Below are 57,209 nucleotides of genomic sequence, written 5' to 3'. Positions count from 1 at the left end.
AAGTGCTAATAATGAAATTGCCCTGCCCGTTATTGTACTCTCTCACGATACGCAAAAGCCCTTGTCAAATCGCCAACTCACTTATAGAATCTATCAAAATAGCTATTCTTGGTGGTGGGATTATGATAGCTATAATGAGTTTTTACGCTCCTTTAAACAAGATAAAAATACCAAATTGATTAAACAAGGCAAACTCACTTCAGCCCTTGAGCCTACTTTATTGCGTTTCACACCACATCAAAATGGAGAGCTTTTCATAGAAGTGGAAGATGAGAGTAATCATCAAAAAAGTGCCGTTATCCTTTATGCAAGTGAAAGCGGAGAGCCAACAGACGCACCAAAGCTCACACAGCTTCAAATCAAAAGCGATAAACAAAACTACCTCTCTAATGAAAAGGCAAAAATTAGCTTTGAAAGTGCCAAGGATTCTAAAGCTCTTATAAGTATTGTGAGGGGCAATACTATTTTGCAAAAATTTTGGCTTGATACACAAGAGGGGCAAACGAGCTTTGAACTACCGCTAAAAGAGAGTTTTGCTCCAAATGTATATGTCGCCATTACGCTATTGCAAAATTACGCAACACTTGATAATGATCGCTCACAGCGACTTTATGGCGTCTTGCCCATTATGGTTGAAAATGCAGAATCTAAGCTTTCTTTAGATATACAAGCTCCAGATTCTATTCGTCCAAATACGGAGTTTAAAGTTAAGCTTTCAAATGCACAAAAACAAAAGAGTGCCTACACACTTGCTATTGTTGATGAAGGACTACTTAATCTCACAGACTTTGTCTCGCCAAATCCGTGGGCGTATTTCTATCAAAAAATGGCGTTTATGCTTTCAGTCTTTGATAATTATGATCTTATCATCAGCAGAGATATTGGCACAATGCACCAGATTCTAAAAGTTGGGGGTGATGAGTTTGTTGGCGCATCACATCGCAAAGATTTAAATCAAGCACAAAGATTTAAACCTGTGGTGTTTTACTCTAAGCCCGTGATGAGTGATGAAAGTGGCAATGCCGAGTTTAGCTACATAATGCCCGCATATATGGGAAGTGTGCGTATTATGGCGGTGGGTGTGAATGAAAAAGCCTATGGCTCTAAGTCTCAAAATATGAAAATAATCGCTCCTGTGGTAATGCTCCCAACTTTACCTCGTTCTTTAAAGATAGGTGATAGTTTTGAACTTGCCATTGAAGTTTTGCCTATACAAGAAAATGTCGGTAAGACAACACTGAAACTTAAAAGTGGGGACAAAATCAAGCTTGAGAAAAACAACATCACTTTGGAATTTAAAGATAAAAAATCTCAAATTGTTAAAATCAATGCAAAAGTGAGTGAAGAGAGCATAGGGCAGGATTTTATAGAGATTAGCCTAGCAAATGGGGATTTTAAAATGAGTGATGTAACGCACATTGATATTTTGCCAAATAATCCCTACACGACCATAAGCCAAAAGCATACACTTTCATCTAAGCAAAAACTTAGCCTAGAAAATCCCAAAAACTATATAAAAGATTCAGAATCTAGCTATATTCTAGTGAGCCAAAAGCCTATTATGAGTATAGATCATCGCTTAAGTTGGCTTATTCGTTATCCTTATGGCTGTATTGAGCAAACTACCTCAAGCGTTATGCCGCAGCTCTTTTTAGGCGTATTGGGTGAAGCGGACTTCATAGACAAGCCAAGTATTGTAAAAAATATCAATGCTGGAATCGCACGCATTAGCACATTCCAAACAAGTGATGGTGGTTTTGCATATTGGCAAGGTGAGTCCAAATCAGATTCTTGGGGAAGTGCGTATGCAGGACATTTTTTACTCTTAGCTAAAAATCAAGGCTATTATGTGCCTGAAAGTGTGCTAAAAAAGTGGATAAACTATGCTATTTACAATGCTCAAGCAAATGGCAGTGTGTATTTACTCTATCTACTCTCCTTAGCTGGTGAGCCACAAATTGGGCTACTCAACAATGTATATGAACATCACCTATCAAAGCTTGAAATTAGCGATAAATGGCTTCTTGCTGCGGCTTACAAACTTGCAGGAATGGAAGAAATCGCTCATAAAATTACAAAAGATTTGCCCACCAAAGCAAAGCAACGCGATAGCTCATATTATGACTTTAGCTATGGCTCAACCTTGCGTGATGATGCGATGATTCTAAACGCTTATGGTGATATTTACAAAACTCCGCACAAAGAGCTTCTCTCCTATATTTTAGGGCAGCTTGAAAGCGATAAATGGTATAGCACCCAAACGCTTGGTTACTCGCTCCTTGCCATTGCCAATACAATACCAAAAGAGCAAAAAGAGGCAAAAAACTTTAGCTTTAAATTTGATGGCAAAAGCTATGAGAGTGCAGATTCTATAAAACTGCCTTTTAATGGTAAAAAAGCAGAGTTTGTTTCTCAAAGTGATTTTCCACTTTATGTTAATCATATATGGGATGGAATCTTGGAAGAAACTGACATTAAAGCAAGTGCGGATAAAATCGCCATTGATAGGGAGTTTTTAGATACAAATGGCAAACCCATTGATGTTAGCACTCTTGCTTCGGGACAAAGCTTCTATCTTATGCTAAGTCTAAAAAATGCCGATAACAACACGCCTGTGAGTGTTAGAAATGTCGCTATTACGCAGAATCTCCCAAGCGGCTGGGAGATTGAAAACACAAGGCTTAATGATGATAATCTGCCTGATTTTGTCCGCGATGATCATATCACTTACACTGATATTGGCGATGATAAGATAATGTGGTTTTTAGATTTTCATAGCCAATCACGCAAAATGTTTGTAAAGATTAACACCATTACACCCGGAAGCTACCTTCTGCCTCCTGCTACTGCGGAAGCAATGTATGATAATAACTTTAGGGCAAATACGGCTTCTATGCCTGTTATGGTCAAATAGCTTAAGCCGTGAAAAAACTAGGTGCTATTTTTAAACAAGCCCTTGTGCTATGCCTAGTTTTTCTTTTACTTTTTTGCTTGTATGGGCTGGGTGTATATGTGCAGTTTTTACACACCTTGCCAAGTTTAAGGGCTGATATTTTTGAATCTGTTTATAGTAAAAGTGTGCTTGATAGGCAGGGCAGAATCTTAAGCGTTTTTTTAAATCAAGCAGAGCAGTGGCATCTCAAATCCCCAACGCCTGTGCCAAATAAACTAAAAATTGCCGTGCTGACTTATGAAGATAAGCGATTTTCTAAACATTTTGGCGTTGATATTTTAGCCCTTTTAAGAAGTGTGAAAAATAACTTCACTCAAACAAAACGCAGTGGTGGCAGCACGATTAGTATGCAAGTAGTCAAGCTCTATCTCAAGCCAAAACGCACCTATGCCAACAAAATCAATGAAATATTCCAAGCTCTAGCTCTTGAATCTGCCTACAATAAAGATGAGATTCTAGCGATGTATCTTAATAACGCACCCTATGGTGGCAATATTATCGGCTATCACTCCGCGTCATTATTGTATTTTGGTAAAGATTCTACACAGCTCACTTGGGCTGAATCTGCCCTCCTTGCTATCTTACCAAATGCACCGGGTTTATTTAATCTTCATAAAAATTCACAGATTCTACAAAAGAAACGCGATGTGCTTCTTCATAAGCTCCATAGTCTTGGCTATTTTGATGAGACAATCCTTCATCTTTCCCTTAAAGAGCCAATTCCACAGGGTAGAAAGCCTGTTAAAAATCTCGCCCCACACTTGAGCTTAAAGCTTATCCAAAAAAGCACACAAAGCAATATCACAAGCACAATTGATAAGCAGATTCAAGCAAGATTAGAATCTAAAATTAAGCTCTATCACAAAAAGCTTCTTTCACTTGGGATTTTAAATCTCGCTGCCCTTGTTGTTGATACCAAAAGTGGCGAGATTCTAAGCTATATTGGTTCGCAGGATTTTTTAGATATAGAGAATTTTGGGCAGATTGATGGTGTGGTCGCCCTGCGTTCGCCCGGCTCTTTGCTTAAGCCATTTTTATATGCATTAAGCATTGATGAAGGACTTATTGCACCTCAAAGTTTGCTTGTTGATGTGCCGATGTTTTTTTCCAACTTCAAACCTCAAAATGCCAATAAAACTTTTCAAGGGTTAATCACCGCTGAATCTGCTTTGCAAAAATCGCTCAATGTCCCTTTTGTTAAGCTGCTTCAAACTTATGGGTATGAAAAATTTTTCTTTGCCTTGCAAGATATGACAGGGCTTAATCTTAGCAATGCCTCACGATATGGACTATCACTCATACTTGGCTCAAAAGAGATGAATATGCTACAAATCGCAAGATTATATCGTGGGCTAGGGAATTATGGTTATTTTGGGGATTTATACACGACATTGCCCTATGAGAAAAAGGAAGAAAAGTCCTATATCACGCAAGGTAGCGTATATCTCACATTGCAAACGCTTAAAGAGCTAAAACGCGAGGGGGATTTAGACTATCACAGAGAAAAAATGGCTTTTTCGTGGAAAAGTGGCACAAGTTATGGGAGAAAAGATGCGTGGGCAGCAGGCTGTAGCCCACAATATACTATTGTCGTTTGGGCTGGAAACTTTACAGGCAAACCAAATCCTAATATTTTTGGTGTCAAAACCGCAGGGACATTGCTTTTTGAACTCCTAGAAGAGCTTCCGCATAATAATGTAAATTTTAGCCTCCCAGCCTCTAAGCTTACCTATATTGAAGTAGATAAAATAAGTGCGTATAGATTAAGTGAAGATATGAAAGCACTTTTGCCAGAAAACGCAACCAAAAACATTCTTTTTCCGATAGATTCCAGAATCCTACGCACCTCGCCATTTTACAAAAAAGTATTTGTGTATGATGGCAAAGAGCTAGATTCACAAGATGAGCATTTTATGTATGCCAAGCCACAGCTAAGGCTCAATCTCCCGCTTAATATGCTAACCTACTACAAGCTTCAAAATGTCAATATTCAAAAACATCTCGCCAAGCAGGAAAAAACGCTTCAAATCATCTATCCTACGCAGAATCTCAAAATTATCCAACCCAAAGATTTTAATGGGCAACAAGAGCTTATCATTCGCATTGCTAATCTCAAAAATCAAAATGTCTCTTGGTATTTAGATAAGAATCTAATCCATAGCTCAAGCTCATCAACTCTAAAGATTCTGCTTCCTCAAGGTTTGCATTTTCTAAGCATTGTAGGCGAAGATGGAAGTATTGATAGCGTGGGCTTTAGTGTAGAAAAATAAGGCATTAGCAAAAATAAGCTAAGATTCTGTCTTATTATAAAAACACAAGGAGAAAAAATGAAATTTAATGGAAGTAATGTGCTTATCACAGGAGCGAGCAAAGGCATCGGCGCACAGATTGCCAAAACACTAGCAGGATATGGGCTAAAAGTGTGGATTAACTACCGCTCAAAGCCAGAACTTGCTGATAATCTTAAAAATGAAATAGAATCTAGCGGCGGCAAGGCAGCTGTGATTAAATTTGATGCAAGTATTGAGGAAGAATTTGTCGCTGGGCTAAAGGCTATTGTGGAAAGTGATGGGGCTTTAAGCTATTTAGTCAATAATGCAGGGATTACAAATGATAAGCTTGCTTTGCGTATGAGTGTGGGTGATTTTGATAGCGTGATTGAATCTAATCTCAAATCGTGCTTTATTGGCTGTAGGGAAGCTTTAAAAATTATGGGCAAACAACGATTTGGGAGTGTGGTTAATATTGCCTCCATTATTGGTGAGCGTGGTAATATGGGGCAGACAAACTATGCAGCAAGCAAGGGCGGAATGATTGCTATGAGTAAATCTTTTGCTTATGAGGGCGCGCCTCGCAATATCCGCTTTAATTGCGTTACACCGGGCTTTATTAAAAGTGATATGACAGATGAGCTAAAGCCTGAAGCAGTAGAATCTTATCTTAAAAATATTCCTCTAGCGCGTTTTGGAGAGGCTAATGATGTCGCTGAAGCCGTGGCATTTTTGCTTTCAGAGCATTCATCATATATTACAGGTGAAGTGCTAAAAGTCAATGGTGGGCTTTATATGTAAAGACACTTGCCATTTAACAAATCTTTGCTATAATGCGGGGTTTAAGTTTAAAACTAAGGAGAAAAAAATGAGTACATTTGAAGATGTAAAGGCAGTCGTAGTAGAACAACTTAGTGTTAATGCTGATGAAGTAAAACCAGAATCTCGCTTTATTGAAGATTTGAATGCAGATTCTCTTGATGTTGTGGAACTCGTTATGGCTCTTGAAGAGAAGTTTTCTATTGAGATTCCTGATGAGGATGCAGAGAAAATTAAAACCGTGAATGATGTTGTAGCTTATATTGATGCAAATAAATAACATCCCATCCAAGTCTAATGTTTTTGTGAAGATTTACAAGACATTAGATTCTATATTCTAATCACAATTTTAGTTACAAAGGAAAAATATGCGACGCGTAGTGGTAACCGGTCTAGGAATGATTAATTCATTAGGCTTAAATAAAAGCGACTCTTTTAAGGCTATTGTTGAGGGAAAATGTGGAATTAAAAGAATTTCTTGCTTTGATGTGGAAAATTTTCCTGTAAAGATTGCCGGTGAAATTATAGACTTCAACCCTGAAGAAGTCCTTGATCCTCGCGAAGTAAAGAAGGCAGACCGCTTTATTCAGCTTGGGCTAAAAGCTGCAAAAGAAGCAATGAACGAGAGTGGATTGCTTGAAAATGGCGTTATTAATCCTGCGCTTGGAGAGCGATTTGGCGTTAGCTCCGGCGCTGGTATTGGTGGGCTAGGCAATATTGAGAAAAACTCCATCGCCTGTGAGCAAAAAGGACCAAGACGCATTAATCCATTTTTTATCCCTTCAGCCCTTGTGAATATGCTTGGTGGATTTATCTCTATTGAATATGCACTCAAAGGTCCAAATCTCGCAAGTGTTACAGCTTGTGCAGCAGGAACTCACGCTATTATTGAAGCGGCAAAGACTATTATGCTCAATGGTGCTGATGCGATGCTTGTTATCGGCTCTGAATCTTCAATCTGCCCCGTGGGAATTGGTGGATTTGCTGCTATGAAGGCTTTAAGTGATAGGAATGATGAGCCACTCAAAGCTTCTCGCCCATTTGATAAAGAACGCAATGGTTTTGTTATGGGAGAAGGTGCAGGAGCGTTGGTGCTAGAAGAATATGAGAGTGCAAAAAAACGCGGTGCGAAGATTTATGCTGAGCTTATCGGCTTTGGCGAAAGTGGCGATGCAAACCACATCACAACCCCAGCTCCTCAAGGCGAAGGTGCATTGCGTGCAATGAAAGCTGCACTTAAAATGGCAAATATTTCTATAGATTATGTCAATGCACACGGCACAAGCACCGCTTATAATGATTTGTATGAAACTATGGCGTTAAAAGTTGCATTTGGTGGCAAAGATTCTGTCCCACCTGTGAGTTCTACAAAGGGACAAATTGGACATTGTTTGGGTGCAGCGGGTGCGATTGAGGCGGTTATTTCTATTATGAGTATGCAAGAGGGAATCTTGCCTCCAACTATTAATCAAGAATCTAAAGATCCAGAATGCGATCTTGATTATATCCCAAACACTGCACGTCAAGCAAAGGTAAATGCGGTGATGAGCAACTCATTTGGCTTTGGTGGCACAAATGGTGTTGTTATATTTGGTAGAATCTAGGGTAAAAAATGGCAACTTATCTTGATTTTGAACAAAAGATTAAGAATCTTCAAGATGATATAGAATCTGCTGTTGTTCGTGGTGATAATGATGCAAGATTTATCCTTGAAAAAGAGCTTGAAAAAGAAGTGGCTAATGTATATTCAAATATAAGTGATTATCAAAAGCTTCAGCTTGCTCGCCACCCAGACCGCCCCTATGCTATGGATTATATTGAACTTATTTGTAAAGATGCCTATGAGATTAGTGGGGATAGACACTTTAAAGATGACAGGGCAATTGTGTGCTTTATTGGCAAGATTGGCGAACAAACAGCAATGGTTATTGGTGAAGAAAAAGGACGCGGCACAAAAAATAAATTAGCGAGAAATTTTGGTATGCCAAGCCCAGAGGGCTATCGCAAAGCTTTGCGTGCTGCAAAACTTGCTGAAAAGTTTAATATCCCTATTTTAATGCTAGTAGATACACAAGGTGCATATCCCGGACTTGGTGCTGAAGAGCGTGGGCAAAGCGAAGCCATAGCTAAGAATCTCCAAGAATTTGCCAAACTCAAAACCCCAACCATTGCTGTTGTTATCGGTGAAGGTGGAAGCGGTGGAGCTTTAGCGATTGCTGTAGCCGATAAACTTGCGATGATGCAATATTCTGTCTTTAGCGTTATCTCTCCTGAAGGCTGTGCGGCGATTTTATGGAATGATCCCTCAAAAATAGAATCCGCCACAAAAGCACTTAAGATTACACCTATTGAGCTTAAGAAATGTGGGCTTATTGATGATGTGATAGATGAGCCACTTATTGGTGCTCATAGAGACAAGGAAAATGCAGCCAAAGCTATTGAATCTTACTTCCTTAAATCACTTGAAGAAATCGTCCAAGACGACAAATATCTCTCTAAACGCTATGATAAACTTATGAGTTATGGGGCATTTACCCAAGAGGAAACTCTCTAGATTCTCAAATAAGAGCTAACTGAGCCAAACACCTTGTGATAGGCAAAAATTGTTTTAGATTCTACAAAATCTGCAAGTAAGCCTACAAGATTTTCTCATAGAATCTCACTCCACATATTCCTAGAAACCGAGATTATGGGACTAAGATTGTGGAAAGATAGATTTCACAAAGTATTTTACCCAGCATATTTACCTCCCCTATATTGTTTTGTGGCACAATCAATGCTTCCCTATATTATCCCAAAGGAGTAAAAATGAAAAAATGGATTGTGGCGTTATTTGCTGCTGTGTGTGTTATTTGGTTAAGTGCGTGTAATGATAACAAAGCTCAAACTCAAGCCTCCAGCAGCATAGAGCAAATCAAGCAAAATGGTGTTTTGCGCGTGGGTGTTTTTGGCGATAAGCCACCTTTTGGCTTTGTTGATGAAAATGGCAAAAATGCAGGATTTGACATTTATATCGCAAAAAGACTTGCTAAAGACTTGCTTGGCGATGAAAATAAGATTGAGTTTGTATTGACTGAAGCAGCTTCACGCGTTGAGTTTTTACGCTCAAATAAAGTAGATGTTATTATGGCAAACTTCACTCAAACTAAAGAGCGTGAAGAGGCGGTTGATTTTGCTAAGCCTTATATGAAGGTCTCCCTTGGCGTTGTCTCTCCAAATGGCGAGATTCAAAGTGTTGAAGACCTGAAGGGCAAAAAACTTATTGTCAATAAAGGCACAACTGCAGATGTGTATTTTAGTAAAAATCACCCAGATATTGAACTGCTTAAATATGAGCAAAACACTCAAGCTTTCCTTGCATTAAAGGATAAAAGGGGTGATGCACTCGCACACGATAATACACTTGTCCTTGCGTGGGCTATGGAGAATCCGGGCTTTAGTGTTGGTATCCCAACACTTGGTGAGGAAGATGTCATTGCCCCTGCCGTTAAAAAGGGTAATGCCGAGCTTAAAACTTGGCTTGATGAGGAAATAAACAAACTTATAAATGAAGGCTTTATCAAAGAAGCTTATGAGAAAACACTTGCTCCAATTTTTGGCGAGGAAAAAGCAGATTCTGTGATTTTTTCTAACTAAGTCTTAAGGCTATGGTCTTTATCCCCATAGCCTAAGCAAAATCTACAAGGCTCACGGAAAGCGACATAGTAGTAATACATTAAACTTATAAAAAACTAAGATTCTATTATACAACTACACTCAAAGATAAAATTACCTATTTCACAAATGCTTCAAGGATTTTTACAACAATGCGGTTTTTATAATAATCACACATAAGCTCAGCGTGTATATCTAGGCATTGTCCCACTTCACGCATAGTTGGTGCTAAAAACTCTAGCCCCACTACACAAACTCCACGAGAATCTACCAAGGTATATTCAAAATGCTTATTTTCCCTGCCTAGTGGCTTTATCTCTTGTATGGTAAGATTTTCTAGCAAAAATGTAGGCTTAGGATTCCCTTCGCCAAAAGGCTCAAAAGATTCTAGAATCTTAAAAAGCTCCCTATCAATGCTCTCTGCCCCAAGTGTAAAAAAAGCCTCCCTATCACTTGCTTCTTCATACACCATACATTCTTGTAGCTTCTCTACAAATACCTCAAGCTGATTAAGTTCTAAACTCAATCCCACAGCCCCACTATGCCCACCAAAACCAAGGCAATATTGTTGCAATGGCGTGATACTTGCAATCAAGTTTGCCCCACCAAAACTTCGTCCGCTCCCCTTTAGCACATCAGCATTTTGGCTCAACACAAAAGCACTTTTTTTATACATTCTAGCAAGTTGAGCTGCCACTATCCCAAGCACACCTTCGTGCCAAGATTCCCCATAACTTAATACAAAATCATTTGTTTGGATAATTTTTTCCTGTGCTTTTTGGATAATGTCTTGCTGAATCTCCTTGCGTTTGGCATTTAGACTTTTTAGCTCCGTGTAAATATGAGCAGCGTGAGCTAAACTAGGCGAAAGCAAAAGCTCTAAAGCCTTATTTGCACTCTCCATACGCCCAGCACAATTGAGCAAGGGAATAAAATCAAATGAAAGACTTTCTGCAGTTATAGGCTTTTTAAACCTCGCATATTCTTGATGCAAAAGGGTAGCAAGCACGCTAGAAGAAGCATTAAGAGATTCTAGCCCCTTTTTTACAAGAATGCGATTTATACCTTTGAGCGGCATTACATCAGCGATTGTAGCAATAGCAAGGTATTCTAAAAACATTCCCATATCAATCTTTGCCCCAAGACTACGCTTAATCGCCCCACAAAAATACCACGCCACAACCGCCCCACAAATATTTTTTTGTATAAAAGTAGAATCTTTTAGCATAGGGTTTATGATAACATCTGCTTGTGGGAGTGTGGGCGTGGGCGTGTGATGATCAGTAATGATAAAAGGAATATCTCTTGCCTTGCACCACTCTCCTGCACAAAAAGCGGTAATGCCATTATCCACGCTCACAACCACAGCAGCATTTTGAGCGTTCTTCTCTAAAAGAGCGGCACTCACGCCATAACCATCTTCAAAGCGATTTGGGATAATAAGCCTAAAGTGTTGATAGCCCAATGTCTGAAAAAAACGAGTCATAATCGCACTCGCACACACACCATCGGCATCATAATCACCAACGACAAGAATCTCCTTATTTTTTTCCATAATTTGAGAGATGATTTGTGCGGCAGATTCAATATGATTTAAACTCTGTGGTGTTGGCAAATCTCGCAGTGTGTGGATACCACACTCAAGGTCGCGAGATTGCAATATGTGAAGAATCTGTTGTTTTGTGAGATATTGCTTGTTTTTCATATAGCAAACCGAAATCTAAGCACTATTGCTTTTTATGAGCTAGTGTTTGCTTGACAAATGCCAAAATAATGGGATTTGGATTTTGCAGCCTTGAGGTAAATTCAGGGTGAAACTGCACCGCCACAAACCACGGGTGATTTTCCAGCTCAATAGATTCTATAAGCCCATTACATTCTCCGCTAATTATCATACCATTGTGAGTAAAAAGCTCTCTATATTTTGGATTTGCCTCATATCTGTGGCGATGACGCTCTTTGATAAGGTCTTTTTGCCCATAGGCTTCATAGAGTTTTGTGCCTTTTTTGATATGGCATTCATACTCACCTAGTCGCATAGTCCCACCCATAGGCGAGGTATGTGTCCTAAGCTGTTTGTTACCCTGCGTGTCAATAAAGTCCTCTATTAAATATATAATAGGCTCTTTGCTCTGTGGATTAAACTCCACAGAATCTGCCTCCTTAATCCCAAGCACATTCCTTGCAAACTCAATGAGTGAGAGCTGCATACCAAGGCAGATTCCAAGAAATGGGATTTGTTTCTCCCTTGCATAGCGTATCGCCTCTAGTTTCCCCTTAATCCCTCGCTCACCAAAGCCACCGGGCACCAAAATAGAATCCACATCATAAAGCAATGAAGGCTCCTCTTCTAAAGATTCACTATCAATCCACTTGATATTGACCTTTGTATCCGTATTTGCTCCAGCGTGGATAAGCGATTCAATCAAAGATTTATAAGATTCTTTTAAACTCAAATACTTGCCCACAAAGCCAATAGTTATGCTTGATTTTGGTGCGATGATTTTTTTGACAAGCATATCCCAATTATCCATTTTTGGCTTTAATTCTTTGAGCTCCAAATGCCGTGCAATAGGCGTTAGAATCCCCTCTTCTAAGAAATTTAAAGGACATTTATAAATGCTCTCCGTATCTTCAGCTACAATCACACTATCATCATCTACATCACAGCTCATTGCAAGCTTTCTTTTTAGCTCTTTATCTAGGCTCTTTTCACATCGTGCTACGAGAATCTGCGGCGAAATGCCTATGCGTCTAAGCTCTTGGACGGAATGCTGTGTAGGCTTTGTCTTTAGCTCCCCAGCAGCACGCACAAGGGGAATGAGCGTTACGTGAATGGAAATGACTTGTTTGCTTCCTAGCTCGTGCTTCATCTGTCTCATCGCCTCAAGATAAGGCATACCCTCAATATCGCCAACCGTCCCGCCAAGCTCCACGATGAGAAAATCGCTTCCCTCTCCAGCAAGTTTGATACGCGATTTTATCTCATCAACGATATGCGGCACGATTTGAATAGTCTTGCCTAGATATTTTCCTTTGCGTTCTTTTTCAATCACAGACATATAGACTTGTCCGGTTGTAAAATTATTTGTTTTATAAAAATCTTTATTTAAAAATCGCTCATAATGCCCTATGTCTAGGTCTGTTTCAGCTCCATCACAGGTTACAAACACTTCGCCGTGTTCTAGCGGACTCATTGTGCCCGGATCTACATTGATGTAGGGATCAATTTTTAAAATTGACACATCAAATCCACTATGTTGAAGTAATGTCGCTATTGATGAAGAGGTAATGCCCTTGCCAAGAGAGCTTAACACACCGCCTGTTACAAAAATATATTTTACTGCCACAATATAACCGCCTTAGTTTTAAAATTTTGGTGCAATCATAATAAATCAGTGGTTAAAAGCTTGTTAATTTACCTTTTTTTGTATTTTCTCACTTATGATTGTGCGTGTTTATTTCACAAAGGAGATTTTTATGCTTATTGCTTTTATTTGTTTATTTATCTGTCTTTATGCCCTGCCAGGCATTATTCTAGCATTTTTACAAATTAAACATATTAAGCTAGAGTTACACAAACCTGCTATCTTGCTTGAATCTGAAGACTATAAGCAAGCCGGGGATTATGCCATCGCCTCATTGCGATTAGATATTTTTACACATCTTTTTGAGATTCTCACCTTTAGTCTATGGGCTGTCTTTGGACTAAAATTTTTATCACTATGGCTTGAACATATACTTAGTGGATTTTCATCTATGTGGCAGGAAATTGCCCTTGTCTTAGCTTTTGTGATAATTGGAAGTATCATTGAGCTACCTTTTGCAATTTATAAAACATTCTTCCTTGATAAGAAGTTTGGGTTTTCTAAGCAAACGCCTAGTCTCTTTGTCATTGATACACTTAAAAGTCTAGTTTTAAGCGTGGTGATTGGGGGCATTATTATTTGTTTGCTTGTGCTTATCATTGAAAATATCGCTTTATGGTGGCTTGTAGGCTTTGTAGCTTTGCTTGGTGTTGTGATTTTGGCAAATCTCATCTATCCCACACTCATCGCCCCGTTGTTTAATAAATTCACTCCGCTTAATGATGAGAATCTCAAATCCCGCATAGAATCTTTAATGAATAGCATTGGCTTTAAGAGCAATGGCATATTTATCATTGACGCTTCTAGGCGAGATGGACGGCTTAATGCGTATTTTGGCGGACTTGGCAAAAGCAAACGCGTAGTGCTGTTTGATACACTGCTTGATAAAATCAGTGCCGATGGGCTTATAGCCATACTTGGACACGAGCTAGGACATTTTAAGCATAAAGATATTTTCAAAAATATCATTCTTATGGCGTGTATGCTTTTTGTGCTATTTTTCATCGTGGGGCATCTGCCAGAAAGCCTTTTTAGCACATTGGGCTTAGTGCAAAATGGAGCTGGAGTATTGCTTATTATGCTACTTATCTCACCTGTGGTTGGCTTTTTCTTTTTGCCTATTATGGGATATTTTAGTCGCAAAGCGGAGTATAAGGCTGATGAGTTTGGTGCTAGTCTCTCAAGCAAAAATTGCCTTGCTAACGCACTTGTGCGATTAGTGAATGAAAATAAAAGCTTCCCAAGCTCCCACCCAGCATACATCTTTTTCTATTACACTCACCCACCACTTTTACAAAGATTAAAAGCTCTTGATTATGACCCACACCATTGATACACTCTTAGATTCTGCTATTTTAAAACTCTCACAAGTAGCAGAATCTTTGCAGCTCAAACCGCGATTTGAGAGTGAAATTTTACTTAGCTTTGTGCTGCAAGTTAGTCGCGTATATCTCCACACACATAATAAACAAAATGTGAATCTTACTCAAACAGAGCATTTTCTCGCCCTTGTTGATGAGCGAACCAAGGGCAAACCTATTGAATACATTACCCAAAGTGCAAGCTTTTATGAGCATACTTTTTATGTCAATGATTCTGTGCTGATTCCACGACCGGAGAGTGAGATTCTTATCCAAAAAGCGAGTGAAATTATAACAAGGCATAATATAGAATCCATTGCCGAAGTCGGCATAGGCTCGGGTATCTTAAGCATTACGCTTTCACTTTTGCACCCACAATGTCGCTTTTTTGCCACTGATATTAGCCAAAAAGCCCTAGAAGTTACGCAAAAAAATATTCACTCCCTTGCCCCAGATTCTAACATCACGCTTAAACACTGCTCCTTACTCCCAAGCTCGTGGCAAGATATTGAACTCATCATCAGCAATCCACCTTATATTTGCGATGATTATCCTATCAGTCAGCCTTTGACTTATGAGCCTAACATTGCCCTTTTTGGCGGAAAAGATGGGCTAGATATACTCAAAGCCTTGATTGTAGAGGCTAAAAATCGCAAAGCTTTTTTGTTGTGTGAAATAGGCTATGACCAAAAAAACGCCCTCACACATTTTTTAGAGCAACACAATGCAAAAGCAATCCACTTTTACAAAGATCTAAGCGGACTAGATAGAGGCTTCTGGTGCAGATTCTAAAATCCTAAGATATTCTAGCTTAATGCAGCTATTCTCTTCATAGGCGATGTGGTGTTCTTTGGCAAGGTTAGCAGATTTTGCATTATGAAGCCCGAGTTGCACCCATACGCATAGATGATGTGCATTAAATGAGCTAAGATTTTTTAAAGCTAGAATCTCTTGCATTATCTCTTCTAAAGCCTCGCTTTTTCTAAACACATTGATAATATCGCATTGCACGCCTCTTTGTGCCAATGCTTCAAAAGCTTCTTGTAATGTCAAGTAAGCCTTTTTACCTAGAATCTCCCCACCTCGTGGGTATATTGGCACGATTTCGTAGCCTTTGTTGAGTAAAAATTCCCCGACTTGATAGCTAGACTTATTTGAATCTGGACTTAGCCCAATGATAACAATCACTCTTGCCTTTTGTAAAATCTCTTTTTTCTGTGTATCACTTAGTCCCATTCTCTGCTCCCTTAAGATTCCATATACAAATCAATCCGCACAATGTAGCATAGAATCTATAAAAACTTTCATAAAAACATATAAAAATGCTTTGTTATAAGCAAATGCGTTTCTTTACATTTTTTTTACTTTGTAAAATGCTATTTTTTACATAGATTTTTTACACTGCTGATGTCAAAAAATTTGACAAAAAATCATTCCATAAGGAACTCGTATGAAAACTACATCATTGACAGGTAGGATTTGGGCTTTGTGTTTTGTCGCTTTGGCGATTGTTGGTGTGAGCGTTGGCTCTGTGCGTGCTGATGATAATATTCATCCTATTTCACGCGAAGATGGTTCTGGCACAAGAGGTGCTTTTGTTGAGCTTTTTGAAGTATTTAATAAAGTAAAGGACAAAAAAGTAGATGCAATCTCTAAAAAAGCTGAGATTACAAACTCAACAGCAGTAATGCTAACAACGGTTTCAAAAGATGAAAATGCCATTGGGTATGTATCACTTGGATCACTGAATAAGTCTGTTAAGGCGGTTAAGATTAATGGTGTTGAAGCAAATGCAGCAAATGTGAAAAGTAAAAAATACCCTGTGTCTCGCCCCTTTAATGTTGTTACACTCAAAAGCAATGCGTTGGCTGATGACTTTTTGAGCTTTGCAACTTCTAAAGAGGCGCAAGATATTGTTACAAAAGCGGGATATATTCCAACTGATGCACAAAGCTTTAAGCTTAAGAATCCCGAAGGCAAGATTGTCATTGCTGGGTCAAGCTCTGTAACGCCGCTTATGGAGAAGCTCAAAGAAGCGTATTTGAAACAAAACAAAAAAGCAAAAATTGAGATTCAACAATCAGATTCAACAACAGGTGTGAATGCTACGGTTGAAGGTATTGCAGATATTGGTATGGTAAGCCGTGAGCTTAAGGAGAGTGAGCTAAGCAAGGGGCTAAATGCTAAGGTGCTTGCTATTGATGGACTTGCTGTGATTGTTAATCCAAAAAATGGCATAGATTCTCTTAAGCCAGAGCAAGTAAAAGCCATTTTTGAAGGTAAAACAACAAAATGGAGCGAAGTAAAATAACTTCCCCTAACTTCTTTAGAATCTTGCTTGATTGAAAGTAAGATTTACACTTTTTCTCTCAACCCTTTAGAGACTTTACAAAACTCTAAAGGGTTAAACTCACATATTTTAGGCTATTTTCAAACTTTTCATTTTAAGCATTTTTTTGATTTTACATTTTCTTTACATTTGAATCTGTGTGATTTTACATAATATTTTTATGATACGCATACTCAAAAAGGTGTTTGAGAATCTTTGTTTTTTAAAATCCCAAACACAATAAGGAATAAAATGGAAAAGATTCAAGCAGCGAGTTTTAAATCTGTTTTTATGGAGAAATCAATGCAGGGGCTTTTTGCTCTCTGTGCGTTTGGCTGTGTTTTAGCCGTTGGTATGATTTGTATCTTTTTATTTGCCAATGCCATTCCTACAATCGCAGAGATTGGTTTTATGGATTTTATCTTTGGTGATTTGTGGGAGCCAAATGCGGAGATTTTTGGTCTTGCTCCTATGATTGTAGGCAGCCTTTATGTAACCGCACTTGCCATTGCCTTTGGTGTGCCTTGTGGGGTGCTATCAGCCATTTATCTTGCCTTTTTTGCAAGTAAGAAAGTTAAAATTGCTATCACTCCTGCGGTGGAGCTTTTAGCTGGGATTCCAAGTATTGTGTATGGATTTTTTGGACTTATAGTGATTGTGCCTTTTTTGGCACATATTCTTGGCACAAGCGGCAAAGGTCTACTTGCCGCTTCGCTTTTGCTAGGCATTATGATTTTGCCAACAATTGTGCTTGTGTCAAAAACAAGCCTTGAGGCTGTAAGTGAGACTTATTTAGAAGGGGGCTTAGCCCTTGGAGCGAGTAAGGAAAGGGTCGTGTTTTTTGTTATGCTAAAGGCGGCTCAAAGTGGGGTGCTTGCAAGTATTATTTTAGGTGTGGGAAGAGCTATTGGCGAGGCAATGGCGGTTATCGTCATCGCTGGGAATCAGCCCATATTCCCTGAATCTATAAGCGATGGCGTGAGAACGCTAACGACTAATATTGTGCTTGAGCTTGGGTATTCTGCGGATTTACATAGAGAGGCATTAATCGCTTCAAGCGTGGTGTTATTTGTATTTATCCTGCTTATCAACCTAAGCTTTAGCGTATTAAAAAGGGAGAAACACTAATGAGTGAAATAGCACTGAATCAAACACGGCAAAGCAGTTTGACACAACCAAAAAGTATTTTTTCACCTCTAAGCAAGGTATGGCAGGAGCTAAGGCAGAAAGATGGGCTTTCACTCTTTTTTTATATCATCGTGCGTTTAGCGATATTTGCGAGTGTGGCGACATTTGCCTTTATCATCGGCTACATTTTATATAATGGTGTGGGTTACCTTAGTCCAAAATTATTTGAGCTTACCTACACAAGTGAAAATGTCTCAATGATGCCAGCAATTATCAATACAATCACTATGGTTTTACTCTCCCTTTTTATTGCTACACCCGTAGCGATTTTTGGAGCGATTTTCTTAGAAGAGTATGCAAACTCTCAATCTCGTGCCGTAAGACTTATCGTTGTAGCAGCTGAAACACTCACTGGGATTCCAAGTATTGTGTATGGGCTATTTGGCTATTTGGCGTTTGTTATTTATTTTGGCTTTGGCTTTAGTTTTTTGGCTGGGGCTTTGACACTTGCTATTATGGTATTGCCGCTTATTTTGCGAAATACACAAGAGGCGATAAAAGCAGTGCCGATTTTGTATAAGGAAGCATCTTTTGGGCTTGGGGCTGGGAGGCTTAGGACAATCTTTGTGATTATCTTGCCTTGTGCGATAAGCGGGATTCTAGCTGGAGTGATTTTAAGCGTTGGGCGTATTGTTGGGGAGAGTGCGGCTTTGCTTTACACAGCGGGGACGGTAGCACAAGTGGCTGATTTTGGAGATTCTGGGCGGACGCTAAGTGTGCATATGTATGCGCTTTTAAGTGAAGGGCAGTATATGGAGCAAGCCTACGCCACGGCTGTCATTTTGCTTGTCATCGTCATAGGGATAAATTTTATCTCTAATATGTTGGCACGATTTTTTGATCCTAATAAACTCAAATAAGGAACACAAATGAATAATGTAACTTTTGATATTAGCAATATGAATCTGCATTATGGGGATTTTCACGCGTTGAAAAATATTAATCTCACTTTGTTGCGTAATGAAGTGAGTGCGTTTATAGGACCTAGCGGTTGTGGTAAATCTACACTCCTAAAAAGCCTTAATCGTATGAATGACCTTGTGCCAAGCTGTAAGATTACAGGTAAGATTTTGCTTGATGGGCAGGATATTTATCAAAACTGCGATGTGAATGCGTTAAGAAAACGCGTGGGTATGGTGTTTCAAAAGCCAAATCCATTTCCTATGAGTATTTATGATAATATCGCTTTTGGACCACGCACACACGGCATTAAGAAAAAGGCTGAACTTGATGAGATTATAGAATCTTGCTTAAGGGGGGCAAATATTTGGGAAGAGCTCAAAGATAGGCTTCATAAATCAGCCCTTGGGCTAAGTGGCGGACAACAGCAAAGACTATGTATCGCTAGGGCATTAGCCGTGCAGCCTGAAGTGATTTTGATGGACGAGCCAACTTCAGCATTAGACCCTATCTCTACGCTTAAGATTGAAGATCTCATCAATGAGTTAAAAACAAAATACACCATTATTATCGTTACGCACAATATGCAACAAGCCACGCGTATATCGGATAAGACGGCGTTTTTCCTTATGGGCGAGATTGTAGAGTTTGACACCACGGAGAAAATCTTTAGCTCTCCTAAGGAGAAAAAGACACAAGATTACATTACAGGGAGGTTTGGATAATGCGAGATATTTACCTAGCACAGCTGAATGACTTAGAAGCACAATTTAATACAATGCTTACTCTCTCCTGCGATGCACTGCATTATGGAGCGGATTTTCAAAGCACAAAAAGTTTAGAAGAAATGGAGCTTATTGTGGAGCGATTAAACACGCTGGAGAAGGATATTTTTCACTCCTGTGAAATGTTGATTTTAAAGCAACAGCCCGTAGCACAGGATTTGGAGTTTATCACACGGACTATTAAGCAGATTCACGATTTGCGGCGTATGGGTGAGATTTCACTCAATAGTGCTAAGATTATCGCTCAAATGCCAAAGGAATGTATGCTTGACTTGCTAGAAAAAATGGCAAATTTACTTTTTGAGATGTTTGATGCGTTTAAGGATTCTAATATTCAACGCGTAGAAGAGATTGAAAATCTTATGGATTCTTGTTTTAGACAGATGAAAGAGCAGATCGCCCAAAAGCTACAAGATTCATATCTCAACGCACATTGGTGGCTTGAGATTCTTATGCTGTCAAAATATTTTGAAAAAATTGCTGATCATATCAGTGCGATGGCGTATGCGTAAGCTATAATTATGCGTTACATAAAGGATATAAAGTGATTTTTATACTTGAAGATGATGAGGGGATTTTGAGCCTTGTGCTGTATGCGTTAAACTCTGCAAATTTAAAGGCAAAGGGCTTTAGTCTGCCGAGTGAATTTTGGGAAGCTATGGCAAAGGAATCGCCTTCCTGTGTGGTGCTTGATGTGATGCTGCCTCAAGAAGATGGGCTAAGTGTTTTACACAAAATGCGTCAAAATCATAAGAGCAAAAATATCCCCGTGGTAATGCTAACCGCACTTGGAAGTGAGTTTGATAAGATTAAGGGGCTAGATAGCGGGGCTGATGACTATCTTACCAAGCCTTTTAGTGCTTTGGAGCTTATTGCTAGAATTAAAGCGTTGTTGCGTAGAAGCCATACGCAGAATGATTGTGAGATGAGTTATGGCGATTTGAAATACTCTAAAACAATCCATAGCGTGAGTATAGGCGGAGAATCTTTACATCTCACATTAAAAGAGTTTGAGCTTTTGGGATTGCTAATGAGCTCTACTAATCGTGTTTTTAGCAGAGAAGAGTTGCTTGAAATTATTTGGGGGTATAATATCTCTGGGACACGCACGATTGATATTCACATTAACACCTTGCGTTCAAAGCTTGGCAAGTATGGCAAACATATCAAAACAATACGCGGTGTGGGGTATCAGTTTAATACAAACGCATAGCATAAGCTTCATTCACACAAAGGGGGAAAATGAAAAAAAAGATTTTTTATGCGATTTTTTTAGGTATCTTAAGTGTGCAGATTCTAAGTGTGCTGAGTGTAGCTTTTATCCTTGATAATCTTATTAAATCACAAAGCTTTGAGAGATTACACTACACGCTTAGGCATTTAAATACTGATGATATACAAGAGATTTTGTCCCAAAGGGAAAATATTCTTCCTGCTCCATATCGTATTACGCTGATTTCAACGCAAGGTCAAGTGCTTTATGATAGTAAGGCACAAGTAGAATCTATGGATAATCATCTTTGGCGACAAGAAGTCCAAGATGTTTTAACACAATTTGCAGCTCACGCGAACAAGCCCATTTTCACCCAAAGAGAATCTGCCACACTCAATGAGCAAACACTCTATGTCGCCACAATGATGAGTGTAGATTCGCAAAACATCATCGTGCGTTTAAGTGAGCAGAAAAAGGCTTTAAGCCTTGTGCTTTTTGACTTTTTGCCCTATTTGTGTGTGTTACTTCTTTTTGGCTTGGCACTAAGCGGGATTTTGGCTTCAATTTTGAGTAAGAAAATCATTAAGCCTATTGAAAATATTAATCTTTCTTCGCCCATACAGACAAATCCCTACCCAGAGCTTCAAATCTTTATGCAACGCATTGCCAAACAAAAAAAGAAAATCAAAAAGCAAATTCGCATTATCAACGCACGACAGCACGAGATTGAGACGATTATCCAAAATATGAATGAGGGCTTTTTGCTCCTTGATAGCAAGGCTTGTATTAAATCTTACAATCATATCGCCCTTGAATATTTGCAGATAGATTCTATTGATACACTTTTTGAATCCCCACATTTAGCGACATTACAAGCCGAACTACAAAATATTATGAATAAGCCCCAAAATAATACAGAGGGTAGCGATTGTAGTTTTGAATGCGAGATAAAGGGACGCACTTTATATGTTATTGCCTTGCCTGTATGGGTAAAAACTCAGCTCCAAGCCATCGCAATGGTGCTTATTGATAAAAGCTCACAAAAACAAGCCCAAGATTTTAGAAAAGAGTTTAGCGCAAATGTTACCCACGAGCTAAAAACGCCCTTAGCCATTATCCTAGCAAGTAGTGAAATGCTAAAAAGTGGGCTTGTGAAGAAAGAAGATGAAGCGGAGTTTCTTACAAAAATTTATACAGAATCTAATCGTTTATTGACATTGATTGATAAGATTCTGCGTTTGTCATTTTTTGATGAAAATACCATTGAGCTAGAGAAAAGTCCGCTTGATTTGAGCGAGATTCTAAAGCGGGTGAGTAAGAATCTTAAGCCTTTGGCTGATGAGAAGGGCATTGAGATTGTTATTAGCATTAATGGGCGTGAAAGTAAGATTTGGGGGATAAGCTCTTTAATTGAAGATATGATTTATAACCTTGTGGAAAATGCCATTAAATATAGCAATGAAAAGAGTCAAATCACATTGAGTTTAAGCCAAAATGCTCAAGGTGTAAGCGTATGTGTAAAAGATTCAGGCATTGGCATTCCGCTTGAAGAACAAGAGAGAGTGTTTGAGCGGTTTTATTGTGTGGATAAAAGTCGCAGTAAAAAGCTTGGCGGCAGTGGGCTAGGACTATCAATTGTAAAACATATTGCTAAGATTCATAATGCAAAAATAGAGCTTAAAAGTCAGCAAGGCGTTGGCACAAGCATTGGCGTGGAGTTTCCGTTGAATCTTTAAAAAAGCTCTCTTATTGATAATGTCCCAAGCAAGTGATATTCTGTAAGCAGCAATGCTAGGGTATAAAATGCCATATACGCACAAAGCGTGAAGGCTAAGCGATAGTGTTTCTTAAAGATAAGAATAGCAAATATAAGGCTATATGAGAGTGTTTGTGCAAGGCAATAAGTCTCAAAACTATCAATTCCCTTACTCCAATAAGTGTATAACAGCACAACATACACAAAAGCAAAAATAAGGAATGCTTTAAAATTGTGCTTGTAAAATCCATTACTGACAAAAAAAGAGACAAAAAATACCATAAGAGACTTAAAATATCAGGGTATTCTCCACGCAGATGTAAAACCAAAAGCCCACCCCAAAAAAGCATAGTGTAAAAAAGCCATTTAAGCTGTGAGATAGTGATAGAATCTAGCTTTTTAGTGTGCTTCTCTTGTGTGTTTGATGACATATAAAATCCTTATTGGGCGTTTTGTAGCTTTGTAAAGGCTAAATGCGTAAGTTTGCGTTGAGTATGGTTAGAATTTTGTGCGAGATTTTTAAGGACTTTTATTTTCAAAGACTTTTAAAGGTATATGGAGATTCTACACTCACATTTGAGAAGTGCAAAGAGTTTTGAGATACATTTTATTGTATTTTGAATTACCTTAACTTTGCATCTTAAATTCCATACTTTGATAAATAGAATCTTAGCAAAGCAAAAGCCCTGCTAAGATTCGAGCCTTATCATATCGGTAAAACGCGGATTTTAGAATCTAGCTGCTCTTGCAAGACAGATTCTATGGCATAGAGTGTTCCTGTTGCCCCACTCGCACAGCCGCTACACGCCCCAAGATAGCGGATATACACATCAATGAATCCATCACTTGTATCCTTAATGTCTAAAATCTCCATATCGCCCCCATCCATCATAAGCATAGGGCGGATATTTGCGTCAATGACTTTATCAATCGCCTTTACTTTTTGCACCATTGTCATTTCAGCAAATGCGATGTCTCCGCCTTTATCGGCGACCTTTTTGACTGATTCTTTATCCATTTCAGCCCGAACTTCTGCAAGTATATCTACTAGATAATACTCCCTTTTCTCGTGTCCGCCGGGTTTAATGCAGCTTTTGCAAAATGCCCCTGCTTTTGTGTAGTTTGTGATGTCCTCCACACTTTTTAGATCATTGAGTTTTATCACTTCTTTAATAGTAGATAGGCTTACGCGTGCGCACTCACACACGATGATTTCACTCTCAAAGTCCGCTGCATCCTTGCCTAGATAGATCCCTGCTGCTTTTTTAATCACATCATACGCCATAACAGAGCAGTGCATTTTCTGCCCGGGGACTGCTGGAGTATCAGGGTCATCACGCAAGGCGTGTTCTACATCAAGGTTTGTGATTTTTACCGCGTCCTGCACCTTTTTATTAAGACAGAGTTCTACCATCATATCGCTACTTGCAATCGCCGTCCCACAGCCAAAGCTCTTAAACTTTGCATCTATGATTGTGTCATTAGAATCTACGAGCCAATACAGCCGCACCGCATCGCCACAGGATTCTGCGCCATAGTCTGCTACGATGAGTTTTGCTCCCTTTTCATCAGCATCTTTTTGTGTCAAAACGCCCAAATGTGTGGGGTTATCCATTCTCTCACTTACTTTATTTGAATATGCGTCCCATAACGCACCACCGATTAAGTCATTCTTTGCCATTTTTCTTTCCTTTCAAATTTGGTTTAAACAAAAAGTTAGTAACACTTTATGTTGTGTTGCTAAGTTTTTGTTTAATCTTTTTCTTATCTATCCCCATTTTGTCATAAAAAAGTTTCACAACATCTTCACGCGTAAAAATCTCTGTCATATCATTTGCTTTAAAATCCCACTTATATCCAGAGCCCCAGTGCCTCTTACGCCCCTATTATGCAGTTTAGCAAAGTCAATTTCATCTATTTTTTCAAGTCTCATATAAATGCTATTAGGTGCAACGCCTATAAAGCAAATATAATCGCATAAATCAGTCTTTTTAATATGCTCATTTTGGAATTTCCTATTCACATCAAGGCTACTTGTTTTTACTTCCACTTTTACGCCATTTATTTGCATATCCCAATCTCCTTGGTCTCCGTCCTTATACACAAGGCTAATATTTCTCTCTTTTGCAAAAATATCTCTTAGTAGCCTTTCCCCAAAACTCCCCCTTTTATCAATCTGCAAATGCCTGATTGCAATATATTTTGAATCGCTTTTCCATTGTGTGCTTTGATTGACTTCAGATTCTATCTCGCTAAAAACTTGCTTGGCTATATCAAAAATATCCATTATTTTGCCCCCTTATCATAGAATCCTTGCTTTATTAAAGCCTCTTCTATCAAAGAAGTCCGTAAATTAAGGCTAGAATTTGTGCCTAAAAAGCTAGCCTTTACCCAATCAATATTTTGCAATGCTTTAATTACTCTAGCCCTATCTTTCAAAATCACTATACCATATCCCCTTCTGTGTGGCAAAGATTCAAAGTCTTTGTATAGCTTCATACTTGGCTTATTTTGAGAATGAAAACAAGTGCTAGGCAAATACGCATCGCAAATGTAGAGCATTTTTTTATTCCTTGTGCTAGAAGGTGTTCCACCATCACTAAGAGAATAGACTTTGATATATTCCTTACAAGTCTTTTTAGATTCTATATTGAATGATATAGAATCTAAAAGCCTGTGATTAGCCCAGATTTGAAAAAGTGTCGCTACTTCTACTTCCTTACCATTAGGATAGATAAAGCTATTTAGGGGCAATTTTTCACTATGGACTAGCTGAAAGTTTTTTACTCTGCCTTTTGGGCTACCTTTACCATCGCTATCAAATAAAGGGGGTAAAATAAAGGCGATGAAATCAGCAAATTGTGCGTGATTGATAAATCGCAAGGCAAGATTCCCCCTTAGCCCAAAAGGTGGATTACCAACGACTACATAATGTCCTTTTTTTGGGGTAAAATCTAAAAAGTTAGATTCTATAATTTCTTTATTTTTAAACTCCAAATCAATCCCTATTCGTCTATCCTTTGGCATTAAATCATAAAAGCTACAATCCCCACAGCTAGGCTCTATAAAGGTGTATTGTTTAGAATCTATTTTATATTTTTCCAAGAAATGTAAAAAAGATTCAAAGCAGTATTTCGCCACTTCTTTTTTTGTGAAAAATTCATTATGGCTTCTGTAATCTTTTTTTGGAATCTCATATTTATTCCCAAGCAAAAAATTTAAATCATACAAATAATCTTGCGGAATCTTATGTTGTGCCTCCCATCGCTTTAGTGTTCCTGTGTGCAAATTTAGCTTATGGGCTAACTGCGTTAAGGAGTGATTGTTTTTTAGCTCAAAATACATATCGGTTGCTGTCATTTTTTAGTCCATTAATGATTTTTACTTTTTATATGTATCCCAAATATACTGTTGATTAAATCATTCTTTGCCATTTTCTTTCCTTTTTTTGTTGTATAAATTTTACCGCTTAGATTCTAGAATCTAGCACATCAAAACACATTGCGGAAGTATCTTTATCTTTGAGATAAAAACATAAAATTCGCTTTTATTCAAAAACACAACACAAAATCCACATTCTAGCAGTTGCTGTATGGCTTTGTGGGCTTTATGGGGATTTTAGGGTAGGAGTTACCTAAAGCGGTAATGACTATCCTAAAATCCCCATAATCGCACAAATCGCATACCCAAATGCGAATGTCTTAGAATCTAGTTTTCATAACTACTAGAAATCGCCCTAAGTCTCCCCACCGCTTTCTTAAACACTTCAATCGTGTAATCAATCTCTTCACTCGTAGTGAATCTGCTAAGAGAGATTCTAATGGCTGTATGGGCTAACTCTTTATCCGCTCCAATGGCTACCATTACAGGATTTGCCTCCAAATCTTCACTCGCACACGCACTGCCTGTTGATGCGGCAATCCCAGCCTTGTTTAAATCCCATAGCATTGCCTCGCCTTCAATCCCTCGCACACTGATGAGTGTCGTATTTGGCACACGATTTTCCCTTGTGCCAACGACAAATACATCAGGTATGCTTAAAAGTGCGTCTTCTAGCCTATCTCTAAGCTTTCGCACTTGCGTTAGCTCAAAGTCTAGGTAGTCTGTGGCAAGCTTCATCGCTTCGCCCATACCGATGATATAGGGGACATTGAGCGTGCCAGATCGTCTGCCCCGCATATGTTCCCCGCCATGCAAAAGTGGGGTAAGCTCCATACCTTTTCTAATGTAAAGCCCACCAACGCCCTTTGGTCCGTGGAATTTATGTGCTGAAAAGCTTAGAAAATCTACATTTGCCTTTTTCACACTGACTGGAATCTTACCGATAGCCTGCACCGCGTCAGTATGGAAAAGCACACCTTTTTGTTTGCATAATGCACCGATTTCTTCAATGGGGAAAATAAGTCCTGTTTCATTATTTGCCCACATTATGCTAACAAGTGCGGTATCTTCACGCAGGGCTTCTCTCACTTGCTCGGTAGTGATTGTGCCTTGTGCGTTAATGGGCAGATAGGTAACCTCAACGCCCAAAGTTTCTAAAAAGCTACAAGTTGCCCTAACTGCTGGGTGCTCCACCTCTGTGGTAATGATATGCTTCTTACCCTTTTTCACAATCTCATCAAAATACACGCCTTTAATCACCCAGTTGTTTGACTCTGTCGCACAAGAAGTGATGATAATATCATCATTATCGTCTGCATCAATGCCAACATAGAGTTTTTCTATGGCTTCAGCGATGGCTGGGTGCGTCTCTGTGCCGTATTTATGCAAACTATTTGGATTCCCAAACTTTTCGCAAAAATAAGGCTCCATCAATGCCTTAATGCTAGGGTCTAGCATTGTCGTGGCATTGTTATCTAAATAAACCTTTTTCATCGTAGCTCCTAATTGTTGTTTATTAAAAAAGTAAAGTTTATTTTAACCTTGACTAGCAAAGCGCTAGATTCTATCATTTTATAATTAATTGACATTATCTTTTTTGATAAAATTGTTCCCTACTCTAAAAACCATCGCCAATACGCAAAGGCAAAGATACTCACCGCTAAGATTCCAACAATGCTAAGTAAAAATCCAAATCGCACCATATCCCACACTTTGATCCCGCCTTTTTCAAAGACTATGGCATTAGGCGGTGTGGAGATAGGAATCATAAAAGAAAAACTTGCACAAATTGTGAGCGCAAGCATTGTGATTGTGGGCTCATCTGCTACTAAAAATGACTGCGTAGCGGTATAAATGATAGGCAATAAAATAGCAATCAGTGCTGTCGTGCTTAAAAAGCCTGTGGCGATAATCGCACACACACAAGCAAGGAGTAAAAATACAAAAAATGGTAAATTAGCAAAGCGCATAAAATAGCTTTCAAACACCCCGCCAAGCTCGGATTGAGAAAAGGCAGTGGCGATACAAAACCCCGCACCAAACAAAAATATCAGCTCATAGGGAATGGACTTAGAATCATCCCAATCCAAAAACCCAAGCTTTGGCACAAACATCAATAGCCCAAAGGCCAGTAAAATCACATTTTCATTTAGCCCCAAGCCATTGTAAAAAGGCTTAATGGGTGAATTGAGAAAGAGCACAACAAGCAAAAGCGCGATAAAAAATAATAACCGCTTGTGCTCAGCGCGCACTTGTATATTTTCAAACGCCTTAAACTCCACGCTATAACCCTGTGTGCCAAAAGATAGGATATAAATCATCGTATAAAGCATAAGGCAAGTAAGTGGAGCCATCATAAAAATCCAAGTGGTAAAGCTTATGCCATCAAAGCCAAGCTTTTCTAAGAATCCTAGAAAGATAAGATTCGGCGGTGAGCCAATAGGCGTTGTAATCCCGCTGATACTTGCCCCAAATGCCACGGCGAGTAAAAAACGCATTTTAAGAACATAATCTTGCGTGATTGATAAGGCAATGGGCAAAAGCAAAATAGCAGTCGTAGAATTTGACAAAGCTGTGCCAAGCACACAAGAGGCAAGTCCCAAAGCAGAGATGACACCCTTAGGATTCTGCGGAAAAAGGGAGAGAAACTTTTTAGCGATAATGCGATGTAGCCCAATTTTTTCTGTGGCGGTAGCGAGCATAAAGCCACCCAAAAAGAGATAGATAATAGGATTAGCGTAATTTTCTGTGGCACTTTTGGTATCAAGTATGCCAAAGCTTGGAAAAAGGATAATAGGCAAAAGTGAGACAACCCCTAGTGGCAGGGCTTTATTAGTCCAGAGTGTAACAAGCAGGGCAATAATGCCAAGCAAGGCTGAAACCTTAAAAGATGCTCCAAGATACACTCTTGCTAAAATAGCGGCGATAATGCCAAGCACAAGGGCAATGCCTACGCCTAAAATAATTTTGATTGTGCGTTCTTCTTGTGGGTTAGAATCTAGACTAGAATCTATGGAATCTAAGCTAGATTCTAGTGTAGCTTCTTTGGCGGAATCTTGCAGGGTGGATTGAGTGGATTCTGCTTGTGCAATGGAATCTTGTAATGCACAATCCTGCGACGCAAAATCTAAGTGAGCTTGGGAATGCAAATCTGCGTGGGTTTCTTCACAAGGGAGATGGTGCAAGGGTTGAGAGTTGCTTTTTTGTGGCACTTGTGTCCTTAAAATAAATAAAATGTGCGTGATTATAGCAGTTTTTGGGCATTTATCCTTAGATTCTAAAGCCCCATTCTTTTTGTGCGTTTAGAATCTGCCCTTTTTCAATGCTAAGTAGCAGCATTCCCTCTTTATCGCTAAGATTTTCTTCAATCTCGCCATTTGCGTTAATAAACAAGCTATCGCCATAAAATCGCCACTGCGTTTCATCATACACGCCACTGCCTACACGATTGACACGCAAAAGTGCCATAGAGTTTGTAAAAGCACGCATAGAGCAGAGATTTCTCCAGCGTGTTTTGGAGCCAAAAGTATTGCTACAAGGCATAATCACAACATCTACTTTAGCATTCTTAAGCCTTAGCCATAGTTCATCAAAATGTGCTTCAAAGCCGCTAATCACGCCAAGATTCAGCCCATATTTCTCAAATACAGTGGGTGTTTTGGGGGATTTTGGAAGCTTATTATTAAAAAACTTCTTTTCATTCCAGTGTGGATAGGCAATAAGGCGTTGTTGATGATAAATATGTATGGAGTTTTTCTCATCATTGCTGATATGGACAATAGATTTATAAAGCTTGCCATTCCCACCATCTCCATTTTCGCCAAGTAGCAATGGAGCGATAATATCAAGCTTGTATTTTTTGGCTAGTTTTTGTAGCGTGTTTAGGGCGTTATGCGAAATGGCACTAATCATCTCTTTAGAATGATTTTTATCAAACTCCCTAAAAAATGGGTTAAAGACATATTCCCCAAATGCCACGAGACTAACCTTTTGCTTTTTGCAAGTGCTAAGGTATTGATGTAACCTTGTATCAGTGGGGGAGAGTGGTGGGAGCTGCAAAAGGGCGATATTTAAAGGAGTATTCATAGGAATCCTTATCATTGTAGAATCTAGCTTAGGCTTGTGATTTTACACTTGTCGTTTTCAATATTGTTTCAAATCCGCGATTGTAGCATATTAAGCTTAGATTTATTATAATTATCTCCACAAAGGCGGGCATAACGCGGTATAGATTTAACAAATGATGAAGGAGTAAAAATGGTAGAGCGATACGCAAGAGAAGAGATGAAAAAGCTATGGGATATGAATGCAAAATATTCCGCGTGGCTTGAAGTAGAAAAGGCGTTGGTTAGAGGTTGGAATAAGCTAGGGCTAATACCCGATAGCGATTGTGAAAAGATATGCAAAAATGCGACATTTGACATCGCTAGGATTGATGAAGTAGAAGCGGTTACTAAACACGATTTAATCGCATTTACCACTTCTGTGGCGGAGAGCTTGGGAGAGGAGAGTCGATGGGTGCATTATGGGATCACTTCTAGTGATTGCATAGATACCGCAGTGGCACTGCAAATGCGAGATAGCTTAAAGATTATTTTAGATGATATAAGACAGGTAAGATCGGCGATAAAGGTGCGTGCATATCAGTATAAAGACACGCTAATGGTGGGGCGAAGCCACGGAATCCACGGAGAGCCTATCACTTTTGGGTTAGTTTTAGCGATATGGTATGATGAGCTAGGGCGGCATTTAAAAGCTTTAGAATCCACTTTAGAAGTCATTTCTGTGGGGCAACTCAGCGGGGCTATGGGTAATCTCGCCCACACACCTATGGAGTTAGAAGAGTTAGTTTGCAAAGAGCTTGGACTTAAACCCGCCCCTGTGAGCAATCAAGTCATCCAAAGGGATAGATACGCTAGGCTTATGAGTGATTTAGCCCTTTTGGCTAGTAGCTGTGAGAAAATCGCACTACAGGTGCGACACCTGCAACGCACAGAAGTCTATGAAGCAGAAGAGTATTTTGAATCTGGGCAAAAGGGAAGCTCTGCTATGCCGCACAAACGCAATCCGGTTTTGAGTGAAAACATCACAGGGCTTTGCAGAATGATACGCGCTTATGCAATGCCTGCAATGGAGAATGTCGCGTTGTGGCACGAGCGAGATATTAGCCATAGTAGCGTGGAGCGATTTATTTTGCCAGATAGCTTTATCACCACGGATTTTATGCTAATGCGTCTAAAAGGGCTGCTTGAAAAGCTAGTGGTGTATCCAAAAAATATGATGAAAAATCTCAACCTTACCGGCGGGCTTGTCTTTTCGCAACGAATCTTGCTAGAGCTACCTAAAAAAGGCGTATCACGCGAAGATGCCTATAAAATCGTGCAAAGAAATGCGATGAAAGTGTGGCAAGACTTACAAAATGGTGTTATGCAGGAAGGTAAAGCGGCGGTAAATGACAAAGGAGAATCGCTGTATTTGCAATATCTTTTAGCAGATAGTGAGCTTGTGGGACTTATCGGCGTAGCGGCAATTAGAGAATGCTTTGAGTTTAGCTACTACACAAAAAATGTGGATTCTATCTTTAAAAGGGTGTTTGGGGAGTAAATCTAAATACACAACACATAAGGAATTAACAATGAAAAACACATTATCATTTAAAACTTTTTTAAGCACACTTAGGGCGACAAATAGGAATTTGGGCTTTTTTGTGGATTGGCAAAAATGTCTAGCAAATAAAGACAAGTTAAGCATTGCTCTTAATCATTTAAATCTTTTGCTAGGTGTGCCAAAGGATAGTTTGCAAGATAAGATTACTTTGCTTTTTAATGAATATGCTAAGGCTTTTGATGTTTTGCCTTTAATTTTAGCAATTCGCAATGAAAGAGAGCTTGTATTAGATTCCAAGAGTAATGAAACGCCTATTGACACATACTTGCAAAACCCTAAGGGAATTTATGACTTTATCTGTGAGAGTGGGCTAGATTCTATCTTTAGTGATAGAAAGATTAAAGATTTAAATGACTTTGTCTTTGGTGTTGAAGTAGGATTAGATAGTAATGCAAGAAAAAATCGTGGTGGTGCTTTTATGGAATCTTATTTAAGAACTCTTTTTATAAAAGCTAATTTAAACTTTAAAGAACAAGTGAATATTGTAGAGTTTAGCGATTTACAGGGAAGTTTTGGTGATGATAAAAAGCGATTTGACTTTGTGATTTTTGGTAAAACCATAAGTTATTTTATTGAGTGTAATTTTTATACGAGTGGTGGCAGTAAGCTTAATGAAACAGCGAGGGCTTATCAAGAATTAGCCCCAAAATTTGATAGATTTGCTAATAAAAACTTTGTGTGGATTACCGATGGGCAAGGTTGGCATAGCAGTAAAAATAAATTGCAAGAAGCCTATAAGAGTGTAGAAATGTATAATCTTAGCAATATAAAAGATTTTATTAAAAAGGCACAAAATGACTGCTAAATCCCACACACTAACCCCTACTTTTACAAGCTTAGATTCTACATTTAGCATTTATCAAGGCGATTGTAATGCCCTTTTGCCGCAGATGAAAGAGAGTTTTGATGTAATTTTTGCTGATCCACCTTATTTTCTCTCAAATGATGGCTTAAGTATCCAAAGCGGTAAGATTGTAAGCGTGAATAAAGGCGAATGGGATAGGGGAGAAAATATTGATGAAATTGATAGGTTTAATATGGAGTGGATTGCAAATGCAAAAATAGCCCTAAAGCCCACAGGTAGCATTATGATAAGCGGGACCTATCATAATATTTTTTCACTTGGCAGGGCGTTACAAAAACTTGATTTTAAGATTTTAAATATCATTACTTGGCAAAAGACTAATCCACCGCCAAACTTTAGCTGTCGCTACCTTACGCACTCTACCGAACAAATTATTTGGGCTAGAAAAAGCCATAAGCATAAGCATATTTTTAACTATGAGATTCTAAAAAAGCTCAATAATGATAAACAAATGCGTGATGTGTGGAGCTTCCCGGCTATTGCCCCTTGGGAAAAGACCTTTGGCAAACACCCTACACAAAAGCCTTTAGTCCTTTTAGTGCGATTGCTTTTAATGGCAAGCAATAAAGATTCTATAATTTGCGATCCATTTTCAGGCTCTAGCACCACGGGTATTGCGGCCAATCTTTTACATAGGCAATTTATAGGTATTGAAAAAGAAAGCGAATTTATCAATTTAAGTATAAAACGCAAGGGCGAGTTAGATTCTAAATTTAAAGATATAGGATATAAAATCAACGATTTAAGGCTACTAACCAAATTTCATAAAGCAAATTAGCGTTAGAATCTAATCAGATTCTAACGCCTTATCACACATCTTTTGGCGGATTATCATCGTGGGTTGTCTCTGGCTTGCTAGACACGATTTTTGCATCATCGCCTAGCTCTTTGGGGCTAGGCATTTTGCCATTATCAAGGTGGCTTAATAATGTCTTTTTAAACGCTAGAGTAGAATCCACTTTATAATACTTCCGCCGCCATCCTTGCTTAATTCTTGCAAAAACGCTACTTCTTCGCCCAAAGCAAAGCTATGAAACACGACTTGGTTGATAGCTTGCTCTTGCCTGCCTTGCGTGATATTGTGATTGAGATTTTTCATCGTTTTGACCACCAAATCCGCACGGAAGCTATCAGGGGGCGTGGGATTGCTCGCAAAGATATATAGCTCTTTTACTAGCCCATTATCCTTAGTAAAATATCTCATACACTCAATCATAGCGATATTTAATAAGTAAAGATATTGCGGATTTAGGCTAATGCTTTGCACCGCTTTTTCAAACGCACTTGCCTCATAAAATGGTCCAAGTGTGTTGGCAAGCTTACTTTTATAGTCATTGACAATTGCTTTTGTGAAAAAATCAGGCTTATAGATTCTTTTTGCAATATAGGGGGCGATTTCCTTGAAAGCCTTAATGTAGGGATGCACACTAAAAGTATTACAATACACAAAGCCAAGCTCTTTGTAGGGCTTCTCACGCAAATAGATTCCAAAATCACAATTTTTTTGCGAAAAATTTATAAGCGTAAAGCTTGTCTTGTTACACACAGAAGAGATATGCAAAATCCCCGCTCCGCTGACATCAAGACTATATAAACTCTCTATCATCACTCAAATAGCTTCCATCTTGCTGCAAGATTCCATCATTTAGAATCTTCCCTGCAAAAGAGATTTTTTTATCCGTGCTAGAAGATTGGATACTCTCTTTATCCTTAGCATAAATTATGCCCTCTTGCTCTTTGTGCTGTTCTAAACTCTGCTTAGAGCAATCAAGCCCATTGATGAGGGTGCTAAGTTGAGAAAAGATGACTTTTTCATCATAAGGGTTAGGACTTTTCATTGCTACTCCTTTGGTATGAGTTTCATATAATCATCGCTTATATTTCACTAATCAAAGGCAAATGCACACTCAAGCACAGACTTTATGCCATTAAGTTACTTTTAGAATCTTATAATATGGAAAATATTATGCAAGGATAAAAATGCAAAAGAAAATGACATATTTGGAAGTGGCAAAAGCTGTGCTAGAGAGTGCAGCTACTCCGCTTAAAGCTACGCAAATTTGGGATATAGCAGTAGAAAAAGGATTAGATAAGAATCTAAAAAGTATCGGCAAAACGCCAGAAATGACAATGTCAGCACAACTTTATGTGGATATACGCGATAGACGAGATTCTATCTTTATGAAAGCATCAAGTAAGCCTACAACCTTTTGGCTAAAGGCAAGAGAGAATGAGCTGCAAAAGGGATTAGAATCTCTAATGCAAACAAGCAAGATAAACCACGAGAAACAAAAAAGTAGGGGCTTTCACGAGCGGGATTTACACCCGCTGTTTGTGCGGTTTGCAAAAGATTATTTTGATGTGTATGCAAAGACGATTATGCACGAAAAGAGTAAAAAGACGCAGAGCGGGCAGGATAAGTGGAACTACCCTGATATTGTGGGCGTGCATTTCCCATTTAATGATTATAGTGAAAAAGAAACGCTAGAGCTAAGCGAGAATCTAAACCGCCGTGATTTTAAGATTTATTCCTTTGAGCTAAAAGTTTGCCTTGATTTTAGCAATTTGAAAGAGAGCTACTTTCAAGCAGTGAGTAACTCTAGCTTTGCAAATGAGGGGTATTTGGTCGTATTTGAAGAGCTAGATTCTGAAGTGTTTGATGAACTAAGAAGGCTTCATAGTAGCTTTGGCATTGGGCTTATAAAGCTAGAGCTAGAGCCTACTGAATCTTCTGTGCTTTTGCCATCGTTAGTAAGAAACTTGGATTTTAAAACCATTGATATGCTAGTGAATAAAAATGCGGATTTTAGGGAGTTTATTGACACGATAAATGGCGATATACAGACAAATGATAAAAGGCGGATTGCCCTGCAGTATTATGATAAGCTGCTTGATGATGAGAGTTTAGAGAAGTATTTGAGTGAGAAAGGATTGCTAGGTTAGGATTCTGTTGAGTGGGCTTTATAGCGTAGTGGAAAGCTAGGCTTTTTGTATCTTGTTTAAAACTTGTGGGGAGAAGCTTGATTTAGGGTGAAAACTGAAGCTAGAAAAGAGGGGCTTATGCGACTTGTTATGATTATGCTATGTGTGATTTGGGTGATAATGACATTGGAGGTTAGTGCTTTAGAATCTAAGCAAGAGTGCCTTACACAAGGGCGGATAGAGCAAAAAGCCTTTGCTGCGCGTGTAAGCAAGGAGTGGTTTGACACGGATAAAACAGAGACTATATTAAGTAAGCTTAAAAGCTTGTATCCACAAGTCATATTTGCTAGGGCGTTATCGTGGGGGAATGAGAGCGAGATTCTAGCTTTTGAAGTGCCCTTAAAAGATGTGCGAGTGATAGTGCATAAAGATGATAAGGTTAGCGTTGATGATTGGTTTCCTAATGGTGAAGAGTATCGGGACTTTAGGATAAATGGGCGTGAAGTGTTGTATAAAGAGTATTTGCCAAAGGGCAGTGTCTTAGCAGTCCAAAGTGCCACGCCCGGAAGTGCGAGTATCGGCGGAGTGGTGGAGTTTATGTTTGAAAATAGGGTAAAGATAGAGCATGCAATCCACGAAGATTCCATAGGCACGGATTATTTTACAATATACAAGGGGAGTTGCTCATAGAGTGTGATGCGATAGATTAAAGGTTGTTGTGTGAGATGAGAATCTGATGGCTACAAAATAGACCGAGATTTATTCCAAAAATACGAAAGTCTAACGATAAAATATATTTGTTGTTAAGCTGAAAATGAGAACATAAAAAAACTCACTATGGCAGAGGGGAAGGGATTCGAACCCTCGAAAGCTTGCACTTTACACGCGTTCCAGGCGTGCTCCTTCAACCACTCGGACACCCCTCTATAAATGACAAGGGCGGAATCTTACCTAAACTCTTCTAAAACTTGCTTAAAAATCGCACCATCAATGCCAAGTTGTGCGATTTTTGCGAGTTGCTTTTGGGATTTAATAACACACAATAACTTGCAATCAAGCAAATAATGCTCAACAACCTTTTGAAAAGCCTTTGCCTTCTCAAGCCTATCAAGCAGTAAAAATTGCGGCGTGAGATTAGCAAATAGCACAAGCTCTTCTAAAGAGTGTATTTTCACAGCATATTTCACCTGAAAGTTATAGCAATGCTTGGCAATCTCAAAAGCAGCCTCTTGTTTCAAAGCAGATGTGTCAAACCACACGACAGATTCAGCTCCAACCTTAGCAATATCTTCAACGCTTTTCACTCTCATAAATGGGCTAAAGCTAATGGCGTGATGCCCAATGATAATCATTTTGCCCCCTTTTGCAGACATTCTTTAGAGCAAAAGTATCTCCCATTTGATAGAAAAGATTCATTGACAGAGACATACACGCCACAATGTGAGCATTCCTGCATTTCTTCAATGCCATTGGAGGTTTTGTTTGTCTTAAGCAATGGGCGTAAGATAAGATAAGCTAACGCTAAAAGTGCTAGTAAAATAACAAAAAACTTCATATCTTTCCTTTGAGGCTAAGATTTACAAATCACGGCTATGTTTGTAGTAGTAGATTCTATTTTCCCGCACGAAGCACTCTTCCACGCTCATACTTGGCATTTCTTGCCTAAAATTTGTGCCTTTGTAAAAAAGAAAATATCCATCGCTTTGCAAAAACTTCCTTGAAAGAGCGATAAGATTTCTAGCGTCCATTAACGCACGAGATGTGATAAGAGCGATATTGTTGATTTGGCTGATTGGCACTTCTTCAATCCGCATTGAAAGCACCTCTACATTTTTTAGCCCAAGTTGCACGCTGATATTTTGCAAAAATGAAGCTCTCTTAGCACGCGGCTCTATAAGAAAAAATTGTGATTGTGGCTTAGCAATAGCTAGAGGCAAGGCAGGGAAACCTCCACCAGAGCCTATATCCATACAAGATTCAAAATCATCAATAAATTTCAATGGATATAAAGAATCAAAGATATTCTCAAGCACAGATTCCATACAGCTAGCACCTGTAAGATTGTGAATCTTATTCCACTTTAAAAGCTCTTCGCCAAAGATTTGGAACTGCTTAAAGCACTCATCTCCTAGCATAATGCGGTGTTGTTGTAGCTTATCTTGTAAATCTATCATAGTATTAACATCCCATCTCCATAAGAATAAAATTTATAGCCTTCCTGCAAAGCAATATTGTAGAGTTCAAGGCATTTCTCTCTACCCACCATTGCACTTACTAGCATAATGAGTGTGCTTTTTGGCAGGTGAAAATTTGTGAGCAAATAATCCACCCGCTTAAACTCCACGCCCGGATATAAGAAAATATCGCACTCTCCGCATAAAACTTTATATCTTATCATATATTCTACACAACGCGCACTTGTCGTGCCAACACATAGCACCTTTTTAGCGTGAGTGATAGCCTTAGCACTCGCACTTGAGATTGAAAAGTATTCTTTGTGTATGGCGTGATGGCGAATATCTTCGCTCTCTACATTCATAAATGTCCCAGCCCCAATATGCAGGGTAATAAGGCAGGTTTGAAAAGATTTTTGTAAAGATTCTAAACTTTGCTCACTAAAATGTAAAGATGCCGTGGGAGCAGCCACAGAGCCTAGCTCCTTAGCAAAAACGCTTTGATAAAATACGCTATCTTCTTGCATAGTTTGATGAGAGCCATTGCGTTTGATATAGGGCGGTAGCGGAATATAGCCGTGATGAGTAAAAAGCTCAAGCACTTCTTTGTCATCTAAGATTCTGTGTTTTTGATTTGCTAAGCAAACTTGTGGTGATGTATCAGATTCTATAAATTCCACAATACGCATACCATTTTCACAGCATTCAAGCACTTGAGCGATAATGGGGTGTGTGAAAGCCTTGTGAGATTCTAAAATCAGCCTATCCCCGCTTTTAACACTACCTTTAATTTGGACTAAGAATCTAAAAGAATCTAGCACTTTGTGGAAAAATATCTCCATACGCTTTGGGTTAGGTTTGGCTTGTGAGTTGAGCTTATGAGCGTAGATTCTAGCATTTATGACTTTGGTATTATTGAAAACAAGCAATGTATCTTTGGGGATAAAATCGCTAAAATGATAAAAATCACTATGCGTAATTGTGCCGCTTTTTCTTTCATACACAAGCAGTTTTGCACTCTCTCTAGGAATGCTCGGGCTTTGTGCTATGGCACTTTGTGGCAAGATGTAATCATAGCTTGAAAGCATAAAATCTTTAGAATATTCAAGATAGGACATTAGAATCTGTAGAATCTTGCGTTGTTGGTGTGGCTTCATCGCTCTCATCTTCACTAAAATCAGCAAGTTTAGAAGCGGGATTGACAAACTTTAAAATCACAATAGAAAGCCCATAGAGCATAACAAGCGGAATAGCTAAAAGCACTTGAGAGATGACATCAGGCGGGGCGATAATAGCAGCGATGATAAAGATAATCACCACGGCGTATTTAAAAAATCCTTTTAAACTCTCATCTGTGATAAGCCCCACTTTGCCTAGAAAAAAGCATAACACAGGCAGCTCAAAGGCTATGCCAAAGCCGATGATTAAGCGTATAAAAAAGGCAAAATAATTCTCTGCTGTAATATAGGCTTCAAATTGGTCATTACCAAAAAGCAAGACATTTTTAATGATGAAAGGTAAAACGCCAAAGTAAGAAAACGCAACACCAAGAGCAAACATAAATGTGCCAAAAAACACAAAAGGAATGACAATTTTTTTCTCGTGTTTATATAAACCCGGAGCGACAAAAATCCAAATTTGCCAAAAAATGACAGGCATAGAGATGATGAGTGCGGCAAAAAGGGCGGACTTCATTGCGATAAATACGCCCTCTATCATACCTGAAGCGATAAATTTCCCTCTTATCTCGCTGCCTAGCACATCAACAAGCGGTAGCTTAATATAGTGAAATATCTGCTCCCAAAAGTCCAAGCACACGCCAAAAGCTCCCAAAAGCACAAGAATGCTAATGATGAGCCGTTTGCGTAAGTCTTGGATATGGGGTTTTAAGTCTTCTAACATTGTTTATCCTATGTGTTGGGGGGTGGAATCTTGCGACTTTGAGCTTGTAGCATTTTTGTATGTAAGGGTAGAATCTTGCGTAGTAATGGAAGTTTGAGCAGATTCTGCAGATTCTAGGTTTTGAGCTGTGGCGTGTGGCATATTGGATTCTACATTTTTAGAATCGTTGCTTTTAGAATTTAGGCTTTCATAGCTAAGCTCTGTATTGAGGCTTTGAAGTGTGCTTTGTAGGGCATTGGCTTCTTTGTTGAGCTGCTCTTGTGTTTGCGTGAGACTTTCTTGTAATGGCTTAAGACTATCCTCTCTTAGTTCTCGTAACTCATCAAGCTTTATATCTTGGGTTAGCTTATCTACTTCATTGGAGATGGTATTTTTATATTTGAGTGCTTCTTGCTTGATTTCACTAAGCTCTATCTCCTTATCAAAGCTCTCTTTTGCTTCCGCCATAGTTTTTCTTACTGCACGGAAAAATTTTACAATATCAATAATAGTTTGGGGGAGTTTGTTAGGACCAAGGGCGATAATCGCCACAATCAAAATGACAAGTAATTCAAAAATACCAATACCAAACATACCTTGCCTTTTTCTCTCTGCTTTAGAATCTAAAAAAGCGTATTTTATACTAAGTTTAGTAATTTTATTTCATTCCTAGATAAAAAACATTTTTGTTTTTTATATTGAAGCCAATTGAAGCCAATTTGATGAAACAAAGCTAAAAGTTAAGTAGCTAAGCGTTAAGTAAGAGAGTAGAGTAATACTAGCCTACCCCCTTAACGACCAAAGGCTTCAATAAGGTAGGCTATGAATTATCTTAGTAGCACTTGACTACCCTAGAAAACGAGTTGATGAATACCCGCAAGGGTAGTCATAACTCAAGCTTTAGGAGCGAAGCGGGATTTACTCCCGCGTGAGCGGTCTTAAGTGAGCTTTTAAGCGAACGACTATGAAAATAATAGTATTATAACAACTAAGATTTTTGAGCAAATCTTACTCATCGTAACCTCCTTTGTAAAAAAGTAGGTTACTCTAATAGAGGTCGCACTCTCTTATTTTTTTGCCTTTTGGGCAACCTCTAATCGCAATTCTACCACATTAACTACAAACTTTCCAACTCGTTTCTTAAGACTTAAATCACTCTTTGACTTTGGGCTTTTAGGGAATAAAAAATGCTTTTTTTAGGCTAAAATTGCTTACAAAATTTAATAAGAACTAAGGATAAGGATATGATTGATACAAAAGCCCTGATAAATGATTTTGAGAAGGTGAGTGAGCTGCTTTGTATAAAAAAAGTGAGTGAAGATACGCTCAAATCACTCAAAGAGTTTGCCATTGCGTATAAAAGCACAAAACAGGAGCTTGAATCTCTTCAAGCTTTTCAAAATAAAACATCAAAGCTTTTTGGCGAATATAAAAGAGAGGGCAAGGATATTAGTGAGCTAAAGGCGAGTTTAGATTCTAATAAAGTTCAAATGAGTGGCGTAGAATCTAAATTGAAAGCCATTGAAGAAGAGCTTGAGAATCTTGCCTATACTATTCCAAACTTGCCTGATTTGGCTACACCAAAGGGCGAAGATGAGAGTGATAATATTGAATTAAAAAAGGTGCTAGAGCCTAAGGTATTTGACTTTACCCCAAAGGAGCATTGGGAGCTGGGTGTGGATAATGGCTGGATTGATTTTGAAGCGGGGGTAAAGTTAGCTAAAAGTCGCTTTTGCGTTTTGCGTGGAATGGGGGCTAGGCTCAATCGTGCGTTAATTAACTTTATGCTTGATTATAATGAAAAGCAGGGCTTTGAATCTGTGGTAACGCCTGTAATTGCTAATGCTAGGACACTTTTTGGCACGGGGCAGTTGCCAAAGTTTGAAAATGATATGTTTAAGGTGGATTCTCATTTTGATGATGAGGGGAGTGAGCACGATTTATATCTTATCTCCACATCAGAAATCACACTTACAAATCTTTATCAAGATAGCATTATCCCTGTTGAAGATTTGCCTATAATGCTAACTTCTCACACGCCTTGCTTTCGCAAGGAAGCCGGCAGTGCAGGGCGAGATACACGCGGTATGATACGCCAACATCAATTTGACAAAGTAGAGCTTGTGGCTATCACTCACCCAAGTCAAAGTGAATCTATGCAGGAAAAAATGCTAAAAACAGCAAGCGGGATTCTAAGTGAGCTAGGGCTTCCACATCGTTTTGTGCAGCTTTGTGGTGGGGATTTGGGCTTTAGTGCGAGTAACACCATTGATATTGAGGTGTGGCTACCCGGGCAGAATTGTTACCGAGAGATAAGCTCTATCTCAAATACACGGGATTTTCAAGCACGAAGGGCAAAAATCCGCTATAAAGAAAATGGCAAAAATACCCTCGTGCATACGCTCAATGGTTCATCTTTAGCAGTGGGAAGAACACTTATTGCGATTATGGAAAATTATCAAAGAGCTGATGGGGGTATAGAGATTCCAGAAGTGTTGCATAAATATCTTTGAGAGTGAGTATAAAGGGAAGGTATGGCAGAGGAAGTAATAAATCTTGATGAGAATTTAGAGATTGAAGATTCTGCACAGGCAGCACAAGGGACAGAAAACAAAGAGCCTACAAGTGAATCTGCGGAAGCCACAGCAGCCAAAGAGGAGGGTAAATTACAAAAGATTCTCGCTCCTTTAAAAGCGAGATTAAACGCTCTTTTGGCGGTTTTAAAAGAAAATAAGATTCTAATGATTGGGGCGATTGCTATTGCAGTACTTGTGCTTGTGTTTTTAGTGCTGATTATGGTTTTAATCTTTAGTGGAGGTAAGGAAGAGCAGGAAGCTCAAGCCGCTCCCATTTCACGCAAGATTATTCAGCCCTCACCCATTCTTAGCGGATCAAAGCGTTTGGAAGTAGATGATACGGAGCTTGGCAATATGATACGCAAAGCAAATATTCTTTACACACAGGGCGATAAAATGGAAGCTCTAGATTTGTTTGATAATATTGCTGCGTATTCTCAATCTCTTGCTGCATATAATTTGGGTGTGATTAAGCTTAATGAAGGCGAGTATAGCAAAGCTATCTCATCATTTGATGATGCCATTCACGCTGGAGAGGATATAAGTGTGAGTGCGTTTAATGCTGCGTATAGTGCGTATATGTTGGGGAATATGAATCTGTATGAATATTATCTTGGCATTAGCTCAAGCTATTTGTATCACACGGCAAATCAGCCACTTTACTCTTATTTGTATGGTTTATTGCAATATTACAAGGGCTTTTATTTTGAATCTCTCTCCCCATTGCTTAATCCCTCTTCACCAGATTATGTTAAAGAGAGTAAGAAAATGGCTTCTGAAGTATTTTTGATTTTTGGTGATGAGTATAACGCCCTAGCACAGCTTAAGCAAGTTGGCGATAAAGATGATAATCTTGCCATTGGTTTGCTTCACGCACGACTTGGGGAATACACACAAGCAAAGCAGTATATCTATGAATACCTTGGGAGCAATGTGGGCGATCCACAGGCATTAATGGCATTGCAGCTCATTGAAACAAAAAGCGGAAATTTTAAAGAGAGTGCATTAATCCTTGAGCGACTGAATGCTGCGGAGGAGACACAAAAGGTTTTTGATGAATATCCTATTAAGGCAAAATTGCGTGATGATTTATTTGATGTAAATCTCGCACAGGAAAATTTTTGGAATCGCCGATTTGAGCATAATAAAATATTGGGCTATAAGATTCTGTTCTATTATGCACCTTTTTTGGTTTTTGATGCTAAAAATGCGTTGGCAATCATTGATGATGGGAATCTTAACGCTCGTGCTAGTAATATAGAGACTGCAAAGAATACCTTGCAAGAGGGGCAAAGGGTTTCGCAAGTCAATCGCTCAATCGCACAGAATCTGCGTTATTTAATCAACAATCAAGATATACGAGAGACTATTAAATCTATGGAGCGTTCTCTTAAAGATTACCCAAATCATTCTGTTTTGCATTATGACCTTGGGCTTTTGTATGCACAAATGAATGACTTTGATAATGGATATTTGCATTTTGTTCGTGCCTATCACCTTGATAGTAACAATACAATGGCTGGAATCTTTGCCCTTATGTGTGCGGAGCTTACCTATCGCGATACTTCTCGTTTGAGCAATACTATCTCGGCAGATTTAGCGGAGATGAGTTTTTCTAGTAAGCTAGAGCACGACTTTTTGCTTTCATTATTCCGCTATACAAGTGATTCTCCATCAGATTCACTTGATTGGTTTGACACTTTGCATAAGCAGCCCTTGCACGAGCGAAAGCCCATTTATTATGCTTTGCGTGCAGTGTATGGAATCTATATGGCTAATGGCACACAGATAGCAAACGCCTTTGAAGCTATGAAGAGTTTTTATCCAAAAGATGCGGTTACGCATACGATGTTTGAGCTTGGTAAGAGGTTTGGGAATAATTTGAAAGATTTTGCTTTGCAGATGAATATTATCTATAAAGAAAAGAATCTTGATATGCGTTCAATATATTATGGACGCTCCTTAGCAAGGGAGTTATATGTGTATGTGGGCTTTGTAACAGGCTCGTTGCGTTCTATACAAGAGGAGCTAGAGGCAAAGCTTGTTGTTGAGACACAAACAAGTAATGGAATCTTGCAGGCTTTGGCACTTTCAAATATATATAGCAATGATTTTGAAAAGGCTTTTGCGATATACAACTCTTTGCTTGATGATTTGGGCGAGGGCGATTCACAAACGCGGTTTCTAGCGGCTATTGCGGCGATGGGAGCTAATCGCCACGAGAATGCTGTAGCACTTTTGCAACTTGCCAAGATAGAATCTGCGACAAACTTTGAGGCTAAATACGCACTTGGCTTACTCTATCAAGAGGGAAAAAATATGAAGGCTGCCATTCAGCATTATGACAAAATCTCTCATACAGGCTTTGAATCTGAATTTTTTGATTTTGAGATTGATACGAGTGAATTACTCAATCCACAAAAAGACGAAAAAAAGGAAAGCTAGATTCTAGCAATATTCTTAGCTTTGATAAGAATCTAAATAGCTACAATGCGAGAGCTTTGAGCGAGAATTTGAAGCAATGAGATTTTCATAGAATCTCATCTTTAAGCAGGGGATTATTGTAAGCGGAATTAATCTGCTTACAATAGGTGTGGCAAAGTAGAAACTAGGATTTTTTCTTTTTATAACATTTGCGTCTGGTGCGTTGGGCTTTGCGTTTTGAAAGGAAAACTTGATAATGTGTTCTCCACCAAATATAATTTTTGAGTCGTGAGCGTTTGTGCGTATCATAAAGCATATTAGCATTTGGCTTAAGAGATTCTACAATTTGCAAAGATTCTTCTATAATTTGTTCAAGATCTTGGTAGCCGCCCTCTTCTTGCTCTTTGGCAAGGAGTTCAAGTTTTTCTAAAACTTCTTGAGGCATAAGCTCCCGCTCGGCTTTTGTGATATTGAGCAATGGTGCGAGTTCTTCTCTGTCTTGAGTTGTTAAAACAACTTTATGCTTTGACATATCCTTTTCCTCCTTTTGTAGATTTGTTCGTGTATTATACAAAAAAATCTACAAAACCCCGCAAAAATCGTTAAATTAAGAATATATTAAGTTTAGAATCTATATTTCAAACCAAGGGTAAGTAAATGTAACTGCCCTAAGCCATCTTTGCTTTGGATAAAGCTTCTCTTATTGTCTTTGAGTGCGAGAGAGTAGGCTATACCCACATCTGCTTTATTATCCCAAAGACTATATCTCGCATCAAGTCCTAGCATATAGGCATTTGCATCGGGGATTCCAAAGCGATTTTTGCCTTGAGGCACGGGGGTGGCGTCAAAGGCTAGACTGCCCATAAACTTGAGCTTTGGGGAGTGGAGATAGGTAAGCCCTAGGCGGAAAGCATTGCTATTTCTCCGGCCGCGTCCCATTGCCACGGCATTGTAGTCGGCTGAATTGAGATTGTTAAGGATTAAGTCTGGAACTTCTTTGCCATTTGGATCGGTAAAGACTTGATCGCTGTATTGAAACTCAAAAATATCAGCCTTATTCCAAAAGTATGCTCATAGACAAATTCAGCTAAAAGCTTTTCAAAGTGGTGGGCTAAGCCTAAGCGAATAACATCAGCTATATCCATTGAGAGACTAAGATTGGCATTCATATTGACACCATTTGGAAAGCCCATTACTGAATCTAAAGGCACTTCAGAGTTGGCATTGAGACTGCCTCTCATATTAAAATGTGTTTTAGAGCGGTAGGTTAGGGCTAGAGTGGTTTTTTCTGTGATTTTCAACGAAGCAGCGAGATTGTAGCCCACGCCTACAGATTCAGTATTAGAAGTTTGGGTAACTTTTGTTGTGCCTTTAATGCCAAGATAATCAAAAGGCACTTGTAGGGTGTTATCAAAATCACCATTAGCGTAGATAAATCTCAGCCCCCAGTGAGAATCTATTGAAATATGTGAGTGCCATAACGGGATTTATCTCAATCATACCAATTCCTACATTATCAAGGAAGTCTCCGCCCTCTTTGCCCCAGTCCATCGTAAGCCCAGAAGGGGTGGTAACTGATAAACCAAAGCTGCTTTTAAGCACTTCATTCACTTCTAGAGCTTTAGTCTTAAAAAACATCTTTGGCACAAAAGCATAAGTGCTATGTGCCTTGCCATCTATAATAGTTGGGTTGGTGGGTTGTCCGCTAATTTCTACTCTCCTATTATTTGTGCTAAAATCAAATCCCGGGATAAAAATCATTGTGGCATTGAGCTTTAGCTCATTATTATCATCAAAGCCCATATTTGCGGGATTATAATAGCTAGAATCTGCACCATACGCTCCGGCAACATAAGCAGAATTGAGTGCTGTGCCATTGAGGCTTTGCTCATTTAAGATAAAGCCAGAGGCATAGCTTAGGCTTGTGCCTAAAGTAAGTAGTAAGGCAGATGTAAAAAAAAACGCATAGAACGCATATATTACTCCTTTGTTATTTTTAGTGTAGTGAAAGAAGTAGTTGTATATACAACTACTTTTAAAAGAGCGGATTCTACATTAAAGTAATCTTGCGTGTCAAGTGTGTTGGAGTGTGTTAGATAGGTGTAATTTGTATCATTTGGCACTTTTGGTGTCAGTTTAGCATAAAAATTTAATTTTTTTTTGACTTTATTGGGTGTTTGTGCCATAATGAAAGGGCGATTTAGATTCCAAATCTTACATAAAGGAGATGTTATGGCAACCATTACGCTAACAAATAACGCAACAAAAGAAAGCTTTGATTTTGAGCTGATTGAATGCACGAGAGGTCCAAAAGCGGTGGATTTTTCCAAGCTTTTTGAACGCACAAATATTTTCTCTTATGATCCGGGCTATGGCTCAACGGCTGGGTGTAAATCTACGATTAGCTACATTAATGGTAAAGAGGGGGAGCTACTCTATAAAGGCTTCCCGCTGCAAAAGCTTGTAGAGAAGTATCAATTTACCGATGTGTGTAAGCTTTTGATTACAGGTGATGCACCAAATAATGGTGCAGAATCTAAGGAGTTTGAAATAGAGCTTATGCATAGGAGTTTCCTGCACGAGGGGCTTATTAATATCTTTAATGCTTTCCCGGACACTGCTCACCCTATGGCAAATCTATCTGCTGCCCTTTCGGCTCTTTCTACATTTCACTTTCATCACTTGGATATGAGTAATGAAGAGGAGCGACAAGTAATGGCAAGACGCGCTATTGCTAAGATTCCAACGCTTGTGGCGTTTGCGTATAGACATTCGCTTGGGATTCCATATATTTACCCTGATGTGGAGCGTGGCTATGTGGAAAACTTCCTGTATATGCTTCGTGCGTATCCGGGCGGAAAAATGAAGCAAACAATTAGCGGTCCAGCTGAAATTACGCCTTTAGAGGTTGAAGCATTGGATAAAATTTTCACACTTCACGCCGATCACGGACAAAATGCTTCCACAACAACGGTGCGTAATGTCGCTTCAACCGGAGCACACCCTTATGCGGCGTTGAGTGCTGGGATCAATGCGTTGTGGGGAGCAGCACACGGCGGAGCAAATGAAAAAGTGCTTGATATGCTTAATGAAATTGGCGATGCGAAAAATGTGGATAAATTTATCGCTAAGGCAAAGGATAAAAATGATCCATTTAGGCTTATGGGCTTTGGGCATAGGGTGTATAAAAACTACGACCCACGCGCGAAGATTCTTAAAAAGCTTAAAGATGACTTGGACGCTAAGGGAATCAAAATGGATTCACGCTTGAGTGATTTAGCACATAAAGTGGAAGAAGTGGCGTTGAATGATAGCTACTTTGTAGAGAGAAATCTCTATCCAAATGTGGATTTCTACTCAGGGATTATTCTTTCTGCGTTGAAGATTCCTGTTTTACTCTTTACACCTATTTTTGTTATTGGAAGAATGCCCGGCTGGTGCGCACAGCTCCTAGAGCATATTAAAGATCCAACAACAAGAATCACACGACCTCGCCAAGTTTATATCGGGGAATAAAGTGTCTTTAAGGGTTTTTAGCTATAATGCGACCCTTAAATTTTCAAAAAGGACTGGCAATGTTAGAAGGACAAATTAGAGAGAGTATTTCAAAATCTCAAGCAAAGGCTTTGAGGAATGATGGTTATCTAATTGCAAACATCTATGGCAAGGGACAAGAGAATATCCATTGTGCCTTTAAGTTGAATGATTTTATCAAGGCGGTGAAACACAAAAGTACATTGATTTTCCCTGTGAAAGTCGATGGAAAGACTTTAGATGTTGTAGTTCAAGAGTATCAAAAAGATCCTGTTACAAATACGATTATCCACGTGGATTTGCTTTTAGCTCAAAAAGGCGTAGTGAGTAAATATAAAGTTCCTGTGAGCGTAAAAGGCAGTGCAAAGGGGCTTAAGAATAAAGGTGTGCTATTTATTTCCACAAAGCGTATTAGCGTAAAATGCACAGCTGAAAAGCTTCCTAATACTTATGAACTTGATGTGAGTGATTTAGATGTAGGGGATTCTATCCTTATCCGTGATTTGCCACAGCTTGATGGTGTCAGTGTGCTAAATCGCCCTTCTGTTGCAGTTGTTGGAGTGATTAAAGCAAAATAATGTCCGCCCTTCTTATTGCGGGGCTTGGCAATCCGGGTGTCAAATACGAGAAAACTCGGCATAATGTCGGGTTTATGGTGCTTGATTTTTTATCAAAAACATTGGGTTTTGATTTTGCTTTTGATAAAAAGTTTAATGCTGAACTTGGAGTGCTAAAAGCCTATAATCAAACGCTGTATTTTTTAAAACCTCAAACTTTTATGAATCTTTCTGGAGAGAGCATAGCTCCTTTTACTCGGTATTTTCAGCTTTCAAAAGTGCTTGTTATACACGATGAGTTAGATATTCCTTTTGGTGATATTCGCTTTAAATTTGCAGGCTCAAGTGGCGGACACAACGGGCTAAAATCCATTGATAACACGATGGGGAATGAATATGTGCGTTTGCGTTTTGGCATTGGCAGGAGTGCTACACAAAGTGTGGTAGATTATGTGTTGAGTGATTTTAACGCTCAGGAGATGAAACAACTTGATATACTTATGCCACATTTGCAAAAGGCAATTTTGGATTTTGCACAGATGAGTCAAGATAGCCTAAAAGACATTGCCTTAGCGTTGCAAAATCGTTTTAGTATCAATACAAAAGGGAAGTTTGCAAAACAAACCGCACACAATAAATCACAAGCCCAAGATCCTGCTAATCTTTTAGATTCTAAACATATTTCTTTGTCGCCTAGCAAGATAGAATCTAGTCTTAATTCTTCGCGTGGTTGTGGGGGTGGCGAGAAATGATTGTTCGTTTTGTGGGGTTTTATTATCTCAAGTATTTTCTTATCATTTTTTTGGGCTTGGAGGGATTTTTTCTCGCGATTGATACGCTCAAATATGTTGATGAGTTGCCAGATTCTGCAAACTTGTTAATTTTATTTTTGTTTTATGATGGGATTTTTGCACTCACTTATACTTTGCCCATCTCACTTGTTTTATGCTCTATTATGTTTTATATGGCATTTCTCAAAAGCTCCCAGCTCACCGCCCTTATGGCTCTAGGCTATTCAAAGCGACAGATTCTAGCTCCTTTGCTTTTTATTTCAAGCTTACTGACTATGGGGTTTATTGGGCTGAATGCTACACCATTTGCGTATGCAAAGGAATATGCAGAATCTATCATCTATCAAAATGCACAAAATATTCGCGAGAATCTATTACTAAAAAGTGGCGATGAATACATATTCTTACGCAAACTTTATCCATTATTTGATGGCGAAGCAAGGGCGGAGGGTATTAAGGTTTTTACCCTAGATAAAAATGGCAATTTAGTTGCATATCACGAGGCAAAAGAGGCGTTTTTTGAAAAAAATGTGTGGGTTTTAAAAAAGGCTAGAAGCGTGGATATTACAGATTCTCCAACACTTGGCGAGAAGGCTTTGGAGGTAAGTCTAAAGGAGGAGCTTGAGATTCTTAAAGGCTTTAGCTCAAAGGTGCTTGAGACAATCGCCCAAGATAAGCCAATAGCCTCTATTGTTGATGCTTTTGCTTCATTGAAAATTGCCAAAAAGCAAAAGGTGAGTTCGGACAAAATACGCGGAATCTTGTATGGGTTACTTGTGATACCATTTTTTGTGCCTTTGTGTATTGCAATTATTGCCTATTATATCCCCTCGTTGCATAGGTATGGGAATCTTACGCTTATTAGTTTTGTAAGTATTATTGCGGCTTTGGCAATATGGGGCGTGTTTTTCTCGCTCTCACAGCTGAGTGTTGCTGGGCTTGTGTATCCTGAAATAGGCTTGTTGCTACCTATGGGGATTTTGTGTGCGGTGTTTATGTGGCATATTTGGCATTTGAATGAAAAATTTTCATAAGATTATAAAGTTTAAAGCAAAACTAACAAAAAACTTGGCATAATCTACACCATCTATAATGAAAAGGGCGTTACTATGGATAATAGAGTTTTTACTTTTGCTGGTCTAATTAATGGCGATCACGATTTTATTATTGGCTTTCATACATTGCTTGTGGCGATCATCATTTTGATTCTCGCACGCGTTGCTACACACAGAATGCAGGTTGTCCCAAGTGGCATACAGAATGTGTTTGAATATATCATTTCTGGTATCATCTCGTTTGCCAAGGATATTGTGGGTGAGGATATTGCTCGTAAATATTTTCCACTTGCTGCAACTATCGCGTTTTTGGTGTTTTTTGGCAATGCTATTGGCATTATCCCGGGCTTTGAATCTCCCACTTCAAGCTGGAGCTTTACACTTGTCTTAGCTCTTGTTGTCTTTTTCTACTATCACTTTGAGGGGATACGCGCTCAAGGTATTTTCAAATATTTTAAACATTTTATGGGACCTGTATGGTGGTTAGCTCCACTTATGCTTCCTGTTGAGATTATCTCGCATTTTTCTCGTATTATCTCGCTTTCTTTCCGTCTTTTTGGGAATATTAAGGGTGATGATATGTTTTTGCTTGTTATGCTGATGCTTGCCCCTTGGGTTGTGCCTGTAGCACCTTTTGCTATTCTTACTTTTATGGCATTGCTTCAAGCATTTGTCTTTATGATTCTTACTTATGTGTATATTCACGGCGCAGTAGTCGTGGATGAAAACCACTAGTTTTATCTCTATTCTCATCACGCCTTGCATTGACAAGGCGTATTTGCAAAATCTTCCATTATATGCAGAATCTGCTTCTTGGCTTATGCATCGCCATACTGATGGTGAATTTATTGATGATTTTTTAGAGATTACTCGCCCTTTGTCTCATAAGACACTTTTGCTGAATCTGCCTTTTGCAAGCCCCAATCAAGCCATTGCTCTATCATCAAGATTTGATGGTGTGCATTTAAAATCTAATCTTTTAGAGTTTATTACTCCATTAAGGAGTTATTTTTTGCATAATAAAATTATTGGATATAGCGCACATAGCGTTGATGAGGTAGAATCTGCACTTGCTTTTGGGGCAGATTATTGCACGCTTAGCCCTATATATCCTAGTTTAAATAAAGGCACATCTTTGGGCTTAGAGACTTTAAAAAATCTTCCTCAATCTTTACGCTCTCACATCGTGGCACTTGGTGGTATAAAGAGCCAACATATCCACGAGCTTATGAATCTAGAATTATTTGGCTTTGCAGGGATTAGCTATTTTCTAGAATCTTAGCGTGGATTCTGCCCATTCTCTTCTTTGGCTTTGTGGATTTGCCACAAAATAGAGTAGTTAAAAAGTTCGTTATAAAGTGTAGCAAAATCTTTTTTCTCTTTAGGGTCAAAATGCTCATTTGTTGAGCGTAGTCCAAAGTATTTTTTAGAATCTTTGCTTACCTGTGAAACTTGCCACAAATATCCTGCTTCAGTTGGAATAGGGTAGATTCCATTATTATCAATCCACACTGAAGCATTAAATCCAAAGGCATATTTGTCATTATCTTTTTTTGCAAGCATATTTCTTCCACCAAGACTCATATATGTCGCATTTGAAAGACTAAGCTCATATAAAGTTGGCAATATGTCCTTGTGCCAACCCACGCGAGATGAGTCATAAAGGAGATTTGCTCTATAAGCTTGTGGCACATAAATGTAAAAAGGCACACTGCAATATAGAGCTTTGTCTGTGATAGGGTTATCCCCAAAATCCCTTATGCGATGATCACCTGTTGCACTTACAATGGTATTTTTGGCAAGATGTGAGCGTTTGATTTCGCTCACAAACTCCCCAAAAGCGTCATTGGCATATTGAAAGAGTTGTGTGGCGAGATTGAATCTTGCTTGAGATTGTGTTGTAATTTTTGAAAGAAGCTCATTTGGTAATGAGATGGGCTTAGGGGTGTAATTATGCGGAAGCTGGTAGGGCGGATGATTACTTGTTGTTAAAATGGCGATGAAAGTTGGCTTTGTGGCATTATCTAAAATTTCAAATGCAAGTTTGTAGGCATACTCATCAGGCACACCATAAGCACTTTTATCGTGTTTGCTTTCAGGATACTTATCCATTAGTGTAATGGCATCATAGACTTTATGCGCTCCTTGAATCTTGGTGTAGTCCCCAACACCACGCCAAGAGGCATAACCGGAGGTGATATAGATAGTCTCATAGCCTGAATCTGCATAGATTCCAAAAGGATTGTAAGGAAGCTTGATATTTTTTGCGTTGCCAAGTGAGATTTGAGCATCAGGAGCATTAAAGAAAAGTCCTACCAATGAGGCAGCTGTGCCATTTGCCCCACTTAAAAAGCGATAGAATACAAAATCAGATTCAAAATGCTCTCTCAAAGACCCAAGCAAATCATTTTTGTCTAACTCATCATACACAAGCATATTTGTGCCAAAACTCTCCATAAGATTTAAAACAATATGCGGCGGATTATTGCGTAAAAAGCTAGAATCTGCTGTGGTATGCAAAAGCGGAAAGAGTCTTCCTTACAGTGATTCACCCTTTTGCACATCAGGCTTTGCAAAATGTGTATCAAGCTTATAATTTGTCCTTGCCCAGTCAAATGCAATAAGCGGATTTGTGCAAAGGTGATTAAAAAGTGGCAATGGTGAGATGTTATGATTATTTTCTGATATGGGATAAGTCCCAAGTGAGCCACGAGCGGCAATAAAAAGCAATATAATAAAACAAATATGTATAATCACATAAGCAAAAAGCGTGATTGTATTGAGAGTAATGCTAAGTTTGTGCTTGAAAAAGTCATATTTGAGTGGAATCTTATAAGCAAAAAGCATGATAAGCCCACACAGCAAATCAGCCAAAATCCCCCATACAATGGGATAATCCTGCCACATAATGGATAAAACTGCCAAAGTGTCATCATCTTTTAACCCAAAGATGAAAATATCAATCTTACTGCCATAAGTGCGGAAGTAGTAGAAATTCACAATAGCAGCTATCATAAATACAAAGCCTAGCAAAAACGCATAACACAAAAAGAAAAAGGAAAAGAAGCGGGAGAAAAATGAAGTTATAAGTACTAGAATCTTAGAATCTTGTTTTGCCCCCCCCCCCGTTAGCTAAAAAGCAAAGCATTTTAAGCACAGATTCTATGATATAAGCAATGAGCTTTAACCCCACAAAAATCAGCATCGCAATGCCAATGCTACGCATATCAAGTTTAAAACCCATAAACCACATTGCATAAAAATCTTTGTGTTCCCATAATTCTTGTGGAATGTAGTGTAGCACCATTATGCCCCTAGCACAAGTGCAAAGTATAAGCAAAATCAACATAAAACCAAGTGTTTGAAAAAGTGTCGTGTAGCTTAGCATATTTGCAAAAGTTTTATTTATGCGTGTTTGTGAGATTGACATCAAAATCCTTTGGGCTAAATGTGCAAAATTATAGCGTATTTTATGCTACAATTTTGCGAAAAAAAGAGCCAAAAAAGTTTTGTAAAGTCGTTTCAAAAGCCTTGGCATTAGGGATATTGTAGAATGGAAGTTGTGCGGGTTATCTTAGATTCTGTATTAAAATTTTGTCAAATTCACAAAAAGCAAAACATCATTCAAACTCCCCAACTTGTAGCGAACCATTCTCAAACTCCCCATTTTTTAACTAGCCCCTTAAGTCCTATCCCAAATCTAGCAAACACAGAATTTAACCCCACAGATTCCAACGGATTAAAAACCCAAACTCTAGAATCTAGCCAACAAAATAAGCCCCAAAACATCAAAAAGCCCCCCAAGCTCCCAAAACTCCCCCAAAGCCCCAGCTTTTTTATTATCTTAGCTTTATTGGCGGAGAGTTTTATTATTTATGCAAGTGTGCTTGTAAAGCTCACAGATATGTCGCCTATCAATTTGGGATTTTATCGCATAGCCTTGGCACTGCCTGTTTTTTGGCTTATGGCAAATACGCGTAGGAATGTGTTTAAGATTCCATTAAAAGACATTGCTTTTATGATGTTGGCAGGGATATTTTTTGCCTTTGATTTATTGTTTTTTAATATCGCATTGCGTCATACAAGTGTGGCAAATGTGAATCTTTTTGCTTCTTTGGCGTGTTTTATCCTTATGCCTATTGGCATTTTTTTCTTTAAGGAAAGATTCAAAAAAAGTCTTTTAATCGGGGCTATTGTCGCATTTGTTGGGATTTTTATCTTAGTTGGAGGCAAGGGGGAGCTAAGTGTAGCAACGCCATTTGGGGACTTTATGGCGTTTTTAAGTGTGCTGTGTTATAGCTGTTTTTTGGGTGTGATTTACTCACTGCGAAAGCGGTATGGGACTTTGGAGATTATGTTTTTTGCCTGTATTGGTTCAAGCCTTATGCTTTTAGCCCTTGCTTTGATTTTTGAGGGCTTTGAAGTGCCAAAGGATATGAGAGATTTTGGGATAATCGCCCTTATTGCGTTATGCGGACAAGTGATTGGACAGGGATTTTTTAACTATATTTTAGGCAAGGTCAATACGCAAACCTCTTCGATCTTATTGCTTTTTTCACCTATAATCGCCGCTTTAATGGGCTTTTTTATACTTGGTGAAAAGCTTGGAATGTTTGAGATTCTGGGTATTTTTGTAATTATCTTTGGTGTTTTTGTGGCAAAAAGAGAGAATTACTAGGAGCGTTTTTTTTTATAATGGAGCTACCCACTAGATTTATAAAGTGTGGAATTTCCTTAAGGAGTTTGTATGAGAAAGCTTATTTTGGCTTTAGGTTTAGGTGGCTCTATGGCGTTCTTCGCAGGTTGTTCTGTAGCTGGAACAGCACCGGGTATGCTTTATACAGGTAATAGCACACCGGGGACTGCTACTTCAGCAAGTGGAGCTTCAAAAGAAGGAAGTGCAACTTGCAGCAATATCCTTGGTCTTGTAGCTATTGGTGATTGCTCTGTTGATACTGCGGCAAAAGCTGGTGGTATTTCTCAAATCAAAAGCGTAGATTCTAAGAATTTTGGTATTCTTGGACTTTACTCTACTTCAACAACAATTGTTAAAGGAAACTAATCTCCTTTGGCAAACACTCCCTCCTTTTGGGAGTGTAGATTCTATACAAAACTCTTTTTTAATCATTCTAACTTTTTAAAACTAAAGCCCTTTTGTTGCAAAAGTGGCACGACCTCTTTAAGTCCAGCTAATGTTTCACTTTTTGGTTTATTAAAATGATAGATAAGAATTGAGCCATTTTTAACTTTTTTGACTTGTTTTATGATTGTCTCTTTTGAAAAAGTCGCCCCACCATCGCCTAACACATCAAAGCCACCAATTTCATAGCCCAAATCTTTGGCGATACTTACTGCCACTTCATCATAATACGCCGTGCCAGAGCGGAAGTATCTAGGGTGTTTGCCGGTGAGTTCAAAAATGCGTCTATCATTGCCCATTATCTCATCATATACGCCTTGGATAGAATCTGTGCCTTTAATATGGTAGATTGACTTGCCATTGACACTTAGCGGACGATGGAGTGTGCCGTGATTTTGGATTGAAAAAAGTGGATTGTGAGCTAGGGCTAAAAAATCCTGCTCGTGCTTGTCAATCCAGCGTGAGTTAATAAATAATGTCGCTTCAATTTTGTTTTCGCTCAAATAATCAATCAATGCCTTGTCATACGCCCCACTACACGCATCAAAGGTGAGATAAACCACAGGTGAAGATTCACTAGGCAGAAGTGAAGTAATGCCCTCTATATTCTCTCCCCAAAGTTTTGGCGTAATGTTGGCATATTTAACTTGTAAAGATTCTAGGCTTGGAGGCTCTTTTGCGATTTGCTCCTTTTGCTTTTTTTGTGTGGTAAAAAGCAAGATTCCTATACAAAGTAAGATTGCAGCACTTAGGCTAAAAATAATGAGCTTTTTATTCACTCACACTCCCATCATTGATATTTTTTTCTAGTTCATTTTGATTTTCATCAAGCTCAAGCCGTGTTTTTTGAATCTGTATCATCGCATTGGCAAGTTCTTTGGCGATATTATGGCTAAAGCCTACAGCATTAAGGAGTGATGTTCCGCTAGGCACACTGATTTCTTTTTTGCTTAGCATAGATTCTATATTGAGAATAGAATCTTTATCAATCCTTTTAAAAGCTTTTTTTTGTGCCTTGAGTTTGACAATGGCTACTTGTGGGTGCAACTCCTCATCAATATTAATCTCTTCAATACTACGCAAAAGTATGGCAAGGTGTGTTCTTAGAGCATTGTATTCATTAGAGAGAATTTGATTTTTGGAAAGACTATTTTTTTTGAGATTGGGCTGTAAAAGCTCCATATTTTTAATGGCTTCAACAATGTGGCGTGAAGCAGAAGTAAGCATAGCAAACTTATAGATATAGACTTTATCCTGTGTGTGGGCTTGCACTTCTGTGGAAAAATCAAGTATGGCATTAAAAAGCACCTTGATTTTTTTAATATAAAAAATCTCAATATCCACATCTTCTTTTGCCCATATACGAGCCTTTAGCACATCATCTATTTTATCTTGGCTTTTTATATCTTGGCGTGAGAATCCAAGTGCGTGAGAGATAAGCTCAAAGGCATTTTCATACAAATGATACACTTCGTGTGTCAGAGCGATGAAAGCGGTGTCTTGATACTGCACAATCGTATCATTGACATATAAAGGCTTATCAACTTGTGAATCTTTATCTTTCATTATAGATTCTAAAAGCGTGGCGATTTTGGGTATAAGAGGTAACATCAGCACCACGCCTACAAGATTGAAAAGTGTGTGAA

General features: G+C 38.8%; 59 protein-coding genes, 1 tRNA gene and 1 pseudogene (2 of these 61 cut by a window edge). 33 read left to right on the top strand and 28 right to left on the bottom strand.

All coding sequences use genetic code 11. The features are described from left to right. The 7 genes from EBF12_RS04200 to EBF12_RS04170 all read left to right on the top strand — a co-directional run. A protein-coding gene (locus EBF12_RS04200; protein WP_121726551.1) for an alpha-2-macroglobulin family protein crosses the window boundary here: on the top strand, positions 1-2,914 show its 3' portion. It extends 2,528 nt beyond the left edge of the window; only the last 2,914 of its 5,442 coding nucleotides appear in the window; its start codon lies off the left edge, out of view; it ends in the stop codon at positions 2,912-2,914. 8 nt (positions 2,915-2,922) lie between these two features. Further along, positions 2,923-5,223 (top strand): penicillin-binding protein 1C, encoded by a 2,301-nt coding sequence (gene pbpC, locus EBF12_RS04195; protein ID WP_121726550.1) that lies wholly within the window; start codon positions 2,923-2,925, stop codon positions 5,221-5,223. A gap of 57 nt (positions 5,224-5,280) precedes the next feature. Next, positions 5,281-6,024 (top strand): 3-oxoacyl-ACP reductase FabG, encoded by a 744-nt coding sequence (fabG, locus tag EBF12_RS04190; protein ID WP_121726549.1) that lies wholly within the window; start codon positions 5,281-5,283, stop codon positions 6,022-6,024. Positions 6,025-6,091: 67 nt separating this feature from the next. Further along, on the top strand, positions 6,092-6,322 hold the full coding sequence (gene acpP, locus EBF12_RS04185) for an acyl carrier protein (RefSeq protein WP_002957060.1): 231 nt from the start codon (positions 6,092-6,094) through the stop codon (positions 6,320-6,322). Between the two features lie 88 nt (positions 6,323-6,410). After that, complete coding sequence (locus EBF12_RS04180) at positions 6,411-7,646, top strand: beta-ketoacyl-ACP synthase II (RefSeq protein WP_121726548.1); 1,236 nt, start codon at positions 6,411-6,413, stop codon at positions 7,644-7,646. Between the two features lie 8 nt (positions 7,647-7,654). After that, a complete protein-coding gene (accA, locus tag EBF12_RS04175; RefSeq protein WP_121726547.1) occupies positions 7,655-8,596 on the top strand; it encodes an acetyl-CoA carboxylase carboxyl transferase subunit alpha in 942 nt (313 codons plus the stop codon). Positions 8,597-8,850: 254 nt separating this feature from the next. Beyond that, positions 8,851-9,678 carry a cysteine ABC transporter substrate-binding protein gene (locus tag EBF12_RS04170; RefSeq protein ID WP_121726546.1) on the top strand — a complete coding sequence of 276 codons (828 nt, stop codon included), beginning with the start codon at positions 8,851-8,853 and terminating at the stop codon, positions 9,676-9,678. 136 nt (positions 9,679-9,814) lie between these two features. Here the strand turns inward: EBF12_RS04170 and recJ are convergent, their stop codons facing one another. After that, on the bottom strand, positions 9,815-11,401 hold the full coding sequence (recJ, locus tag EBF12_RS04165; RefSeq protein ID WP_121726545.1) for a single-stranded-DNA-specific exonuclease RecJ: 1,587 nt from the start codon (positions 11,399-11,401) through the stop codon (positions 9,815-9,817). Between the two features lie 22 nt (positions 11,402-11,423). Then, a complete protein-coding gene (gene pyrG / locus EBF12_RS04160; protein WP_121726544.1) occupies positions 11,424-13,046 on the bottom strand; it encodes a glutamine hydrolyzing CTP synthase in 1,623 nt (540 codons plus the stop codon). Between the two features lie 130 nt (positions 13,047-13,176). Here pyrG and EBF12_RS04155 point away from each other — a divergent pair, with 130 nt between their 5' ends. Further along, on the top strand, positions 13,177-14,397 hold the full coding sequence (locus EBF12_RS04155) for a M48 family metallopeptidase (RefSeq protein ID WP_121726543.1): 1,221 nt from the start codon (positions 13,177-13,179) through the stop codon (positions 14,395-14,397). Continuing rightward, entirely contained in the window at positions 14,381-15,217 is an 837-nt protein-coding gene (gene prmC / locus EBF12_RS04150) for a peptide chain release factor N(5)-glutamine methyltransferase (protein ID WP_244196355.1), read from the top strand. The genes EBF12_RS04155 and prmC overlap by 17 nt, the downstream gene beginning before the upstream one ends. On the opposite strand, the gene EBF12_RS04145 is transcribed toward prmC, so the two are convergent. Then, positions 15,188-15,661 carry a CoA-binding protein gene (locus EBF12_RS04145; protein ID WP_121726541.1) on the bottom strand — a complete coding sequence of 158 codons (474 nt, stop codon included), beginning with the start codon at positions 15,659-15,661 and terminating at the stop codon, positions 15,188-15,190. The genes prmC and EBF12_RS04145 overlap by 30 nt on opposite strands. Positions 15,662-15,875: 214 nt before the next feature. Here EBF12_RS04145 and EBF12_RS04140 point away from each other — a divergent pair, with 214 nt between their 5' ends. From EBF12_RS04140 to EBF12_RS04110, 7 genes are all read left to right on the top strand, one after another. Beyond that, on the top strand, positions 15,876-16,736 hold the full coding sequence (locus EBF12_RS04140; protein WP_121726540.1) for a substrate-binding domain-containing protein: 861 nt from the start codon (positions 15,876-15,878) through the stop codon (positions 16,734-16,736). Positions 16,737-17,006: 270 nt separating this feature from the next. Beyond that, positions 17,007-17,882, top strand: a complete 876-nt coding sequence (gene pstC, locus EBF12_RS04135; RefSeq protein WP_121726539.1) for a phosphate ABC transporter permease subunit PstC — start codon at positions 17,007-17,009, stop codon at positions 17,880-17,882. Then, complete coding sequence (gene pstA / locus EBF12_RS04130) at positions 17,882-18,802, top strand: phosphate ABC transporter permease PstA (RefSeq protein ID WP_121726538.1); 921 nt, start codon at positions 17,882-17,884, stop codon at positions 18,800-18,802. The genes pstC and pstA overlap by 1 nt, the downstream gene beginning before the upstream one ends. Positions 18,803-18,811: 9 nt before the next feature. Then, positions 18,812-19,567 (top strand): phosphate ABC transporter ATP-binding protein PstB, encoded by a 756-nt coding sequence (gene pstB / locus EBF12_RS04125; RefSeq protein ID WP_121726537.1) that lies wholly within the window; start codon positions 18,812-18,814, stop codon positions 19,565-19,567. Then, entirely contained in the window at positions 19,567-20,139 is a 573-nt protein-coding gene (locus EBF12_RS04120) for a phosphate signaling complex PhoU family protein (RefSeq protein WP_002957049.1), read from the top strand. Before pstB ends, EBF12_RS04120 begins: the two co-directional genes overlap by 1 nt. A gap of 32 nt (positions 20,140-20,171) precedes the next feature. Further along, complete coding sequence (locus EBF12_RS04115; RefSeq protein ID WP_121726536.1) at positions 20,172-20,840, top strand: response regulator transcription factor; 669 nt, start codon at positions 20,172-20,174, stop codon at positions 20,838-20,840. 29 nt (positions 20,841-20,869) lie between these two features. After that, a complete protein-coding gene (locus EBF12_RS04110; RefSeq protein WP_121726535.1) occupies positions 20,870-22,576 on the top strand; it encodes a sensor histidine kinase in 1,707 nt (568 codons plus the stop codon). Positions 22,577-22,670: 94 nt separating this feature from the next. Here EBF12_RS04110 and EBF12_RS04105 read toward each other — a convergent pair whose 3' ends face one another. Continuing rightward, entirely contained in the window at positions 22,671-23,027 is a 357-nt protein-coding gene (locus EBF12_RS04105; RefSeq protein ID WP_121726534.1) for a hypothetical protein, read from the bottom strand. Positions 23,028-23,069: 42 nt separating this feature from the next. Here EBF12_RS04105 and EBF12_RS12155 point away from each other — a divergent pair, with 42 nt between their 5' ends. Continuing rightward, the gene (locus EBF12_RS12155) at positions 23,070-23,195 is read left to right on the top strand and encodes a hypothetical protein (RefSeq protein WP_279629416.1); all 126 of its coding nucleotides are present in this window, start codon (positions 23,070-23,072) and stop codon (positions 23,193-23,195) included. Between the two features lie 107 nt (positions 23,196-23,302). Here EBF12_RS12155 and EBF12_RS04100 read toward each other — a convergent pair whose 3' ends face one another. The 6 genes from EBF12_RS04100 to EBF12_RS04075 all read right to left on the bottom strand — a co-directional run bounded on the left by EBF12_RS04100 (position 23,303) and on the right by EBF12_RS04075 (position 30,063). Beyond that, positions 23,303-24,277: an iron-sulfur cluster assembly scaffold protein gene (locus EBF12_RS04100; protein WP_121726533.1), complete on the bottom strand. Its 975-nt coding sequence runs from the start codon at positions 24,275-24,277 to the stop codon at positions 23,303-23,305. A gap of 144 nt (positions 24,278-24,421) precedes the next feature. Further along, complete coding sequence (locus EBF12_RS04095; protein ID WP_244196354.1) at positions 24,422-24,883, bottom strand: hypothetical protein; 462 nt, start codon at positions 24,881-24,883, stop codon at positions 24,422-24,424. After that, positions 24,883-25,956: a restriction endonuclease subunit M gene (locus EBF12_RS04090; protein WP_121726532.1), complete on the bottom strand. Its 1,074-nt coding sequence runs from the start codon at positions 25,954-25,956 to the stop codon at positions 24,883-24,885. Before EBF12_RS04090 ends, EBF12_RS04095 begins: the two co-directional genes overlap by 1 nt. A 348-nt stretch (positions 25,957-26,304) precedes the next feature. Beyond that, positions 26,305-27,471 carry a NifS family cysteine desulfurase gene (locus EBF12_RS04085; RefSeq protein ID WP_121726531.1) on the bottom strand — a complete coding sequence of 389 codons (1,167 nt, stop codon included), beginning with the start codon at positions 27,469-27,471 and terminating at the stop codon, positions 26,305-26,307. A gap of 119 nt (positions 27,472-27,590) precedes the next feature. Next, a complete protein-coding gene (locus EBF12_RS04080) occupies positions 27,591-28,991 on the bottom strand; it encodes an SLC13 family permease (RefSeq protein WP_415579965.1) in 1,401 nt (466 codons plus the stop codon). A 256-nt stretch (positions 28,992-29,247) separates the two neighbouring features. Then, positions 29,248-30,063 carry a carbon-nitrogen hydrolase family protein gene (locus EBF12_RS04075; protein WP_121726530.1) on the bottom strand — a complete coding sequence of 272 codons (816 nt, stop codon included), beginning with the start codon at positions 30,061-30,063 and terminating at the stop codon, positions 29,248-29,250. Positions 30,064-30,234: 171 nt separating this feature from the next. Between EBF12_RS04075 and purB the strand changes: the two genes are divergently transcribed. Genes purB through EBF12_RS04060 form a run of 3 tightly spaced genes read left to right on the top strand, consistent with a single transcriptional unit; the run spans position 30,235 to position 33,287 of the window. Next, entirely contained in the window at positions 30,235-31,581 is a 1,347-nt protein-coding gene (gene purB, locus EBF12_RS04070) for an adenylosuccinate lyase (protein WP_121726529.1), read from the top strand. Between the two features lie 31 nt (positions 31,582-31,612). After that, positions 31,613-32,449: a type II restriction endonuclease gene (locus tag EBF12_RS04065; RefSeq protein WP_121726528.1), complete on the top strand. Its 837-nt coding sequence runs from the start codon at positions 31,613-31,615 to the stop codon at positions 32,447-32,449. Next, positions 32,439-33,287, top strand: a complete 849-nt coding sequence (locus EBF12_RS04060; RefSeq protein WP_121726527.1) for a DNA-methyltransferase — start codon at positions 32,439-32,441, stop codon at positions 33,285-33,287. The genes EBF12_RS04065 and EBF12_RS04060 overlap by 11 nt, the downstream gene beginning before the upstream one ends. Before the next feature lie 31 nt (positions 33,288-33,318). Here EBF12_RS04060 and EBF12_RS11710 read toward each other — a convergent pair whose 3' ends face one another. The 3 genes from EBF12_RS11710 to EBF12_RS11700 are packed head-to-tail and all read right to left on the bottom strand — an operon-like array spanning position 33,319 to position 34,347. After that, positions 33,319-33,468, bottom strand: coding sequence for a hypothetical protein (locus EBF12_RS11710; protein WP_244196353.1), 150 nt, complete (start codon positions 33,466-33,468; stop codon positions 33,319-33,321). Next, the gene (locus EBF12_RS11705) at positions 33,453-34,115 is read right to left on the bottom strand and encodes a hypothetical protein (RefSeq protein WP_244196352.1); all 663 of its coding nucleotides are present in this window, start codon (positions 34,113-34,115) and stop codon (positions 33,453-33,455) included. The genes EBF12_RS11710 and EBF12_RS11705 overlap by 16 nt, the downstream gene beginning before the upstream one ends. Further along, positions 34,096-34,347, bottom strand: coding sequence for a hypothetical protein (locus EBF12_RS11700; RefSeq protein WP_244196351.1), 252 nt, complete (start codon positions 34,345-34,347; stop codon positions 34,096-34,098). Before EBF12_RS11700 ends, EBF12_RS11705 begins: the two co-directional genes overlap by 20 nt. Between EBF12_RS11700 and EBF12_RS11060 the strand changes: the two genes are divergently transcribed. From EBF12_RS11060 to EBF12_RS04045, 3 genes are all read left to right on the top strand, one after another. Further along, positions 34,347-34,487, top strand: coding sequence for a hypothetical protein (locus EBF12_RS11060; protein ID WP_157979048.1), 141 nt, complete (start codon positions 34,347-34,349; stop codon positions 34,485-34,487). The two genes, EBF12_RS11700 and EBF12_RS11060, sit on opposite strands and share 1 nt — an antisense overlap. Before the next feature lie 2 nt (positions 34,488-34,489). Then, positions 34,490-35,452: an HTH domain-containing protein gene (locus EBF12_RS04050; RefSeq protein ID WP_121726526.1), complete on the top strand. Its 963-nt coding sequence runs from the start codon at positions 34,490-34,492 to the stop codon at positions 35,450-35,452. 117 nt (positions 35,453-35,569) lie between these two features. Continuing rightward, a complete protein-coding gene (locus tag EBF12_RS04045; RefSeq protein WP_244196350.1) occupies positions 35,570-36,121 on the top strand; it encodes a hypothetical protein in 552 nt (183 codons plus the stop codon). A gap of 148 nt (positions 36,122-36,269) precedes the next feature. Here EBF12_RS04045 and EBF12_RS04040 read toward each other — a convergent pair. The 7 genes from EBF12_RS04040 to tatB form a co-directional block, all read right to left on the bottom strand. Beyond that, positions 36,270-36,357: transfer RNA gene (locus EBF12_RS04040), tRNA-Ser, on the bottom strand. 21 nt (positions 36,358-36,378) lie between these two features. Beyond that, on the bottom strand, positions 36,379-36,783 hold the full coding sequence (locus EBF12_RS04035) for a hypothetical protein (protein ID WP_121726525.1): 405 nt from the start codon (positions 36,781-36,783) through the stop codon (positions 36,379-36,381). Continuing rightward, positions 36,780-36,986: a PP0621 family protein gene (locus tag EBF12_RS04030; protein WP_121726524.1), complete on the bottom strand. Its 207-nt coding sequence runs from the start codon at positions 36,984-36,986 to the stop codon at positions 36,780-36,782. The genes EBF12_RS04035 and EBF12_RS04030 overlap by 4 nt, the downstream gene beginning before the upstream one ends. Positions 36,987-37,008: 22 nt before the next feature. Further along, positions 37,009-37,605, bottom strand: a complete 597-nt coding sequence (rsmG, locus tag EBF12_RS04025) for a 16S rRNA (guanine(527)-N(7))-methyltransferase RsmG (RefSeq protein ID WP_121726523.1) — start codon at positions 37,603-37,605, stop codon at positions 37,009-37,011. Beyond that, the gene (gene queA, locus EBF12_RS04020) at positions 37,602-38,723 is read right to left on the bottom strand and encodes a tRNA preQ1(34) S-adenosylmethionine ribosyltransferase-isomerase QueA (RefSeq protein WP_121726522.1); all 1,122 of its coding nucleotides are present in this window, start codon (positions 38,721-38,723) and stop codon (positions 37,602-37,604) included. Before queA ends, rsmG begins: the two co-directional genes overlap by 4 nt. Continuing rightward, positions 38,710-39,507, bottom strand: a complete 798-nt coding sequence (gene tatC, locus EBF12_RS04015; RefSeq protein ID WP_121726521.1) for a twin-arginine translocase subunit TatC — start codon at positions 39,505-39,507, stop codon at positions 38,710-38,712. The genes queA and tatC overlap by 14 nt, the downstream gene beginning before the upstream one ends. Positions 39,508-39,510: 3 nt before the next feature. After that, positions 39,511-40,080, bottom strand: coding sequence for a Sec-independent protein translocase protein TatB (tatB, locus tag EBF12_RS04010; protein WP_121726520.1), 570 nt, complete (start codon positions 40,078-40,080; stop codon positions 39,511-39,513). 650 nt (positions 40,081-40,730) lie between these two features. Here tatB and serS point away from each other — a divergent pair. Together serS and EBF12_RS04000 are read left to right on the top strand one after the other, a co-directional pair. Beyond that, positions 40,731-41,999 (top strand): serine--tRNA ligase, encoded by a 1,269-nt coding sequence (serS, locus tag EBF12_RS04005; RefSeq protein WP_121726519.1) that lies wholly within the window; start codon positions 40,731-40,733, stop codon positions 41,997-41,999. Between the two features lie 21 nt (positions 42,000-42,020). Next, entirely contained in the window at positions 42,021-44,507 is a 2,487-nt protein-coding gene (locus EBF12_RS04000; RefSeq protein ID WP_121726518.1) for a tetratricopeptide repeat protein, read from the top strand. A gap of 163 nt (positions 44,508-44,670) precedes the next feature. Here EBF12_RS04000 and EBF12_RS03995 read toward each other — a convergent pair whose 3' ends face one another. The 3 genes and pseudogenes from EBF12_RS03995 to EBF12_RS11695 form a co-directional block, all read right to left on the bottom strand. Beyond that, positions 44,671-45,018, bottom strand: coding sequence for a hypothetical protein (locus EBF12_RS03995; RefSeq protein ID WP_121726517.1), 348 nt, complete (start codon positions 45,016-45,018; stop codon positions 44,671-44,673). Between the two features lie 92 nt (positions 45,019-45,110). After that, positions 45,111-45,425, bottom strand: a complete 315-nt coding sequence (locus tag EBF12_RS12150; protein WP_121726516.1) for an outer membrane protein transport protein — start codon at positions 45,423-45,425, stop codon at positions 45,111-45,113. Between the two features lie 41 nt (positions 45,426-45,466). Then, positions 45,467-46,385: pseudogene (locus EBF12_RS11695) on the bottom strand (OmpP1/FadL family transporter). Between the two features lie 333 nt (positions 46,386-46,718). Here EBF12_RS11695 and EBF12_RS03970 point away from each other — a divergent pair. The 6 genes from EBF12_RS03970 to EBF12_RS03945 all read left to right on the top strand — a co-directional run bounded on the left by EBF12_RS03970 (position 46,719) and on the right by EBF12_RS03945 (position 51,705). Continuing rightward, positions 46,719-48,002: a citrate synthase gene (locus EBF12_RS03970; RefSeq protein ID WP_121726512.1), complete on the top strand. Its 1,284-nt coding sequence runs from the start codon at positions 46,719-46,721 to the stop codon at positions 48,000-48,002. A gap of 59 nt (positions 48,003-48,061) precedes the next feature. Next, positions 48,062-48,598, top strand: coding sequence for a 50S ribosomal protein L25/general stress protein Ctc (locus EBF12_RS03965; RefSeq protein WP_002957034.1), 537 nt, complete (start codon positions 48,062-48,064; stop codon positions 48,596-48,598). After that, positions 48,598-49,329, top strand: coding sequence for an aminoacyl-tRNA hydrolase (gene pth, locus EBF12_RS03960; RefSeq protein WP_121726511.1), 732 nt, complete (start codon positions 48,598-48,600; stop codon positions 49,327-49,329). The genes EBF12_RS03965 and pth overlap by 1 nt, the downstream gene beginning before the upstream one ends. Continuing rightward, positions 49,326-50,402 (top strand): LptF/LptG family permease, encoded by a 1,077-nt coding sequence (locus tag EBF12_RS03955; protein ID WP_121726510.1) that lies wholly within the window; start codon positions 49,326-49,328, stop codon positions 50,400-50,402. Before pth ends, EBF12_RS03955 begins: the two co-directional genes overlap by 4 nt. 75 nt (positions 50,403-50,477) lie before the next feature. After that, positions 50,478-51,158, top strand: a complete 681-nt coding sequence (locus EBF12_RS03950; protein WP_121726509.1) for a F0F1 ATP synthase subunit A — start codon at positions 50,478-50,480, stop codon at positions 51,156-51,158. Continuing rightward, entirely contained in the window at positions 51,145-51,705 is a 561-nt protein-coding gene (locus tag EBF12_RS03945) for a thiamine phosphate synthase (RefSeq protein WP_121726508.1), read from the top strand. Before EBF12_RS03950 ends, EBF12_RS03945 begins: the two co-directional genes overlap by 14 nt. Here the strand turns inward: EBF12_RS03945 and EBF12_RS03940 are convergent. The 3 genes from EBF12_RS03940 to EBF12_RS03935 all read right to left on the bottom strand — a co-directional run bounded on the left by EBF12_RS03940 (position 51,702) and on the right by EBF12_RS03935 (position 53,853). After that, on the bottom strand, positions 51,702-52,943 hold the full coding sequence (locus tag EBF12_RS03940; RefSeq protein WP_244196349.1) for an LTA synthase family protein: 1,242 nt from the start codon (positions 52,941-52,943) through the stop codon (positions 51,702-51,704). The two genes, EBF12_RS03945 and EBF12_RS03940, sit on opposite strands and share 4 nt — an antisense overlap. An 18-nt stretch (positions 52,944-52,961) precedes the next feature. After that, the gene (locus tag EBF12_RS11690; RefSeq protein WP_244196348.1) at positions 52,962-53,438 is read right to left on the bottom strand and encodes a hypothetical protein; all 477 of its coding nucleotides are present in this window, start codon (positions 53,436-53,438) and stop codon (positions 52,962-52,964) included. Between the two features lie 85 nt (positions 53,439-53,523). Next, the gene (locus EBF12_RS03935) at positions 53,524-53,853 is read right to left on the bottom strand and encodes a hypothetical protein (RefSeq protein ID WP_121726507.1); all 330 of its coding nucleotides are present in this window, start codon (positions 53,851-53,853) and stop codon (positions 53,524-53,526) included. A gap of 123 nt (positions 53,854-53,976) precedes the next feature. On the opposite strand from EBF12_RS03935, the gene EBF12_RS03930 reads away from it, so the two are divergent. Further along, positions 53,977-55,101: a DMT family transporter gene (locus EBF12_RS03930; protein ID WP_121726506.1), complete on the top strand. Its 1,125-nt coding sequence runs from the start codon at positions 53,977-53,979 to the stop codon at positions 55,099-55,101. 69 nt (positions 55,102-55,170) lie between these two features. Continuing rightward, the gene (locus tag EBF12_RS03925; RefSeq protein WP_121726505.1) at positions 55,171-55,485 is read left to right on the top strand and encodes a TRL-like family protein; all 315 of its coding nucleotides are present in this window, start codon (positions 55,171-55,173) and stop codon (positions 55,483-55,485) included. 62 nt (positions 55,486-55,547) lie between these two features. On the opposite strand, the gene EBF12_RS03920 is transcribed toward EBF12_RS03925, so the two are convergent. Next, on the bottom strand, positions 55,548-56,342 hold the full coding sequence (locus tag EBF12_RS03920) for a polysaccharide deacetylase family protein (RefSeq protein ID WP_121726504.1): 795 nt from the start codon (positions 56,340-56,342) through the stop codon (positions 55,548-55,550). After that, on the bottom strand, positions 56,335-57,209 hold the final stretch of the coding sequence (locus tag EBF12_RS03915; RefSeq protein WP_121726564.1) for a Na/Pi cotransporter family protein. Its footprint extends 919 nt past the window's final position; 875 of the gene's 1,794 nt are visible here — the last part of the coding sequence; the start codon falls outside the window, past its right edge — the gene reads right to left on this strand; it ends in the stop codon at positions 56,335-56,337. Before EBF12_RS03915 ends, EBF12_RS03920 begins: the two co-directional genes overlap by 8 nt.

Origin of the sequence: Helicobacter labetoulli (assembly GCF_003670275.1) — a bacterium.
Lineage (GTDB): Bacteria > Campylobacterota > Campylobacteria > Campylobacterales > Helicobacteraceae > Helicobacter_C > Helicobacter_C labetoulli.
The sequence above is the reverse complement of the archived record's forward strand: the minus strand, read 5'-3'. Positions and strand labels throughout refer to the sequence as shown.

Bases quoted from the DNA above. Each gene is read 5' to 3' on its own strand.
- EBF12_RS11700 (WP_244196351.1), bottom strand. From the start codon at position 34,347: ATGAAAAGTCCTAACCCTTATGATGAAAAAGTCATCTTTTCTCAACTT.
- EBF12_RS03995 (WP_121726517.1), bottom strand. From the start codon at position 45,018: ATGTCAAAGCATAAAGTTGTTTTAACAACTCAAGACAGAGAAGAACTC.
- EBF12_RS04085 (WP_121726531.1), bottom strand. From the start codon at position 27,471: ATGAAAAAGGTTTATTTAGATAACAATGCCACGACAATGCTAGACCCT.
- EBF12_RS03955 (WP_121726510.1), top strand. From the start codon at position 49,326: ATGATTGTTCGTTTTGTGGGGTTTTATTATCTCAAGTATTTTCTTATC.
- EBF12_RS03950 (WP_121726509.1), top strand. From the start codon at position 50,478: ATGGATAATAGAGTTTTTACTTTTGCTGGTCTAATTAATGGCGATCAC.
- EBF12_RS04045 (WP_244196350.1), top strand. From the start codon at position 35,570: ATGCGACTTGTTATGATTATGCTATGTGTGATTTGGGTGATAATGACA.
- fabG (WP_121726549.1), top strand. From the start codon at position 5,281: ATGAAATTTAATGGAAGTAATGTGCTTATCACAGGAGCGAGCAAAGGC.
- accA (WP_121726547.1), top strand. From the start codon at position 7,655: ATGGCAACTTATCTTGATTTTGAACAAAAGATTAAGAATCTTCAAGAT.
- EBF12_RS03965 (WP_002957034.1), top strand. From the start codon at position 48,062: ATGTTAGAAGGACAAATTAGAGAGAGTATTTCAAAATCTCAAGCAAAG.
- EBF12_RS04075 (WP_121726530.1), bottom strand. From the start codon at position 30,063: ATGAATACTCCTTTAAATATCGCCCTTTTGCAGCTCCCACCACTCTCC.
- pth (WP_121726511.1), top strand. From the start codon at position 48,598: ATGTCCGCCCTTCTTATTGCGGGGCTTGGCAATCCGGGTGTCAAATAC.
- EBF12_RS04110 (WP_121726535.1), top strand. From the start codon at position 20,870: ATGAAAAAAAAGATTTTTTATGCGATTTTTTTAGGTATCTTAAGTGTG.
- rsmG (WP_121726523.1), bottom strand. From the start codon at position 37,605: ATGATAGATTTACAAGATAAGCTACAACAACACCGCATTATGCTAGGA.
- EBF12_RS04030 (WP_121726524.1), bottom strand. From the start codon at position 36,986: ATGAAGTTTTTTGTTATTTTACTAGCACTTTTAGCGTTAGCTTATCTT.
- EBF12_RS04090 (WP_121726532.1), bottom strand. From the start codon at position 25,956: ATGACAGCAACCGATATGTATTTTGAGCTAAAAAACAATCACTCCTTA.
- EBF12_RS04100 (WP_121726533.1), bottom strand. From the start codon at position 24,277: ATGGCAAAGAATGACTTAATCGGTGGTGCGTTATGGGACGCATATTCA.
- prmC (WP_244196355.1), top strand. From the start codon at position 14,381: ATGACCCACACCATTGATACACTCTTAGATTCTGCTATTTTAAAACTC.
- serS (WP_121726519.1), top strand. From the start codon at position 40,731: ATGATTGATACAAAAGCCCTGATAAATGATTTTGAGAAGGTGAGTGAG.
- EBF12_RS04140 (WP_121726540.1), top strand. From the start codon at position 15,876: ATGAAAACTACATCATTGACAGGTAGGATTTGGGCTTTGTGTTTTGTC.
- EBF12_RS04170 (WP_121726546.1), top strand. From the start codon at position 8,851: ATGAAAAAATGGATTGTGGCGTTATTTGCTGCTGTGTGTGTTATTTGG.
- EBF12_RS11705 (WP_244196352.1), bottom strand. From the start codon at position 34,115: ATGATAGAGAGTTTATATAGTCTTGATGTCAGCGGAGCGGGGATTTTG.
- EBF12_RS04095 (WP_244196354.1), bottom strand. From the start codon at position 24,883: ATGGATATTTTTGATATAGCCAAGCAAGTTTTTAGCGAGATAGAATCT.
- EBF12_RS03935 (WP_121726507.1), bottom strand. From the start codon at position 53,853: ATGTCAATCTCACAAACACGCATAAATAAAACTTTTGCAAATATGCTA.
- EBF12_RS04050 (WP_121726526.1), top strand. From the start codon at position 34,490: ATGCAAAAGAAAATGACATATTTGGAAGTGGCAAAAGCTGTGCTAGAG.
- recJ (WP_121726545.1), bottom strand. From the start codon at position 11,401: ATGAAAAACAAGCAATATCTCACAAAACAACAGATTCTTCACATATTG.
- acpP (WP_002957060.1), top strand. From the start codon at position 6,092: ATGAGTACATTTGAAGATGTAAAGGCAGTCGTAGTAGAACAACTTAGT.
- EBF12_RS04000 (WP_121726518.1), top strand. From the start codon at position 42,021: ATGGCAGAGGAAGTAATAAATCTTGATGAGAATTTAGAGATTGAAGAT.
- queA (WP_121726522.1), bottom strand. From the start codon at position 38,723: ATGTCCTATCTTGAATATTCTAAAGATTTTATGCTTTCAAGCTATGAT.
- EBF12_RS04065 (WP_121726528.1), top strand. From the start codon at position 31,613: ATGAAAAACACATTATCATTTAAAACTTTTTTAAGCACACTTAGGGCG.
- EBF12_RS04105 (WP_121726534.1), bottom strand. From the start codon at position 23,027: ATGTCATCAAACACACAAGAGAAGCACACTAAAAAGCTAGATTCTATC.
- EBF12_RS11690 (WP_244196348.1), bottom strand. From the start codon at position 53,438: ATGATAGCTGCTATTGTGAATTTCTACTACTTCCGCACTTATGGCAGT.
- EBF12_RS03925 (WP_121726505.1), top strand. From the start codon at position 55,171: ATGAGAAAGCTTATTTTGGCTTTAGGTTTAGGTGGCTCTATGGCGTTC.
- tatC (WP_121726521.1), bottom strand. From the start codon at position 39,507: ATGTTAGAAGACTTAAAACCCCATATCCAAGACTTACGCAAACGGCTC.
- EBF12_RS04145 (WP_121726541.1), bottom strand. From the start codon at position 15,661: ATGGGACTAAGTGATACACAGAAAAAAGAGATTTTACAAAAGGCAAGA.
- EBF12_RS04035 (WP_121726525.1), bottom strand. From the start codon at position 36,783: ATGATTATCATTGGGCATCACGCCATTAGCTTTAGCCCATTTATGAGA.
- EBF12_RS04120 (WP_002957049.1), top strand. From the start codon at position 19,567: ATGCGAGATATTTACCTAGCACAGCTGAATGACTTAGAAGCACAATTT.
- purB (WP_121726529.1), top strand. From the start codon at position 30,235: ATGGTAGAGCGATACGCAAGAGAAGAGATGAAAAAGCTATGGGATATG.
- EBF12_RS04060 (WP_121726527.1), top strand. From the start codon at position 32,439: ATGACTGCTAAATCCCACACACTAACCCCTACTTTTACAAGCTTAGAT.
- EBF12_RS03970 (WP_121726512.1), top strand. From the start codon at position 46,719: ATGGCAACCATTACGCTAACAAATAACGCAACAAAAGAAAGCTTTGAT.
- EBF12_RS12150 (WP_121726516.1), bottom strand. From the start codon at position 45,425: ATGGGACGCGGCCGGAGAAATAGCAATGCTTTCCGCCTAGGGCTTACC.
- EBF12_RS12155 (WP_279629416.1), top strand. From the start codon at position 23,070: ATGCGTAAGTTTGCGTTGAGTATGGTTAGAATTTTGTGCGAGATTTTT.
- tatB (WP_121726520.1), bottom strand. From the start codon at position 40,080: ATGTTTGGTATTGGTATTTTTGAATTACTTGTCATTTTGATTGTGGCG.
- pstA (WP_121726538.1), top strand. From the start codon at position 17,882: ATGAGTGAAATAGCACTGAATCAAACACGGCAAAGCAGTTTGACACAA.
- pstB (WP_121726537.1), top strand. From the start codon at position 18,812: ATGAATAATGTAACTTTTGATATTAGCAATATGAATCTGCATTATGGG.
- pstC (WP_121726539.1), top strand. From the start codon at position 17,007: ATGGAAAAGATTCAAGCAGCGAGTTTTAAATCTGTTTTTATGGAGAAA.
- EBF12_RS04180 (WP_121726548.1), top strand. From the start codon at position 6,411: ATGCGACGCGTAGTGGTAACCGGTCTAGGAATGATTAATTCATTAGGC.
- EBF12_RS04155 (WP_121726543.1), top strand. From the start codon at position 13,177: ATGCTTATTGCTTTTATTTGTTTATTTATCTGTCTTTATGCCCTGCCA.
- EBF12_RS03945 (WP_121726508.1), top strand. From the start codon at position 51,145: ATGAAAACCACTAGTTTTATCTCTATTCTCATCACGCCTTGCATTGAC.
- EBF12_RS03930 (WP_121726506.1), top strand. From the start codon at position 53,977: ATGGAAGTTGTGCGGGTTATCTTAGATTCTGTATTAAAATTTTGTCAA.